This is a genomic window from Streptomyces europaeiscabiei, from assembly GCF_001550375.1.
Lineage (GTDB): Bacteria > Actinomycetota > Actinomycetes > Streptomycetales > Streptomycetaceae > Streptomyces > Streptomyces europaeiscabiei.
This window is the reverse complement of sequence record NZ_LRTR01000506.1, coordinates 1-47,191: the sequence shown is the minus strand read 5'-3', so window position 1 is coordinate 47,191 and position 47,191 is coordinate 1. Positions and strand designations below refer to the sequence as shown.

General features: G+C 71.9%; 46 protein-coding genes, 1 pseudogene and 1 riboswitch. Of the genes and pseudogenes, 19 read left to right on the top strand and 28 right to left on the bottom strand.

The genetic code is table 11. From position 1 onward, the window contains the following. The 4 genes and pseudogenes from AWZ10_RS24640 to AWZ10_RS24625 all read right to left on the bottom strand — a co-directional run. A pseudogene (locus AWZ10_RS24640) lies at positions 1–1,313 on the bottom strand (hypothetical protein); the annotation flags it as partial. A gap of 99 nt (positions 1,314–1,412) precedes the next feature. Further along, a complete protein-coding gene (locus tag AWZ10_RS24635) occupies positions 1,413–2,291 on the bottom strand; it encodes a hypothetical protein (RefSeq protein ID WP_046702519.1) in 879 nt (292 codons plus the stop codon). Between the two features lie 133 nt (positions 2,292–2,424). Further along, complete coding sequence (locus tag AWZ10_RS24630) at positions 2,425–3,948, bottom strand: hypothetical protein (protein ID WP_046702518.1); 1,524 nt, start codon at positions 3,946–3,948, stop codon at positions 2,425–2,427. A 71-nt stretch (positions 3,949–4,019) separates the two neighbouring features. Next, positions 4,020–4,715: a GntR family transcriptional regulator gene (locus AWZ10_RS24625; RefSeq protein WP_046702517.1), complete on the bottom strand. Its 696-nt coding sequence runs from the start codon at positions 4,713–4,715 to the stop codon at positions 4,020–4,022. 184 nt (positions 4,716–4,899) lie between these two features. On the opposite strand from AWZ10_RS24625, the gene AWZ10_RS24620 reads away from it, so the two are divergent. The 5 genes from AWZ10_RS24620 (at position 4,900) to AWZ10_RS24600 (ending at position 9,342) form a co-directional block, all read left to right on the top strand. Beyond that, positions 4,900–6,219 carry an MFS transporter gene (locus AWZ10_RS24620; protein ID WP_046702516.1) on the top strand — a complete coding sequence of 440 codons (1,320 nt, stop codon included), beginning with the start codon at positions 4,900–4,902 and terminating at the stop codon, positions 6,217–6,219. Positions 6,220–6,284: 65 nt separating this feature from the next. Beyond that, positions 6,285–7,082 (top strand): putative hydro-lyase, encoded by a 798-nt coding sequence (locus AWZ10_RS24615; RefSeq protein WP_046702522.1) that lies wholly within the window; start codon positions 6,285–6,287, stop codon positions 7,080–7,082. A gap of 24 nt (positions 7,083–7,106) precedes the next feature. After that, a complete protein-coding gene (locus AWZ10_RS24610) occupies positions 7,107–7,865 on the top strand; it encodes a LamB/YcsF family protein (protein ID WP_060892052.1) in 759 nt (252 codons plus the stop codon). Further along, entirely contained in the window at positions 7,862–8,473 is a 612-nt protein-coding gene (locus tag AWZ10_RS24605) for a 5-oxoprolinase subunit B family protein (protein ID WP_046702514.1), read from the top strand. Before AWZ10_RS24610 ends, AWZ10_RS24605 begins: the two co-directional genes overlap by 4 nt. Further along, positions 8,470–9,342 (top strand): 5-oxoprolinase subunit C family protein, encoded by an 873-nt coding sequence (locus AWZ10_RS24600; protein ID WP_046702513.1) that lies wholly within the window; start codon positions 8,470–8,472, stop codon positions 9,340–9,342. The genes AWZ10_RS24605 and AWZ10_RS24600 overlap by 4 nt, the downstream gene beginning before the upstream one ends. A gap of 25 nt (positions 9,343–9,367) precedes the next feature. Here AWZ10_RS24600 and AWZ10_RS24595 read toward each other — a convergent pair whose 3' ends face one another. From AWZ10_RS24595 to AWZ10_RS24575, 5 genes are all read right to left on the bottom strand, one after another. Further along, a complete protein-coding gene (locus AWZ10_RS24595) occupies positions 9,368–10,216 on the bottom strand; it encodes an SGNH/GDSL hydrolase family protein (RefSeq protein WP_060892051.1) in 849 nt (282 codons plus the stop codon). Further along, a complete protein-coding gene (locus AWZ10_RS24590) occupies positions 10,213–11,373 on the bottom strand; it encodes a glycosyltransferase (RefSeq protein WP_060892050.1) in 1,161 nt (386 codons plus the stop codon). The genes AWZ10_RS24595 and AWZ10_RS24590 overlap by 4 nt, the downstream gene beginning before the upstream one ends. Then, positions 11,370–12,494: a glycosyltransferase family 4 protein gene (locus AWZ10_RS24585; protein ID WP_046702510.1), complete on the bottom strand. Its 1,125-nt coding sequence runs from the start codon at positions 12,492–12,494 to the stop codon at positions 11,370–11,372. Before AWZ10_RS24585 ends, AWZ10_RS24590 begins: the two co-directional genes overlap by 4 nt. A gap of 139 nt (positions 12,495–12,633) precedes the next feature. Further along, positions 12,634–14,052 carry a HEAT repeat domain-containing protein gene (locus AWZ10_RS24580; protein WP_046702509.1) on the bottom strand — a complete coding sequence of 473 codons (1,419 nt, stop codon included), beginning with the start codon at positions 14,050–14,052 and terminating at the stop codon, positions 12,634–12,636. 302 nt (positions 14,053–14,354) lie between these two features. Beyond that, positions 14,355–14,747 carry an ankyrin repeat domain-containing protein gene (locus AWZ10_RS24575; RefSeq protein ID WP_037701278.1) on the bottom strand — a complete coding sequence of 131 codons (393 nt, stop codon included), beginning with the start codon at positions 14,745–14,747 and terminating at the stop codon, positions 14,355–14,357. Positions 14,748–15,018: 271 nt separating this feature from the next. Between AWZ10_RS24575 and AWZ10_RS24570 the strand changes: the two genes are divergently transcribed. Both AWZ10_RS24570 and AWZ10_RS24565 read left to right on the top strand, forming a co-directional pair. Continuing rightward, the gene (locus AWZ10_RS24570) at positions 15,019–15,213 is read left to right on the top strand and encodes a hypothetical protein (protein ID WP_005485586.1); all 195 of its coding nucleotides are present in this window, start codon (positions 15,019–15,021) and stop codon (positions 15,211–15,213) included. A 37-nt stretch (positions 15,214–15,250) separates the two neighbouring features. Then, positions 15,251–16,801, top strand: coding sequence for an ATP-binding protein (locus AWZ10_RS24565; protein WP_060892049.1), 1,551 nt, complete (start codon positions 15,251–15,253; stop codon positions 16,799–16,801). Positions 16,802–16,933: 132 nt separating this feature from the next. On the opposite strand, the gene AWZ10_RS24560 is transcribed toward AWZ10_RS24565, so the two are convergent. Continuing rightward, positions 16,934–18,430 (bottom strand): SCO1417 family PLP biosynthesis transcription factor, encoded by a 1,497-nt coding sequence (locus AWZ10_RS24560; RefSeq protein WP_060892048.1) that lies wholly within the window; start codon positions 18,428–18,430, stop codon positions 16,934–16,936. Positions 18,431–18,595: 165 nt separating this feature from the next. On the opposite strand from AWZ10_RS24560, the gene yczE reads away from it, so the two are divergent. The 4 genes from yczE to AWZ10_RS24540 all read left to right on the top strand — a co-directional run bounded on the left by yczE (position 18,596) and on the right by AWZ10_RS24540 (position 22,065). Beyond that, positions 18,596–19,264, top strand: a complete 669-nt coding sequence (gene yczE / locus AWZ10_RS24555; protein WP_060892055.1) for a membrane protein YczE — start codon at positions 18,596–18,598, stop codon at positions 19,262–19,264. Then, the gene (locus AWZ10_RS24550) at positions 19,261–20,028 is read left to right on the top strand and encodes a glycerophosphodiester phosphodiesterase family protein (RefSeq protein ID WP_046709184.1); all 768 of its coding nucleotides are present in this window, start codon (positions 19,261–19,263) and stop codon (positions 20,026–20,028) included. Before yczE ends, AWZ10_RS24550 begins: the two co-directional genes overlap by 4 nt. Positions 20,029–20,068: 40 nt before the next feature. Further along, a complete protein-coding gene (locus AWZ10_RS24545) occupies positions 20,069–21,424 on the top strand; it encodes an MFS transporter (protein ID WP_060892047.1) in 1,356 nt (451 codons plus the stop codon). Positions 21,425–21,690: 266 nt separating this feature from the next. Next, positions 21,691–22,065 carry an RNA polymerase-binding protein RbpA gene (locus tag AWZ10_RS24540; RefSeq protein WP_046709182.1) on the top strand — a complete coding sequence of 125 codons (375 nt, stop codon included), beginning with the start codon at positions 21,691–21,693 and terminating at the stop codon, positions 22,063–22,065. Between the two features lie 255 nt (positions 22,066–22,320). Here AWZ10_RS24540 and fxsA read toward each other — a convergent pair whose 3' ends face one another. The 4 genes from fxsA to AWZ10_RS24520 form a co-directional block, all read right to left on the bottom strand. Continuing rightward, positions 22,321–22,917, bottom strand: a complete 597-nt coding sequence (gene fxsA, locus AWZ10_RS24535) for an FxsA family membrane protein (protein ID WP_046709181.1) — start codon at positions 22,915–22,917, stop codon at positions 22,321–22,323. Positions 22,918–23,030: 113 nt separating this feature from the next. Continuing rightward, positions 23,031–23,846, bottom strand: coding sequence for a polyprenol monophosphomannose synthase (locus AWZ10_RS24530; protein WP_046709180.1), 816 nt, complete (start codon positions 23,844–23,846; stop codon positions 23,031–23,033). Between the two features lie 593 nt (positions 23,847–24,439). After that, on the bottom strand, positions 24,440–26,044 hold the full coding sequence (locus AWZ10_RS24525) for an amidohydrolase (protein ID WP_046709179.1): 1,605 nt from the start codon (positions 26,042–26,044) through the stop codon (positions 24,440–24,442). Between the two features lie 179 nt (positions 26,045–26,223). Further along, positions 26,224–26,664: an Lrp/AsnC family transcriptional regulator gene (locus AWZ10_RS24520; protein WP_033532524.1), complete on the bottom strand. Its 441-nt coding sequence runs from the start codon at positions 26,662–26,664 to the stop codon at positions 26,224–26,226. A gap of 269 nt (positions 26,665–26,933) precedes the next feature. Here AWZ10_RS24520 and AWZ10_RS24515 point away from each other — a divergent pair, with 269 nt between their 5' ends. Both AWZ10_RS24515 and AWZ10_RS53860 read left to right on the top strand, forming a co-directional pair. Further along, positions 26,934–27,359 (top strand): hypothetical protein, encoded by a 426-nt coding sequence (locus tag AWZ10_RS24515; RefSeq protein WP_060892054.1) that lies wholly within the window; start codon positions 26,934–26,936, stop codon positions 27,357–27,359. 134 nt (positions 27,360–27,493) lie between these two features. After that, a complete protein-coding gene (locus AWZ10_RS53860; RefSeq protein ID WP_078935719.1) occupies positions 27,494–27,793 on the top strand; it encodes a hypothetical protein in 300 nt (99 codons plus the stop codon). Here AWZ10_RS53860 and AWZ10_RS24510 read toward each other — a convergent pair. After that, the gene (locus tag AWZ10_RS24510) at positions 27,756–28,964 is read right to left on the bottom strand and encodes an acyl-CoA dehydrogenase family protein (protein ID WP_046709178.1); all 1,209 of its coding nucleotides are present in this window, start codon (positions 28,962–28,964) and stop codon (positions 27,756–27,758) included. The two genes, AWZ10_RS53860 and AWZ10_RS24510, sit on opposite strands and share 38 nt — an antisense overlap. A gap of 358 nt (positions 28,965–29,322) precedes the next feature. On the opposite strand from AWZ10_RS24510, the gene AWZ10_RS24505 reads away from it, so the two are divergent. Next, entirely contained in the window at positions 29,323–30,570 is a 1,248-nt protein-coding gene (locus tag AWZ10_RS24505) for a glycoside hydrolase family 18 protein (protein WP_060892046.1), read from the top strand. An 88-nt stretch (positions 30,571–30,658) separates the two neighbouring features. Here the strand turns inward: AWZ10_RS24505 and AWZ10_RS24500 are convergent, their stop codons facing one another. The 3 genes from AWZ10_RS24500 to AWZ10_RS24495 form a co-directional block, all read right to left on the bottom strand. Next, positions 30,659–31,318, bottom strand: coding sequence for a TetR/AcrR family transcriptional regulator (locus tag AWZ10_RS24500; RefSeq protein ID WP_107084686.1), 660 nt, complete (start codon positions 31,316–31,318; stop codon positions 30,659–30,661). Positions 31,319–31,421: 103 nt separating this feature from the next. Next, positions 31,422–31,568, bottom strand: a complete 147-nt coding sequence (locus tag AWZ10_RS50410) for an SCO1431 family membrane protein (RefSeq protein WP_107084685.1) — start codon at positions 31,566–31,568, stop codon at positions 31,422–31,424. A 151-nt stretch (positions 31,569–31,719) separates the two neighbouring features. Beyond that, positions 31,720–33,102, bottom strand: coding sequence for a peptidase C39 family protein (locus AWZ10_RS24495; protein ID WP_060892045.1), 1,383 nt, complete (start codon positions 33,100–33,102; stop codon positions 31,720–31,722). A 174-nt stretch (positions 33,103–33,276) separates the two neighbouring features. Between AWZ10_RS24495 and AWZ10_RS24490 the strand changes: the two genes are divergently transcribed. After that, positions 33,277–33,930: a uridine kinase family protein gene (locus tag AWZ10_RS24490; RefSeq protein WP_173531691.1), complete on the top strand. Its 654-nt coding sequence runs from the start codon at positions 33,277–33,279 to the stop codon at positions 33,928–33,930. 434 nt (positions 33,931–34,364) lie between these two features. Then, positions 34,365–36,239, top strand: a complete 1,875-nt coding sequence (locus AWZ10_RS24485) for an AAA family ATPase (protein WP_060892044.1) — start codon at positions 34,365–34,367, stop codon at positions 36,237–36,239. A 124-nt stretch (positions 36,240–36,363) separates the two neighbouring features. Here the strand turns inward: AWZ10_RS24485 and AWZ10_RS24480 are convergent, their stop codons facing one another. The 9 genes from AWZ10_RS24480 to AWZ10_RS24440 form a co-directional block, all read right to left on the bottom strand. Beyond that, positions 36,364–37,452 (bottom strand): hemolysin family protein, encoded by a 1,089-nt coding sequence (locus tag AWZ10_RS24480; protein WP_046708525.1) that lies wholly within the window; start codon positions 37,450–37,452, stop codon positions 36,364–36,366. Beyond that, the gene (locus tag AWZ10_RS24475; protein ID WP_046708524.1) at positions 37,449–38,792 is read right to left on the bottom strand and encodes a hemolysin family protein; all 1,344 of its coding nucleotides are present in this window, start codon (positions 38,790–38,792) and stop codon (positions 37,449–37,451) included. Before AWZ10_RS24475 ends, AWZ10_RS24480 begins: the two co-directional genes overlap by 4 nt. Positions 38,793–39,059: 267 nt before the next feature. After that, positions 39,060–39,524 carry a PH domain-containing protein gene (locus AWZ10_RS24470; RefSeq protein ID WP_046708523.1) on the bottom strand — a complete coding sequence of 155 codons (465 nt, stop codon included), beginning with the start codon at positions 39,522–39,524 and terminating at the stop codon, positions 39,060–39,062. A gap of 20 nt (positions 39,525–39,544) precedes the next feature. After that, a complete protein-coding gene (gene hisG, locus AWZ10_RS24465; protein ID WP_037701314.1) occupies positions 39,545–40,402 on the bottom strand; it encodes an ATP phosphoribosyltransferase in 858 nt (285 codons plus the stop codon). A gap of 49 nt (positions 40,403–40,451) precedes the next feature. Further along, the gene (locus AWZ10_RS24460; RefSeq protein ID WP_037701316.1) at positions 40,452–40,724 is read right to left on the bottom strand and encodes a phosphoribosyl-ATP diphosphatase; all 273 of its coding nucleotides are present in this window, start codon (positions 40,722–40,724) and stop codon (positions 40,452–40,454) included. A gap of 34 nt (positions 40,725–40,758) precedes the next feature. Continuing rightward, the gene (ribH, locus tag AWZ10_RS24455; RefSeq protein ID WP_037701318.1) at positions 40,759–41,244 is read right to left on the bottom strand and encodes a 6,7-dimethyl-8-ribityllumazine synthase; all 486 of its coding nucleotides are present in this window, start codon (positions 41,242–41,244) and stop codon (positions 40,759–40,761) included. Positions 41,245–41,293: 49 nt separating this feature from the next. Beyond that, complete coding sequence (locus AWZ10_RS24450; RefSeq protein ID WP_060892043.1) at positions 41,294–42,583, bottom strand: bifunctional 3,4-dihydroxy-2-butanone-4-phosphate synthase/GTP cyclohydrolase II; 1,290 nt, start codon at positions 42,581–42,583, stop codon at positions 41,294–41,296. Beyond that, entirely contained in the window at positions 42,580–43,212 is a 633-nt protein-coding gene (locus AWZ10_RS24445; RefSeq protein ID WP_037701323.1) for a nicotinamide mononucleotide transporter family protein, read from the bottom strand. The genes AWZ10_RS24450 and AWZ10_RS24445 overlap by 4 nt, the downstream gene beginning before the upstream one ends. After that, positions 43,209–43,841, bottom strand: a complete 633-nt coding sequence (locus tag AWZ10_RS24440) for a riboflavin synthase (RefSeq protein WP_046708521.1) — start codon at positions 43,839–43,841, stop codon at positions 43,209–43,211. The genes AWZ10_RS24445 and AWZ10_RS24440 overlap by 4 nt, the downstream gene beginning before the upstream one ends. 156 nt (positions 43,842–43,997) lie before the next feature. Next, a riboswitch (FMN riboswitch) is annotated at positions 43,998–44,128 on the bottom strand. A 359-nt stretch (positions 44,129–44,487) separates the two neighbouring features. On the opposite strand from AWZ10_RS24440, the gene AWZ10_RS53855 reads away from it, so the two are divergent. The 3 genes from AWZ10_RS53855 to AWZ10_RS24430 all read left to right on the top strand — a co-directional run bounded on the left by AWZ10_RS53855 (position 44,488) and on the right by AWZ10_RS24430 (position 46,266). Continuing rightward, the gene (locus tag AWZ10_RS53855; RefSeq protein WP_244172537.1) at positions 44,488–44,655 is read left to right on the top strand and encodes a sigma factor; all 168 of its coding nucleotides are present in this window, start codon (positions 44,488–44,490) and stop codon (positions 44,653–44,655) included. A gap of 205 nt (positions 44,656–44,860) precedes the next feature. After that, entirely contained in the window at positions 44,861–45,313 is a 453-nt protein-coding gene (locus AWZ10_RS53850; RefSeq protein WP_234361246.1) for a sigma-70 family RNA polymerase sigma factor family protein, read from the top strand. Between the two features lie 194 nt (positions 45,314–45,507). Beyond that, entirely contained in the window at positions 45,508–46,266 is a 759-nt protein-coding gene (locus tag AWZ10_RS24430) for an SDR family oxidoreductase (RefSeq protein ID WP_060892053.1), read from the top strand. 246 nt (positions 46,267–46,512) lie between these two features. On the opposite strand, the gene AWZ10_RS53845 is transcribed toward AWZ10_RS24430, so the two are convergent. Next, a partial coding sequence (locus tag AWZ10_RS53845; protein ID WP_425264505.1) for an ROK family protein occupies positions 46,513–47,191 on the bottom strand: 679 nt, incomplete at its 5' end.

Genomic DNA, 47,191 nt, shown 5'->3' with positions numbered 1-47,191 from the left:
GCCGGGGCGGCGTCCCGTTCGGCCTCCTGGATGGCGGTGGCCACCCGTGCCACGCGGTCGGCGGCCGTCCGGTGCCTGAGCACGGCCTCGGCCGCCTGCCAGGCGGAGTGCAGGGTGCGCGCGTCGGCCAGCTCGCGCTTCTGCGCGGCGGCCGACTTCTCCGCGGCGGCCAGCGCCAACGAGGCGTGCCGGTAGGCGAGTTCGGCCGCGATCAGCGCGCTGCGGTCGCGGGCGGCCTCGGAATGGGTGACGGCGTACGCGGCGGCGGTGACCCGCTGGGCGAGATCGGTGCCCCGCAGCCGCTCCCGGGCGGCCCGAGCCGAAAGACGTCGGGCCAGGGTGCGGGTGCGCCGCTCGGCGCCCGCGTGGATGTCCCGTGCCCGTGACCGTCCCTCGGCGGACTCGACGATCCGGCCCAGCAGATCAACGGATCCGGCGGTGAAGTCCCGTTCGGCGATCAACTCGGCCCGCCGCCCGAGCTTGTCGCCGAACCCGCCGACCAGGTCGGCCAGGCCGTCCGTGTCACGTGTGTCGGTGACGGCCCTCAGCAGCAGATCGGTGAAGTCGGAGTCCTTCTTCACCGCGAACAGTCCGGCGGCCTCGCCCTCGTCGGAGTTCATCTCCCGCTGGTAGCGGAAGAGTTCCGGGTCGAGACCGAGGTCCGTCAGATGCTCGTTCCAACGGTCGTGGATCTCCTCCCAGTGCACTTCGATGTGCGGATACGCCTTGCCCGCCTCGGTGATGGCGTCCCGGAAGCCCTTCATGGTCCGCCGCCGGCCCTGCGCGCCGGACGCGCCCTCGACGGGCGGCCGCACGGCGGTGGACTCGGCCACGGGCAGGTTGTCGAGGCTCAGCCCCGGACCGGGCCGGAAGGAGTACCAGGCCTCGGCGAACTTCCTCGGGTCGTTGGAGACCTGCCGCCCCCGCCACTCGCTCGCCTTGCCCACGACGACGCATTCACCGGTCAGCGTGTGCTGCCACTCCAGTGCGACGTGCCCGCAGTCGTCGGCGAGCAGGAACTTCCGCAGCACACCCGAGCTGGCACCGCCCAGGGTGTTCCGGTGGCCCGGCAGCATCACCGAGAAGATCAGCTTGAGCAGGACCGACTTGCCGCCGCCGTTCTCCAGGAAGAGCACACCGGCCGGTGCCGGCCGGCGCGGCGGCCCGGTCGGCTCCTCCTCGAAGAACTCCGCCTGCTGCGGCGCGGGGTCGGGCACGTACTCGCCCACACCCCGCAGGTCCAGCACGGTGTCGGCGTAACGCGCACCGGCCGGCCCGATGGAGTAGAGGCGGACCCGGGACAGCTCGTACATGGCGGCGGACTTTCGCGGTCGTAAGGGTGGTTCGTGCGGTGCGGTCGTGACGGCGGGCCGTCGGGTGTGGTCGTAGGGGCGTGCGGGTGGTCGTGGTGATCAGGAGTGGAACGGCAGGCCGGCGTCGGCCACCAGCTCCAGATCGTCGCTCTCCTCGGCGGGCAGCAGCGTGGCCGAGCCGTCGGTGACCGGCACGATGCCCAGCTCCAGCAGTTCGGCCATCGCGGCGCTGCCCGCCATGTCCCGTACCTGGAGCTGATAACGCGCGGTCGTCCGATACGTACCGCCGTTGTCGTCCCCGGTGCGCTGCAGGAACCCCGAGTCGGTCAGGAAGCCCACCGCCTTGCCGATGATGCCGGTGGTGGACCCGGCCAGTCGGCGCGCGTCCTTGGTGGCCCCGGTGGAGCTGCGTCTGGCCCAGATCCGCCAGGCCGACTCCAGGCTCGGCGCGTCGGTCGCCGGGTCGGTGTTCTCCCCCTGCTCCTCGGCCCGCTCCTCCAGCCGCCGGCAGGCCTGCCGTACGAAGGCGTCGACCCCGTTGACCGACACGCGCCCGATGTATCCGTCGTCCGCGAGGTCCTCCGGCCGCGGAAACGCCATCGCGGCCACCGCGAGATGCGCCAGACCGTGCAGGAACCGGTCCACCGAGTCCGCGGACGTCCGCCGCGCGTAGTCGCCCATCCGGACGGCGAACACCGAGTCCTCGGCCGCCGTCACCGCCATCCCCGCCCGCGGCGACACCTCCAGCACGACCAGCCCCAGCCCGGTGGCCACGGCGTCGGCGAGCCGGGCGAACGCCGGATCCTCCCGATACCGCCGCAGCAGCTCCCCGTACTCCTGGTCCCGGGCGGGCTGCAGCTTCGGCTGGAGTCCGAAGGCGACGAGCCGAGCGGCATCGGCGGCGTCGGCGGGAGTGAGGGCAGCGGCCACCGGAGCGGCAGCCGTCTCCGGCTCACTCCACTCGACATGCTCACTCACGGCAGGAACTCCTTGATCTCAGGGCAAGAGGGCGGGACGGCAGGGTCAGGGGCGCGGGGAACTGCGCGATCAGTCACGGACGACCCGCAGCCGACACACGACCGACGGCTCTCCGGCTCCGTCGGCGGAGCGTTCACGCCGCCTCCCGATCGGCTGCCATCCCCGCCGCATCCAACAAGGCCATCCCCACGATCAGATCGGCCCCGCCGAACTCGGGATCGTCCAGCTCCGTCCCGTCGTCCACGGCGAACAACAGCTTCTCCTCGCCCTGCCGATAAGCCGTACCGACCGGCGGACTCGCGGCGTGCACAGCCAACAGAGCTACCAGATACGGCAGTTCCGGATCCTGGAGCCGCGCCTCCGCCAGCAGCCCCGACAACCGCCGAGGCGCGTCCGCGGGCAGATCCAGCAGCACCTTCGCCGCAGCCAACTGCTCCTCGCTGAACCGGCTGTCGTCGGGCGTGGCGATCAGATCCGGCTCCGGCATCTCCGCCCCGAGGTGCTCCCGCTCCACCGGCGGCGTGAACAGCAGATCGACGAGGTCCCCCACCCGTACGGACCCGGGCGTACGCAGCCCCGTCCCGCGCGCGAAGAACGCGTCGGTCACCCGCCTGGCCTGCTCCACGGGCAGCGGAAGCAGCGGCGCGAGGAGGTGCCCGTAGAGATCCGTCCCCGAGGTCGTCATCGGTGTGGCGAAGGCCTGCCGGTCCTGCTCCGCGCGGAACAGCGGACCTGCCTCCAGCAGCCGGGACTGCAACTGCGTGTGCCGTCGGATGCAGTCCTTGACGATGTCGACAAGCTCCGCGGCGCGCCGCTTGTGCTCGGGCTCCTCGGACTCGTCGCGGGCCTTGCGGATGTTGGTGAGGATCGCGTTCTCGTGGCGGTAGCGGTCGGCGACGTGGTCGAGCGCCTCGGCGATCATGTCGGGCACGGTCTGGAGCCAGTCGACCGCGCGGACGTTGCGCCGGGTGGCGTCCAGCGCCCTGCGCAGCGTCTCCGAGTACTGCACGGTCCGGTAGCGCGCCTGCTCGGCGGCGAGCTGCGCGTCGGCGAGCCGGCCCCGGCTGATCAGGACCTCCAGCTTGACCTCGGCGGCGATCTGGGCGCTGGTGACATCGGTGTCGAGGGCACCCACGAGGACGTTGACGGCCTCGTCGGTCGTACGGAGGTAGACGCCGCCCCCGTAGCCGGGGACCTCCTCGATCAGCTTGAAGTCGTAGTCGCGGCGGACATAGGTGCCGTCGGGCGCGAACGTCCCGTACACGGCCCGGAAGCCGCGGTCGACACTGCCGACGTTGATCAGGTTCTCCAGGACCCAGCGGGCCACCCGCTCGTGTTCCTCGACGGGTCGGTGCGGGGCCTGGGCCGCGATGCGCGGGATGAGGCGGGCGACGACCTGGTCGTGGTCCGCGCCCGTGTCGAAGTCCATGTTCAGTGTGACCAGGTCGATGGCGGAAAGGGCGACCTCCGCCATGCCGTACACCGAGTACTCACCGGCGAGGTTCGCCTTGCGCGCGTCCAGGTCGTGCAGCGGCGCGGTGCAGGCGAGCGCGCGCAGCCGCCGCGCCAGTCCCTCGTCGGCGGCCGGGCCCGGCGCTGGGCGCGGCCCCGCGCCGAGCTGCGGCGGAACACGGTCCGTCGATGCGGGTGAAGTCACGGTGCACAGACTAGGTCCTGGGTCCGACAACGACCCAAATCGTTCCGCCGGGCGGGGCCGGGCACGGCGTCTCAGGGGACGTCGGCGACCCGTCGCCCGTACACGTCCACCAGGTTCTTCAGCGAATCGTCGAGGTAGTCCGCCAGCAACCGCTCGGCCTCGTCCCGGTCCCCCTGCTGCAGCGTCTGCAGGATGAGGAGATTCCGCGCCAGATACGGCTCGTACAACTTGCGTGGATTGTCCACCACGTGGAACGCCAGCCGGAGTTCGGCGAAGACACTGCGCATCAGCTCGTCGGTGCGGGCGCTGCCGGCGAGGGCGACCAGTTCGCGGTGGAAGTGGATGTTGGCGGTGGAGACACCTTTCCAGTCACCTTCACGGGCCTCCCGCTGCCCTTCCGCGACGGCTTCGGTGAGCCCGCCGAGGCCGTACGGCGGGGCCCCGAGGCCGCGTACGACGGCGCATTCGACGAGGCGGCGGGTGCGGTAGATGTCCTCGACGTCCTCGACGGTCAGCACCCGCACGAAGACACCGCGGTTCAGCTCGTGGACGAGGAGTCGTTCATGGGTGAGCAGGCGGAACGCCTCGCGGAGGGTGTTGCGGGAGACGCCGAGGGCGCCGCCGATGCTGTCCTCGGACAGCCGTGTCCCGGGCGGGAAGAAGCCCTCGGCGATCCGGCTCCGGAGGATGTCCGAAACCCGCTCGGCGGTGCTGGTGCGCCCCAGGAGGGCGCGGTCGTCGGCAAGTCCGGTCAGTTCGGCGGCCATGCCCGGAATTCAACCGCAGAGACAAGAACGAGACAACATGGGTATTGAAGGATCGTTCAACGATCCTCTACCTTGCTGGGCAGGTGCCGCACCGCCAGACCCCCGGCGCCACCCCGCTCCCGCTCCGGCTCCCGCACGACACGGCTCAGATCTCACGCACCCTCTCCCTCACCGCGAGGTGCCCATGAGTACGACCCCTCCCTCCCAGGCCCCGACCTCCACGGACCTGCCCGACACGGGTGGACCGGCCGGCGACGACGGCGCGTTCGGCTGGCTGCGCGCCCTCGGTCCGCGTGGCCGCCGCGCCTTCGGCGGCGCGTTCGGCGGCTACGCGCTCGACTCGTACGACTACTTCACGCTGCCGCTGAGCATGGTCGCGCTCACGGCCTACTTCGGCCTGGACAACGGCCAGACCGGGCTGTTCACCACGGTCACCCTGGTCGTCTCGGCGATCGGCGGTGCCGCCGCGGGCGTGCTCGCGGACCGGATCGGCCGGGTCAAGGCGCTGATGATCACCGTGGTGACCTACGCGGTGTTCACCGTGGCCTGCGGCTTCGCGCCCAACTACGAGACCCTGCTGGTCTTCCGAGCCCTGCAGGGGCTGGGCTTCGGCGGCGAGTGGGCGGTCGGCGCGATCCTGGTCGCCGAGTACGCGAGCGCCAAGCACCGGGGGCGCACGCTCGGCGCGATCCAGAGTTCCTGGGCCGTGGGCTGGGGACTGGCCGTGATCGTCTACACGACGGTCTTCACCTTCCTCGACGACGACCTGGCCTGGCGCGTGATGTTCTGGACCGGCGCGCTGCCCGCGCTGCTCGTGATCTGGGTACGCCGCTCCGTCGAGGACGCCCCGCAGGCCGCGGCCGCACGCGAGAAGAGCGCCGAGAAGGGTTCGTTCACCGCGATCTTCCGGCCGGGCACGCCCACCACGCCGGGCCTGCTGCGCACCACGGTCTTCGCGGTGCTGCTCTCCACCGGTGTCCAGGGCGGCTACTACACGCTCGCGACCTGGGTTCCCACCTATCTGAAGACGGAGCGGGGCCTGTCGGTCGTCGGCACCGGCGGCTACCTCACCTTCCTGATCTCCGGCGCCTTCATCGGCTACCTGACCGGCGGCTATCTCACCGACCGGCTGGGCCGCCGGCGGAACATCTGGCTCTTCGCCGTGCTCTCGGCACTGTGCATCCTGGCCTACGCGAACATCCCGAGCGGCGCCGACACCCTGCTGCTCGTGCTCGGTTTCCCGCTGGGGTTCTGCATGTCGGCGATCTTCAGCGGCTTCGGCTCCTTCCTCAGCGAGCTGTACCCGTCGGCCGTCCGGGGCACCGGGCAGGGCTTCACCTACAACACCGGGCGCGCGGTGGGCGCCGTCTTCCCCACCACGGTCGGCTTCCTGGCCGACAGCTGGGGCGTCGGCGGCGCGCTGGTCTTCGGCGCGATCGGCTACGGCCTGGCGGCTGCGGCCCTGCTCGGCCTCCCGGAAACACGCGGAAAGGAACTCGTGTGAACCACGTGACCACACAGGACCGCCTCTCGGACCGCGGCGAGCACGACCGTCCCTCTGACCGCCCCATGACCCTCGTCGACCCGCACGCGCACGCGTGGACCCCCGAAGAGGCGCGTGCCCGGTTCCGTTCGGGCGTGTCCGGCCCCACCGCCGGGGTCGCCGCCGGGCACACCCAGGCGAACCTCGTCTCGGTGCCCGCCGACTGGGCGTACGACATGCTGCTGTTCTGCCAGCGCAACCCCAAGCCCTGCCCCGTGCTCGACGTCACGGACGCCGGTGCGTGGACGACCCCGCTCGCCCGGGGCGCGGACCTGCGCACCGACCTGCCGCGCTACCGCGTCTGGGAACACGGCGAGTTGACGGCCGAACCGACGGACGTGGTCGACGTCTGGCGGGAGGACCTCGTGTCGTTCCTGATCGGATGCAGCTTCACCTTCGAGTGGGCGCTGACCGGGGCGGGCGTTCCGATGCGCCACATCGAGCAGGGCCGCAACGTCTCCATGTACGTCACCGGCCGCGCGTGCCGGCCCGCCGGGCGGGTGCGCGGCCCGATGGTGGTGTCGATGCGTCCGGTGCCGCCCGAGCACCTGGCGGCCGCGATCCGGGAGAGCAGTCTGCTCCCGGCCGTGCACGGTGGCCCGGTGCACTGCGGCGAGCCGGCGGGCCTCGGCATCGCGGACCTGTCCCGCCCCGACTTCGGCGACCCGGTGGTCGCCGAACCGGACGACATCCCGGTGTTCTGGGCCTGCGGGGTGACACCCCAGGCCGCGGTGATGGCCTCGCGCCCACCGTTCGCGATCACCCACGCACCGGGCCAGATGTTCCTGACCGACGCCCGCGACGAGCAGTACCGCGTCCTTTGACGAACAAGCGGGAGAATGGCATTCATGAGCTCCATCGATCTCAACGCCGACCTCGGCGAGGGCTTCGGCCGCTGGACGCTGACCGACGACGAGCAGCTGCTGTCCGTCGTCACCAGCGCCAACGTGGCCTGCGGCTTCCACGCCGGGGACGCGGTCACCATGCGGCGGGTCTGCGAGCTGGCGGCCGAGCGCGGCGTACGGGTCGGGGCCCAGGTCTCCTACCGCGACCTGGCGGGCTTCGGGCGGCGCGCGATGGACGTGCCGCCCGCCGAACTGACGGCCGAGGTGGCGTACCAGATCGGTGCCCTGGAGGTCTTCGCCCGCGCGGCGGGCACACGCGTGTCGTACGTGAAGCCGCACGGCGCGCTCTACAACCGGGTCGTGCACGACGAGGAGCAGGCGGCGGCGGTGGTCGCCGGGGTGCTCCTCGCCGACACCACGCTGCCGGTCCTCGGCCTGCCCGGCTCACGCCTCCTCGAACTGGCCGAGGGGGCCGGCCTGCCCGCCGTCACCGAGGCGTTCGCGGACCGCGCGTACACCGACCGGGGCACTCTGGTGCCGCGCGGCCAGGAGGGCGCCGTGATCACGGACGCCGACGCCGTGGTGGAGCGGTCGCTCGGCCTGGCCCGCTCCGGCACGGTCGTGTCCCGCTCCGGGGAGCGCGTCCCCGTCCGGGCCCGTTCCCTCTGCCTGCACGGTGACACGCCGGGCGCGGTGGAGCTGGCCCGGCGGGTGCGGGCCGAGCTGGCGGCGACGGGCGTGCGGGTGGAGGCGTTCTCATGAGGGCGCTCCCGGTCGGGGACCGCGCGCTGCTGATCGAGGTGGGCACGGGCGAGGAGGCCGAGGCGCTCCACGCCGAGCTGCTGCGCCGCCGCGCGACGGGCGAGCTGTCGGCGGCCGAGATCGTCCCCGCCGCCCGTACGGTTCTCCTGGACGGCCTCGACGACCCGTCCCGCCTCGCCGGGCGCCTCGCCTCCTGGGACATTCCGCCCGTCCCCCCGCGCGCGGAGGAAGCCGTCGAGATCCCCGTACGGTACGACGGCCCCGATCTGCCGGACGTCGCCGCCCACTGGGGTGTCGACGTGGCCGAGGTGGCACACATCCACGCGGCGGCCGAGTACCGCGTGGCCTTCTGCGGCTTCGCCCCGGGCTTCGGCTACCTCACGGGGCTGCCCCGCGAGGTCCCGCGCCGGGCGACTCCGCGTACGGCCGTCCCCGCGGGGTCGGTCGCCCTGGCCGGCCCGTACACCGGCGTGTACCCGCGCTCCTCCCCGGGCGGCTGGCAGCTGATCGGTACGACGGACGCCGTTCTGTGGGACCACGCGCGCGTGCCGGCCGCTCTGCTGGCGCCGGGCACCCGGGTCCGCTTCACACCGGTGGCGGTGCCGTGACCGACCGCGCCCTCGTCGTCGTCCGGGCCGGTGCCCTGACCACCGTCCAGGACCGGGGCCGCCCCGGCCACGCCCACCTCGGCGTGCCCCGCTCGGGCGCCCTGGACGCGCCGGCGGCCGCCCTGGTCAACCGTCTGGTGGGCAACTCCCCGGACGCGGCCGTCCTGGAGACCACCCTCACCGGCTGTTCCGTGCGGCCCCGCTCGGCGGTCACCGTGGCCGTCGGCGGTGCCCCCTGCCCGGTGACCGTGGACGGCCGCCCGGTGGCCTGGGGTGCGCCCGTACGGGTCCCCGGCGGGGCGGTGCTGGACATCGGGGCGGCGCGCTGCGGCGTACGCGGCTATCTCGCCGTCTCCGGTGGTGTGACCGTGGAGCCGGTCCTCGGCAGCCGCTCCACGGACCTGCTGTCCGGCCTCGGCCCGCCGCCGCTGACGGACGGCACGGTGCTCCCGCTCGGCCGCCCGAGCCGCCTCCACGCGCGCGTGGACGTCGTCCCGCACCCGGCGCCGCCCTCGGAGCTCGTCCTGCGCGTCACCCTGGGCCCGCGCGACGGCTGGTTCACGGACGCGGCGCTGCGCACCCTCACCAGGAGCCCCTACGCCGTCTCCTCGGCGAGCAACCGCATCGGGCTGCGCACGGAGGGGCCCGCCCTGGAGCGCTCCCGGGCGGGTGAACTGCCCAGCGAGGCAATGGTGCTGGGCGCCGTCCAGGTGCCACCGGACGGCCGCCCGGTCGTCTTCCTCGCCGACCACCCGACCACCGGGGGCTACCCGGTGATCGCGGTGGTCCACCCGGCGGACCTGCCCGGCGCGGCCCAGGCCGTGCCGGGCACACCGGTGCGGTTCGTCGCCGTACGACACCGCCGCTGACCGGCGCCGTTCCTCTCGTGCCGCCTCACGCCACCTCCGGCCGCCTATCCGGTGCGGACAGCGCCGCCAGGGCCGACGCGACCGCGTGGGAGGCGGACAGGTCGAGCCGGGCGCTGGTGCCGCGGGCCTTGTGGCGGACCTCGGCTGCGGCGAGGGCGAGGAGCTGCGGCAGCAGGTCGGTGCAGCGCCGGGCCACCCAGCCAGTCCCCGCGGTGGCCAGCCACCAGAGACCGGCGCTGCGCGTGGGCACCGCGAGCTCCGGCTCCTCGGAAGGAGCGGGACCCGTGGCGATCCCCGCCTCCGTGAGCAGGGTGTGGAAGCGGACGGCGAGCTGCCGGTGCCCCCGCTCACCGGGGTGCAGCCGGTCCGCGCTCCACATCGCGCGGTCCGTCAGCCAGGCGCCCTCCGCGGCATGCAGATGGACCGCCCCGTGACGCTCGGACAGGGCGTGGACGACGCTGTTGACGGCCCGCTGCCGCCGGGCCAGCGGCCTGGCCAGCGCCCCGGGCAGGCCGAGCATCGCCCCGGGATCGGGCAGACACGCGGTGAGCAGCACCGTGCCCCGCTCCCGGAAGGCCCCGTAGATCTCGTCGAGGCGGGCGGCGACGGCGTGGATGTCGAAGGTGCAGCGCAGAGTGTCGTTGACGCCGACGACGACGGAGGTGATGTCCGGGCGGAGCGCGAGCGCGGCGGACAGCTGCCGGTCGAGCACGTCGCGCGTCTGGGAGCCGCTGACGGCCAGGTTGGTGAACTCCACGCCCGGTCCGAGCCCGTCGGCGAGGAGCGCGGCCCAGCCCCGCCAACCGCCTTCGACGGGGTCGCCCACGCCCTCGGTGAGGGAGTCGCCGAGGGCCACGAACCGCGGGGCTCTCATCCGACGCCCTCCCGCACCGAGCGCCCGACGGTCGCGTCGTGCGCGGCGAGGAACGCGTCCACCGCGGTCTGCCAGCCGAAGCACTCGGCACGCGCGCGTGCCGCCTCCCTGCGGTCCTCCTCGGGCCGGTCCAGCAGCAGTTCGACGGCGTCCGCGAAGGACTCCCCGCTGTCGGGGGCCGTGGCCCCGGCCGACCCGACCACCTCCGACAGCGCGGACGACGAGCTGGCCACCACGGGTGTCCCGCAGGCCATCGCCTCCAGCGCGGCGAGGCCGAACGTCTCGGCGGGCCCGGGGGCCAGGGCCACATCGGCACAGGCCTGGAGGGCGCCCAGCGCGCCGCGGTCTCCGACATGCCCCAGGAAGGTCACCGGCAGCCCCTTGGCCCGCTGTTCGAGCCTGCCGCGCAGCGGCCCGTCCCCGGCGACGACCAGCACGGCCCGCCGTCCGCGCCGCAGCAGCGCCTCCAGGGCGTCGACGGCCGTACCGGGCCGCTTCTCGACGGACAGCCGGGAGCACATCACCAGCAGAACGTCGTCTGTGCGCGCGTACCGCTCGCGCAGCGCCGGGTCCCGCAGCGCGGGATGCCGTCCCGCCAGGTCGACGCCCAGGGGCGCCCGGACGACGTTCCGGGCACCGATCCGTACGAACTCCCGTTCGGCGAACTCGGTGGTGCACACCACCCGCGAGTAGGTGTGGGCGGTACGGACGTTGAGGGCGTCGGAGGCCCGCCGGGCCATCCCCTCGGACAGGCCCCAGGTCCGCAGCACCCCGTCGGCGGTCTCGTGCGAGACCATCACCGCACGGACCCTGGCCCGCCGGGCCCACGCCCCGGTCCAGCGCAGCGTGGTCCGGTCGGAGACCTCCAGCCGGTCGGGCGCGAGCGACTCCAGCAGGCCGGCCACCCGACGCTTGTCCGTGAGGACGCGGTAGCCACCGGTCCCCGGCAGCAGCGGCCCGGGCAGGGTGATCACCCGCCCCTGCTCGGTCGCGCTGTCGGTGTGGCGCTCACCGGGCACGACGAGCACGGCCTCGTGCCCGGCCGCCTCGAAACCCTTGCCCAGCTCTCGCAACGCGGTCCGCAGACCGCCCGAGGAGGGCGCGACGAAGTTGGCGATCCGGACGATCCGCAGCCTCTGGTCGGGGGCCCCGCTCATGCCGCCACCGCCGTCCGCGCCGTCAGCACATCGGCGTAGTGCCCGATGAGCTGATCGCCGACGGCCGCCCAGGTGCGCCCCTCGACCATGGCCCGTCCGGCGGAACCGTACGCGGCCCGGAGCGCCGGATCGGCGGCCAGGGACCACACGGCGTCGCGTACTGCGGCCGCGTCGCGCGGCGGGACCAGGAGCCCCGTGCGCCCGTGGGCGACGAGGTCCAGCGGGCCTCCGGCGGCGGGCGCCACGACGGGAACCCCGCTGGCCATGGCTTCCTGCACGGTCTGACAGAAGGTCTCGAAGGGGCCGGTGTGGGCGAAGACGTCGAACGAGGCGAAGATGCGGGCGAGATCGTCGCCGGTGCGGCGGCCGAGGAAGACGGCTCCGGGCAGGGCCTCGCGCAGGCCTGGCTCGCTGGGCCCGTCGCCCACGACGACGACGCGTACGCCGTCCAGGCCGCACACTCCGGCCAGCAACTCGATCTGCTTCTCGGGGGCGAGGCGGCCGACGTAACCGACGATCAGCTCACCGCCGGGCGCCAGTTCGCGGCGCAGCGCCTCGTCGCGCAGGCCGGGGCGGAATCGGGCGGTGTCCACCCCGCGCGGCCACAGGCTGACCCGGGGGACCCCGTGTGCCTCCAGGTCGCGCAGGGCCGCGGTGGACGGGGCGAGGGTGCGGTCGGCGGCGGCGTGCACGGAACGGATGCGCCGCCAGGCCGCCGTCTCGCCGGCGTGGACGTAGGTGCGGGCGTATCCGGCGAGGTCGGTCTGGTAGATGGCGACGGCGGGGACACCCAGGCGCGCGGCGGCCGCCATGCCCCGCACGCCGAGGACGAAGGGGCTGGCCAGGTGGACGATGTCGGCCCGGTGTTCGACGATCGCCGCGGCGACCCGGCGGCTGGGCAGGGCGACCCGGACCTGGGGGTAGCCCGGGAGCGGAAGGGAAGGGACGCGGACCACGGGACACGGCGCCCGGAGGTCTGCTCCGGCTCCCTGGGCGGTGGCCGGGGCCACGACGAGCGGGGCGTGCCCCCGCGCGACGAGGTGGCGCGCGGTCTGCAGGGCGCAGTGGGCCACGCCGTTCACATCGGGGGGAAAGGACTCGGTCACTATGACGACACGCATACCCGTGTTGTCGTCGTGCTGGACGTGGCCGCGTCAACGTGGATCTTTCCGGGCGGATAACGTCCCATGAGCGTTGCGCTGCGCACATGTCCAGGTCAGGCGGCGTCCATGCCCTCCTGGCGTCCGAGCCACCCGGTGTTCACATTGCGGGCATGTCTGGACCGATTCGGCTGCGTACGGCTGTCTGGACCTCGGCCTCCTCGGCCGGGTCGGCGGCGAGCCGGCGGAGTTGGTCGACGACTCGCGTGTCACCCGTCTCGGCGTGCCGGGCGGCGATCTCGCGGGTGGTCTCCTCGCAGTCCCAGAGGCACTCGACGGCGAAGCCGGCCGGGAAGGAGGGGTCGGTGGCGGCGAGCGCGCGGGCGGCGCGGCCACGGAGGTGGGAGGAGGCGGTCTCGCGGTAGATGTGGCGCAGGACGGGCGCGGCGCAGACGATGCCCAGACGGCCGGTGCCGTCGACGAGCGTCCACAGGGTCGGCGCGTCGGGCCCTTCTCCGCGTACGGCCTCCCGCAGCGCGCCGAGCACCAGGTCGCTGTCCTTGGCTCCGCCGAGGCAGGCGAGCATGCGTCCGGCGGCGGCGCCCAGTGGGTCGGGCCGGTGCACCCAGCCGCGCGCCCGGTCGACGGCGGCCATGCTGCGCATCCGTTCGAAGGCGTCGACGGCGGCCTCCACGACCATCGTCGTTCCGTCGCTCACGGCGCCCTCGATCAGTTCGAGGGCGTCGGGATCGTTGCCGTCGGCGAGGTAGCGCAGGGCGGTGCAGCGGGCGCCGTCGTCCCCGGACCGGGCGGCCGTGAGGATCTCGGGCCGGTCCTCGGGGCCGGCGACGGCCGTGAGACACCGGGCGGCCGGCACATGGAGGACGGCTCCGCGTTCGATGCCCTGCTGGGCCCACTCGAACACGGCCTGGACGCTCCACCCGGGCCGAGGGCCGGTCGGGCGCATCTGCCGCTGCCAGCGGTCGAAGCAGCCGGTCTCGTGGGCGGCACGCACGCGGGTGGCGATCGCGTCGCGGGGATCGTCGGCCCACAGCCGCCAGGGCCGGGGTTCGAAGGCGTCGCGGACGGCGGCGGCCAGCTCGGCCTCGCCCTCCGGATCGGTGGCGAAGCGGGCCAGGACGGGTTCGGCGAGGGCGCGCAGCCCTTCGTCGTCGTCCCTGAGGGCCAGCTCGTCGAGGGCCCAGGCCCAGCTGGTGCCCACGGCGGCGTAGCCGCGCAGCAGTTCGAGCGCGTCCCGCCTGCCGTACGAGGCGAGGTGCCCGAGGACCGCGAGGGCCAGCCCGGTGCGTGACTCGTCGGAGTCCAGCACGTCCTCGGCGTCGAAGAGGTGCCGCTCGATCTCGTCGAGCTCGCCGCTCAGATCGAGGTAGAGACGGGCGTAGTACAGGGAGCGGTTCTCCACCTGCCAGTCGTGGCGGGGGTCGCTCAGCACACAGTGGTTCAGTGCCGCGAGCGCCTCGGCCCGCGGGGCGGTGAGCGCGTGCAGGGTGCCGTCGCCGCGGCCCCGCTGCAGCAGGCCGAGCAGCGTACCGCTGGGCGCTATGACCGGTTCGAACATGGGAAACAGCCTCACATCAAGCGTCGACGCAACCGGGGATCTTGCTTTACCTGGCCGCGTGACAACACGTCGGGGCGCCCGCCGTCTCTTGCTTGCTGTAGACCATCTTCCTCTGCCTCTCGTCGGTGGCCCATGCGGACCGCATCACGGCCCACGCGGTGCGGCAACAGCTGCCCAGCCATCATGTCCGTGAATCACGACGTCATGATGACCCGGCGGTTCTTCCTACCGCGACCGAAATATCCGGCGGCCCCGTACCGCCTCCCCCGTCTTTCGTGTTTTACCTGGTCAGAAAACGTGGATCAGTGTGCTGCGAACAGTCCGAGCAGTTCGTTCCTGCCGAACATCCGGGCGGTGTCGATCGCGTTCGGAGTGCCCGCGACCGGGTCGGCCCCGCCGTCCAGAAGGACCCGGACGACGCCTTCCTCGCCCTTGAAAACCGCCCCGGCCAGGGGAGTCTGACCCCGGTCGTTGACGCGGTCGGCCGCACCGCCACGGGCCAGGAGGGCCCGTACCGCATCGGCGTGACCGTGGTACGCGGCGAGCATCACGAGTGAGTCGCCGCGGTCATTGGTGAGGTCGGCCGGAACCCCCGCGTCGACGTACGACACGAGCGCCTCGGTCTCGCCCCGTCGGGCCAGATCGAAGATCCTGGTCGCCAGCTCCACGACCTCCGGGTCGGGGGCTTCGCTCATCGCCGGGACCACCTCTCACAAACGCGTTTCGAGCCGAACGGGTGAATCGCCAGGGTACTGGCTCACCGCGCACATCAGCGGACAGAGCCGAGGCAAAGATCACACCGAGTCCCGTCGTGCGCAACAGCCCAGCCCGGACGGCCCAACCCGGATTCCGCCACTCAGGCGAAATATGCCGAATTTCACCCAGTTGCACCTTTTATCGTATGGATACATGCTGTGACCTTGGAAGAACTCATGGTGACTGTCCCCATCAACCAGGAGAACCCAAATGATCCTGAACATCTCAGGCGTCGTCCTGCTCGGCGTCATCGTCTTCCTGTTCTTCCGCAAGGACGGCCTCAAGGCCTCGCACTGCATCGTCGTCACCCTCTTCGGGTTCTACCTCGCCAGCACGGGCATCGCCCCGAGCATCACGGCGGGCGGCGAGAGCCTCGCGAGCCTCCTCGGCGGGATCAAGTTCTGACCCCGTCCCCATCCGTACGCACCCCCAGGAGACAGCTGTGGCCCGGGTCCCCCTCCCCCGCATTCTGAGCACCGGCGGCGCGCACCTCGCCAGGAGCCGGGAGCTGGCCCGGACGGCCGCCGACGGCGCCACCGACGTGCTCCACCCGTTGATCACGATCACGCGTGGACTGCGCCGGCTGGTCGCCGCCGGGCGGCGCAGATGGGCCGAGACCCCGAAGGACCGCCGCGGGTCACTGCTCTTCCTGGCGGCCTCGGTCGTCCTGGTCGTGACCCTGGTGCCGTACGGCCTGCTGCTCGCCGTCATCGCCCTGATGGCGGCGGCAGCCTGGGCGGGCCGGGCAGGAGCCGTCCGGGAGCCCGTCGGCCCCGACGAGTCCCAGACCCAGCGTCTGCGCTCCCTCTACGAAGCCCTGGTCCCCTATTTCTCGGCCGCCGAGGACCCCGAACCCCTCTACTCGCACGGCGGCGCCTGGGACAAGGCCTTCCCCACCTACGCGTTCGACGGCACGGGCCGCGTCTGTCATCTGCTGATCCGCTACCCCGCGTACTTCACCGACGGCGAGCCGGAGGCCCGCGCGCGCATCGAGCAGCTGCTGCACGCCAAGGCGGGCCGCGGCCGTGAGTACCGTTTCACCTGGGACGAGGAAGGCAACGAACTCACCGTGGCCGTCCTCCCCCCACTCGCCACCGACATCACCGCCCAGCGCTTCGTGACGGCCCCGGGCGAGACGGTGCTCGGCTTCACCGACGCCGTCCACGTCCAGCGCACCCTTCCCCTCTCCTCCGGCGAGGAGCAGCGCGACGTGCCGCCGGTCGTCTGGCGCACCGGCCTGCGTTCCACCGAGCCGCATCTGCTGGCCGTGGGCGAACCGGGCAGCGGTACGACGACCCTCCTGCGCTCGATCGCCCTCCAGGCCCTCCAGCACGGCGACGTCGTCATCGTCGAGGGCGGCGGCAGCGGCGAGTACGCCTGCCTCACCGGCCGCGACGGGGTCCTCGCCGTGGAGTGCGGTCTCTCCGGAGCCCTGGCGAGCCTGGAGTGGGCCTCCCAGGAGACGGAGCGCCGGCTGATCGCCACGAACCGGGCCCGCCAGGCGGGGCAATCCGCACCGGACGACATCCGCCGGCCCCTGTGGCTCCTTCTCGACCGCCCGAGCGTGCTGACCCACCTCGCCTCGACCGACGGCCGGCACGACCCGCAGTCCCTCCTCCAGGTCCCCCTGCGCCACGGCCGCGCGGTCAACGTCACCGTCGTGATCACCGAACAGTTCGACCACCTGGACACCCTCACGGACGCGGTACGCCGGCACACCCGCGCCCGCGTGGTTCTGGGCCCCGCCTCCCCCGAACAAGTGGAAGCGGTCCTGGGCACGGCACCCCCCACCACCCCCACCCCGGACGTCCCCCCGGGCCGGGGGTACGCCCGTCTGGGCCCCGCACCCACCCTCCGCCTCCAGGTCCCCACCACCCCGGACCCCTACGACGAGAACACTCCCGAACCCCACCGCCAGGCGGTCCTGGCCCTCCTCCCACCGCACACGACCCCACCGGACTCCCTCACGAAAGCCGCGGTGGCCGAGACCTGAGGCTCCCCCGCCCCACCGCGGGCCCCCGTGCCGCGACCCACGTCACGGGGGGCGCAGCGGCACCCGGCAGGCACCGGAGGCGAAACCCTGCCCCGCCCGACGGCAACCGCCGCGCGCCCACCCGGCGGAGCCTCACGCCACGAACGTCCGCGGCCCCTCGGTCCCGCCCGACGCCCCGTCCCGCACCAACCGCGCGGCAGCGGCCAACCGCGCGGCAGCCTCCTCGGCGACCGCTCCCCCCACGGTGAACGGCAGCCGCACATACCCCTCGAACGCCCCGTCGACCCCGAACCGGGGTCCGGACGGCACCCGAACCCCCACCCGCTCCCCCACCTCCGCGAGCCGCGACCCCGACAGGCCCCCGGTACGGACCCACAGGGTCAGCCCGCCCCGAGGCTCCGAGAACTCCCAGTCCGGCAGCTCCCGCCGCACCGCGGCCACCAACGCGTCCCGGTTCCCCCGCGCCTGCTCCCGCCGGATCCCCACGGCCTGCGCCCAACCCCCCGTACTCATCAGCCAGTTCACGGCCAGCTGTTCCAGCACGGGCGTCCCCAGATCCGCATAGGCCCGCGCCGCGACGAGACTCCGGATCACATCCGGCGCCGCCCGCACCCACCCGATCCGCATCCCCGCCCAGAAGGCCTTGCTGGCCGACCCGACCGTGATGACGGTGGACCCCGCCGGATCGAACGCGCACACGGGACGCGGCATCTCGACGTCGTCGAGCCACAGCTCACTCATCGTCTCGTCGGCGACCAGCACGGTCCCGGCCCCCCGCGCCGCGTCGACGAGCCCCCGACGCCGGTCATCGTCGGCGAGCGCGCCGGTCGGGTTGTGGAAGTCGGCGACGACGTACGCGAGCCGGGGCGCCGCGTCCCGCAGGACCTGCCGCCACCGGTCCATGTCCCATCCGGCGAGCCCGTCGGCCATGGCGACCGGCACCAGCCGCGCCCCCGCCTCCCGCATCAGCTGCAGGATGTTGGCGTAGGACGGCGACTCCACCGCGATCCGCTCCCCGCGCCCCGCGAAGAGGTGACAGATCGCGTCCATGGCGCCCATGGCCCCCGTCGTCACCATGATCTGCTCGGGCATCGTCGGGATGCCGCGCGCGGTGTAGCGGTCGGCGAGCATGGAGCGGAGCGCGGGCAGCCCGGCCGGGTAGTCGCCGTGCGTGTGGGCGTAGGGCGGCAGTTCCTCCAGCGCGCCCTGCACGGCCCGGGTGAGCCAGGGCTCGGGGGCGGGCAGGGCCGCGCAGCCCAGGTCGATCATCGAGCCGAGCGCCTCGGGCGGGAGGGGCTCGAGTCCACGTGCGGGAAGCGGTTTCCCGGCCGGCACGGCGGTCCAGCTGCCCGCTCCCCGCCGAGACTCCAGGAACCCTTCCGTGCGCAGTGCCTCGTAGGCCGCCGCGACGGTCGTCCGGCTGACGGAGAGGGACAGGGCCAGCTCGCGCTCGGCGGGCAGCCGGGCGGCCACGGGCACGCGGCCCTCCAGCACCAGCAGCCGGATCCCGTCGGCGAGCGCACGGTAGGCGGGCGGGCGGCGGGTGCCGGGGCCTGCGGGGCGCTCCTGCTGCGAGGTGAGCAGCCGGGCGAGCTGGGCCGCTCCTACCGCTGAAGTCCACTGCGCCATGATTTCCAGTCCACCTTCCCCGAATTGGCCATGGATGACTGCACTCTCCAAGCCACAGAGTGTCATGCGTCAGGCCACCGGCACCACCAGGGGGAAGTCTTGCCCACACAGCACGAGCCACCGCACGAGCCACCGCACGAACCACCGCACGAACCGCAGCAGGATCTGCGACAGGACCCGCAGGACCATCCACAGCGCCGTCTGGGCCGACGGCTGACCCAGCTCTACACCGGCCTCGCGCTGTACGGCGCCAGCTCCGCGCTCCTCGTGCAGGCGGGACTCGGCCTGGAACCGTGGAACGTGCTGCACCAGGGCCTGGCGGAGCTGACCGGCCTGACCATCGGCGTGGTGTCCATCATCGTGGGCGCGATAGTGCTGCTGCTGTGGATCCCGCTCCGCCAGCGCCCCGGTCTCGGCACGGTCTCCAACGTCTTCGTGGTGGGCATCGCGATGGACGCCACCCTGGCCCTGGTGCCCGAGGCGCACACCATGGCCGTACGGATTCCCCTCCTCGTCGGCGGGATCGTGCTCAACGGCGTGGCGACGGGCCTCTACATCGCGGCCCGGTTCGGACCGGGCCCGCGCGACGGCCTGATGACCGGGCTGCACCGCCGTACGGGACGCTCGGTCCGGCTGATGCGGACGGCCGTGGAGGTGGCGGTGCTGGCGACCGGCTTCGCCCTCGGTGGCACGGTCGGCGTGGGCACTCTCCTCTACGCCCTCTCCATCGGCCCGCTCGCCCAGCTCTTCCTGCGCGTGTTCGCCCTCCCCTCGGAATCCGGCAGCACGGTCGTTGCCACCGGTCCATCGGAGCGGGCCATACTGCCCGGGTGACCGCCCTCGTACGCCACCCCTACCTAGACCATCCGGGCCCGATCGCCTTCGCCCACCGGGGCGGGGCGGCCGACGGCCTGGAGAACACCATGGCCCAGTTCCGGCGGGCGGTGGAGTCGGGCTACCGCTACATCGAGACCGATGTCCACGCCACGCTCGACGGCAAGCTGGTCGCCTTCCACGACTCGACCCTGGACCGGATGACCGACGGGTCGGGCCGGATAGCGGACCTGCCGTGGAAGGAGATCGGGCACGCGCGCGTGGCGGGCGTCGAGCCGGTCCCCCTCTTCGAGGATCTCCTCGGAGCGTTCCCCGAGGTCCGCTGGAACGTCGACATCAAGGCGGAGCCCGCCCTCCACCCCCTCCTCAATCTCATCGCCCGCACCGATTCCTGGGACCGTGTCTGCGTCGGTTCCTTCTCCGAGTCCCGGGTCGCCCGCGCCCAGCGCCTCGCCGGGCCGCGCCTGGCCACCTCGTACGGCGCGAGCGGGGTCCTGGGGCTGCGGCTGCGATCCTGGGGCGTTCCGGCCTCGGTGCGCCGCTCGGCGGTCGCGGCACAGGTGCCCCAGGCGCAGTCCGGGGTGCCCGTGGTCGACCACCGGTTCGTACGCGCCGCCCACGCGCGCGGGCTGCACGTCCACGTCTGGACCGTGAACGAACCGCAATCCATGCACCGGCTCCTGGACCTGGGCGTCGATGGCATCATGACCGATCACATCGACACGCTGCGCAAGGTGCTTGAGGACCGGGGAACCTGGGTCTGAGGCCCTCGCGCGGACCGTTCACGGGGAAGCGAGGGCACGGGTGGGCACCGACACCGTGCGGACGGACACAGCCGACGAGGCCGCGGGCAGGCGGCGTGAACAGCGGGGATGGTACGTCTACGACTGGGCCTGCTCCGTCTACTCGACCAGCGTCCTGACCGTGTTCCTCGGCCCCTATCTGACCGCGGTCGCCAAGTCCGCCGCCGACATCGACGGTTACGTGCACCCGCTGGGCATACCGGTCCGCGCGGGCTCCTTCTTCGCGTACTCGGTGTCCCTGTCGGTGATCCTCGCCGTCGTGATCATGCCCCTGGTGGGCGCGGCGGCCGACCGTACGGGCCGCAAGAAGCCCCTCCTGGGCGCGGCCGCCTATGTGGGCGCCGCCGCGACCGCGGGCATGTTCTGCCTGGACGGCGACCGCTACCTCCTCGGCGGCGTCCTGCTGATCGTCGCGAACGCGGCGCAGTCCGTGGCGATGATGCTCTACAACTCCTATCTCCCCCAGATCGCACGCCCCGAGGAACGCGACGCCGTCTCCTCACGCGGCTGGGCGTTCGGCTACGCGGCCGGCGCGCTGGTCCTCGTCGCCAACCTGATCCTCTTCACCGCCCACGACAGCTTCGGTGTCTCGGAGGGCATGGCGGTCCGTATCTGTCTGGCCTCGGCCGGCCTGTGGTGGGGCGCCTTCACCCTCGTCCCGCTCCGCCGCCTGCGCGACCGCCGCAGCCCGGCGGGCGAGACCGGGGAGGCGACCGCCCCCGGCCTGCGCCAGCTCGCGGCGACCGTCCGCGACATGCGCCGCCACCCGCTGACCCTGGGCTTCCTCCTCGCCTACCTCGTCTACAACGACGGCATCCAGACGGTGATCTCCCAGGCCTCGGTGTACGGCTCCGAGGAACTCGGCCTGGAGCAGTCCACGCTCATCGTGGCGGTCCTGCTGGTGCAGATCCTGGCGGTGGGCGGCGCCCTCGGCATGGGCCGGCTCTCCCGGCGCTACGGCGCCAAGCGCACGATCCTCGGCTCCCTGGTCGCGTGGACGGTGATCCTCGCCGCCGGGTACTTCCTCCCGGCCGGGGCGCCCGTGTGGTTCTTCGTCCTCGCCTCGGGCATCGGTCTGGTCCTCGGCGGCAGCCAGGCACTCTCCCGCTCCCTCTTCTCCCACCTCGTCCCGCCCGGCAAGGAGGCCGAGTACTTCTCCGCGTACGAGATGAGCGACCGCGGCATGAGCTGGCTGGGCCCGCTGCTGTTCGGTGTGACATACCAGCTGACCGGAAGTTATCGGGACGCGATCATCTCCCTGGTCGTCTTCTTCGTCCTGGGATTCGCCCTGCTCGCGAGGGTTCCGGTGCGCCGGGCGATCAGCGACGCGGGCAACCCCGTACCGGACAGGATTTAGCGCCGGGAGCGAAAGGGCTGTAGTGTACGCGTTTGGCCTGCCAGGCGTACCGTTACTGCGCGTCAAAGATGCCGAAACGCTGGGTGACATCTGCTGTCAGATGTGACAAACCGGGCGCGGGTGGGTACAACAAGGGCGGCTACGACGGCGACGCGTGACCCGGATCGGGACACGCAACGGGAATCTTTACCGCCGACCGGACGTTGACCGGATGACGACGACAGCGACACCTGTCCTGTGGGCGACAAGCCCGGGAGGCACGATTCATGAGTGAGCGAGCTCTTCGCGGCACGCGCCTCGTGGTGACCAGCTACGAGACGGACCGCGGCATCGACTTGGCTCCGCGCCAGGCCGTGGAGTACGCATGCGAGAAGGGGCACCGCTTCGAGATGCCCTTCTCGGTCGAGGCGGAGATTCCGCCGGAGTGGGAGTGCAAGGTCTGCGGGGTCCAAGCACTCCTCGTGGACGGCGACGGCCCTGAGGAAAAGAAGGCCAAGCCCGCGCGTACGCATTGGGACATGCTGATGGAGCGGCGCACCCGTGAGGAACTCGAAGAGGTCCTCGAGGAGCGCCTCGCAGTTCTCCGCTCCGGCGCGATGAACATCGCGGTACATCCGCGAGACAGCCGCAAGTCCGCATAGCCCGCCCTTCTGGGGGCCTAGCGGAACCACAACAGCGCAACCGATGACCGTGGGCGCCGTACGAACATGTACGGCGCCCGCGGTCTTTTCGCGCGCCCTGTGCGACCCACGCACCCCGTCAGGGGCTCGGGGAACTACGCGAGAAGCCCACTCTGCCGCGGGCGAAGAGCCACCCGAGCCGGATCGAAGGGGCACCCAACCCCTGGAGCACCGGACGGCATGGGACGGTCAGGGGCGGCGGGGCGGGAGAACGCCTTACCGGTTCAACGGCGGGCGCGGCCCCTGCGGCGGCGAAGCGTCCCGGAAACCCTCATCGTCCCGAATCACTTCCCCTTGCACGACCTTGCCGTCGGGCCGATGAATCCGCGCCTGCTGAAAGGCATCCCCGAGGCCCCCGGAACTTGCTTCCCGAATCTTCCGCTCGAAGGTCCGCTCCGCATAGCGCCCCGACGCCTTCTGCACCGGTGGAATCAGCAGCACCAGCCCCACCGCATCGGACACCAGCCCCGGCAGCATCAGCAACAGGCCCCCCAGCATCAGGAACCCGTTGCCCTCGCTCTTGCCCGGTTCACTCCCGGCGCCCGGCTCACCCGCACCGCCCTGCTGCTGTTGCAACGTCTCGCTCAGCGCCCGGAACGCCCGCCGCCCGGCCCGCTTGACCACCGCGGAGCCGGCGACGAATCCGGCGACGAGGAGCAGGAAGACCGTGAAGCCACCGGCCGCGCCCGCGACCACCGTGAGCAGCCAGATCTCCAGCACCAGCCACGCGGCGACACCCAACGGCAAAAACGTGCGCAGCCGGGAGCGCCGGGGCCGGGCGGGATACGTCGGGGGCGGAGCGCCAGTCGTCATGCTCCCAGTGTGCCTGGCCCAGGCTCAGCACGGCATAAGGGGATGATCAGGACCGGCTGTGGAACACGACCGGGCCTCCACCGGCCGCGAACGAACCCGTCCACGCCGCAGGCTCAGCCCTGCCTGTCGTCCCCGGACCCCTTGCCGTTCCGCCCCAGCACCTTGCCGACCCGCTCTCTCACGCCCCACGCCGTGACCCGCCACAGCGCCTCGACGAGGATGTCGCGGCTCATCTTGGAGTCGCCCAGCTCGCGCTCGACGAAGGTGATGGGCACCTCGACGACGTGGTAGCCCGCCTTGATCGCGCGGCGGGCGAGGTCGACCTGGAAGCAGTAGCCCTGGGAGGCGACCTCGTCCAGGCCGAGCCCTTGGAGGGTCTCGCTGCGGAAGGCCCGGTAGCCGCCGGTGACGTCGCGGACGGGGACATCGAGCAGGACACGGGAGTAGAGGCTGCCGCCGCGGGAGATGAACTCGCGGGACCTGGGCCAGTTCACCACGCGTCCGCCCGGCACCCAGCGGGAGCCGAGGACGAGGTCGGCGCCCTTGAGCGCGGTCAGCAGCCGGGGCAGCTCCTCGGGCTGGTGGGAGCCGTCGGCGTCCATCTCGATGAGGACGCCGTAGCCGTGCTCCATGCCCCAGCGGAATCCCGCGAGGTAGGCGGCGCCCAGCCCTTCCTTGCCCTTGCGGTGCAGCACCTGGACACGGTCGTCCTCGACGGCCAGTTCGTCGGCGAGCTTGCCCGTGCCGTCGGGGCTGTTGTCGTCGGCCACCAGGACGTGCGCGTCGGGAACAGCCTTCCGCACCCGGCCGACGATCGCCTTGATGTTCTCCGCCTCGTTGTAGGTCGGGATGATCACCAAGGCCGTGCCGAGCGGGCCGAACCGCCTCTCCTGGCCTTCCGCCGCGAGGGTCCCGTCGCCGTCGTTCACTGCTGCCCCTTCAAGTCCTCCGTGCGCAGGGAACCACCATAGTGGCCACGGCCTGCGATGGAGTGTCGGCCGGTGCCCGGAGAGGTGCCCATTGAACAGGAGGTGTGCGGGAGCGCGCTCTGAGTAGCCTGTGCGCCCGCCACGGGCAGATCCCACGCCGACCCGGGACGGAGTACCGATGTCGCCCCCTGCGGATGGGGGCCCGACGCCCTTCGGGCCGACCTGGGGCCCGCTGGCTGCGGGTCGACCGAAAGCCGTTGTCTACTGAGCGTCCGGGCCCCACCCGGGTCACACCTACCCGACCGGGCCGGAACGTTCCCTCGCCGGAGCGCGACCCCTGGGCCTGGCTCCCAGTGGTGGTGCGCCGGTACGGCACACCACCCTCGACCCAGCGGCGCTCCGTACGACCGCGCGGAAGTTCCCCGATCGGACGTCCGGTGGTGGACCCGGCAGAACCTACCCGTCTCCTGCGGCCACCTGTCAACCACTGCCTGACCTGCGAATTTTCCCGCAAAGGCCTGGTCGGAGGGGAGGAGCCGCAGGTCGCGCGGCGCGCCGCCGGGTCGTGGTCGGCTCCGCGCCCTCGCGGGAGATCACTCCCCCGGCCGTACGAAAACCGTTCGCCCGGCCACCACGGTCCGCAGACAGACGGGCAGGTCGGCGCCGGGACTCAGGTCGGGCAGGCCGGGGGTGCCGGAACGGGGGTCGGTGGACCAGCGGGCGACCCGGTCGTCGGGTGCCTGGACGACGAGTTCGCCGGTGCGCCACACCGCGTAGTCCGCGGGCGCGCCCGGTACGAGGACGCCCGCGTCGTCCCGTCCGATCGCCCGCCAGCCGCCCCGCGTGTGTGCCGTGAACGCGGCGCGCACGGACACCCGGTGCTCCGGCGTGCGGTGGAAGGACGCCGCGCGGACGGTGCCCCACGGATCGAGGGGGGTGACCGGGCTGTCGGAACCGAAGGCCAGGGGCACGCCGGCGCGCAGCAGGGCCGCGAACGGGTTGAGGGTGCGGGCACGCTCCAGGCCCAGCCGCTGGGCGTACATGCCCTCCTCGCCGCCCCACAGCGCGTCGAAGGCGGGCTGGACGGAGGCGGTGAGGCCGAGTTCGGCGAAGGCGGCGACGGTCTCGGGGGTCAGCATCTCGGCGTGCTCGACGCGGTGCCGGGCGGCCCTCACCCGGGCCGGACCGACCTTCTCGGCGGCGGCGCGCACTCCCTCGACGACCGAGGCCACCGCAGCGTCCCCGATGGCGTGGAAGCCCGCCTGGAGCCCCGCCTCGGTGCAGGCGACCACATGGGCGGCGACGGCCTCCGCGTCCAGGTACGCCGTGCCGGTGTGCGCGGCATCGGCGTACGGCTCGTGCAGGCACGCGGTGTGCGACCCGAGGGCCCCGTCGACGAAGAGGTCGCCCGCGGCTCCGACGGCCCCGAGGGCACGCGCCCTCTCGACGTCGCGCTCCGCCCAGTAGCCGACCACGCGGGGGCCGGGCTCCTCGGCGGCGAGCCGCAGCAGCCCCGTGAAGTCGTCCTCGGAGGAGATCTCGGGTCCCGCGCACTCATGGAACGAGCCGATACCGAGCGAGACGGCGTGGGCGAGGGCGGCCCGCTGGGCCTCGGTGCGCTGGGCGGGAGTGATGGCACCGAGGGCGGTGGCACGTACGGCGTGGTGGGCGTCCCGGGTGAGGGGGCCGTCCTCGAAGGCGGCGGCGCCCGGGACCAGGTCGAGCAGGGCCGTGGTGACGACCGCCGAGTGAACGTCGATCCGGCTCAGGTAGAGCGGGCGGCCGCCGGTGGCCTCGTCGAGTTCGGCGCGGGTCGGCGGGCGGCCGCCGGGCCAGCGTGCCGCGTCCCAGCCGTGGCCGAGGAGGACACGGTCGGCCGGACGGGCGGCCGCGAATTCCCGTACGAGAACGAGGGCGGCGTCCAGGGTGGGGGCGCAGGAGAGGTCGAGGCCGGTGAGGGCGAGGCCGGTGGCCGTGGTGTGCACATGGGCATCGGTGAACGCCGGGGTGACCAGGGCGCCTTCGAGGTCGATCACCTCGTCGACACCGGCCGCGAAGGCGTCGGCGGCGCCCTCGGAGCCGACCCAGGCGATCTGGCCGTGTTCCACGACCATCGCGGTGGCGAACGGGTCGGCGGGGCTGTGGACTTCTCCACCGCGGAGCAGCACGGTTTTCGACGAGGCGGTGCGATCACTCATGGGGACAGTTTCGCGTGCGCCGGCTGCCGCGCCGCACCAGGGCCGCGCTTTCGAGGCGCCCGACCCTGTCGGCTGCGCCCGTCCGTTCCGCCCTGCGGAACGATTGCCCACGGCGGTGAGCGGTCGATCGGGCCGCTGCCGACGGCCGACGGCCGACAGCCGGCAGTCGGCAGTACCGGTCAGATCCTCGGCGGCCTCGCCTCGTAAGGCGTGGACAGCACCACCGTCGTTCGCGTCGACACGCCCGCCAGGGACCGGAGCCGGGCCAGGAGTTCCTCCAGTTCGTGCGGGGTCGCCACACGGACCTTGAGGATGTAGTTCTCGTCGCCGGCGACGCTGTGGCAGGCCTCGATCTCCGGGACGCCGGCGAGGCGTTCGGCGATGTCGTCGGGGGCGCTGGGGTCGAAGGGTTTGACCGAGATGAACGCGGTCATCGGCAGCCCGACGGCTTCCGGGTCGACGACCGCGGCATAGCCCCGGATGACGCCACGCTGCTCAAGTCGGCGCACACGCTGATGTACCGCCGACGTGGACAGGCCCGTGGCCTTGCCCAGGTCGGTGTAGCTCATCCGCCCGTCCGCGACGAGCAGCTGCACGATCTGTCGGTCCAGCTCCTCCATGGCGCAAGAACCTACAGGGCGGTTGATCTCCTTCGATACCCGAGCGGCGCAGGTCATGCCCGGTTCGTGATGCGACCGAGGGGCGCCGATGAGCCATATGGGTGACAACGTCGCCGTGTCGGGCATCTGCGAGCGGCATGTGACGAAGACCACAGCATCCGAACAGGCTGCGTGATGATCTCGTGATTACGGTCGAGACGGGACGGGAAGTGCTTGCTGTGGTCGGAGGCCGCAGCGCCTTCACGACCCAGCCCGAGGGGGAGAATTCCATGCAGAGTCTTAAGCGCCCTGGTCGTACCGTGCCCAAGCGGCTCCAGGCCGTCATCGATCCCGAGCCGGAGGGCGTCGAACCGGACGACGAGTTCGACGCGTACGACACCTTCGAGATGTACCGGGTGATCTGCCCGGACTGCGCGCAGCCCATCGCCCTGCTGTCCGACGAGGACAGCCTGCCGGAGCACGCGCTGGTCGTGTCGCCGTGGAACCCCTTCGGGCTCACGGTCTGCGCGGGTACGGGCCGTTCGGCCGGCGACGCCCGGTCGGCGGACGAGTCCGTCGAGCCGCAGGAGCAGGACACGGCCCTTCTGTTGACGCTCCCTCAGGGCCTCGACTGGCGGACACAGCCCTTCTCGCACGTCGGCGGTCCGGGCTCGCGCCCGATGCGCGTGCCGGTGATGCGGCGTCAGGCGGCCTGATTCCAGGGCCTGTCGGCCCAGTCCGTCCGCGCGCCCGACGGGCAGGCCCCGTCCTGCCCCGTTCGGTTCCGTCGCGAACTCAGACACGATTCCCGGGAGTGGTGACCGGGCGCCCTCACGGGCGTTGGCCCGGTATGACCCCAACATTTTCGGTGACCGGAAGTCGGCGTCACATCTTCGTACCGGCTTCGGCAGAATCGCTTCCGCAGGGGTCGGCCCAGCCGCAGGACCCGCCGATCTACCGGGCCCTGCTGCGGACTTGGGCCGACCGAGGCCGCACCCTGCCGGGGCGTCACGATCCGGAGTGGGTGCGACTGGCGACGCCGCCGAGCGGCCTCGACCAGTTCGGCAGCATCATGGATCCCTTCGCCGTGCCCGACCTCTTCCGTGGCTCCTTCAGCGTGACTCGGGCCCCGCGAGGTGACGGGCGATGACCATCCGCTGGATCTGATTGGTGCCCTCGACGATCTGGAGCACCTTGGCCTCGCGCATGTACCGCTCGGCGGGGAAGTCCGCCGTGTAGCCGTACCCGCCGAGGATCTGCACGGCGTCGGTGGTGACCTTCATCGCGGCGTCGGTGCACAGCAGCTTCGCCATGGCCGCCTGCTTGGAGAAGGGCCTGCCCGCGTCGCGCAGCCGGGCGGCGGAGAGGTAGAGCGCCCGGCCCGCCTCTATCTGCGTGGCCATGTCCGCGAGCATGAAGCGCAGCCCCTGGAAGTCGGAGACCGGCCGCCCGAACTGCCGCCGTCCGGTGGCGTACTCGACCGCCTCGTCCAGCGCCGCCTGGGCCACACCGATCGCGCAGGCCGCGATGCCGAGCCGCCCGGAGTCGAGCGCGGACAGGGCGATCGCGAAACCCTGGCCCTCCTCGCCGAGGCGCCGACTGTCGGCGACGCGCACCCCGTCGAAGTGGAGCTGCGCGGTGGGTGAGCCCTTCATACCCATCTTCTTCTCGGGCGCGGCGGCGCTCAGCCCCTCGGCGTCGCCGGGCACCAGGAAGGCGGTGATGCCCCGGGAGCCCTCACCACCCGTGCGGGCCATGACCGTGTAGAAGTCGGCGATGCCGCCATGCGTGATCCAGGCCTTGGTGCCGGTGATCGCCCAGTCTCCCCCGCTCTCGGCTCCGCTCGAGCGGGAGGGGCCCCCGTCGTCCCGCGCCGCCTTCGTCCGCAGGGACGCGGCGTCCGAACCGGACGAGGGCTCGGAGAGGCAGTACGCGCCGAGCAGACGGCCGCCGAGCATCGCCGGCAGATGCTCGGCCTGCTGCTCCTTGGTGCCGTAGTTGGCGAGGGCGTGGCAGGCGAGGGTGTGGACGCTCACGCCGAGGCCGACCGTGAGGCGGGCCATGGCGAGCTCTTCCAGGACCTGGAGGTAGACCTCGTACGGCTGATCACCGCCGCCGTGTTCCGAGTCGTACGGCAGGCCGAGCAGTCCCGACTCCGAGAGCAGGCCGAAGAGTTCACGCGGGAAGCGGCCGGCGTCCTCCTCCTCGGCCGCGTGCGGGGCGATCTCCCGCTGCGCGATCTCACGGACGAGCGAGATCAGATCCCGGGCCTCTTCCGTGGGCAGTTGACGATCCACCGGCTGCGGGGCGCGGTCGGGCATGGCGACGTTCTCCTCCCTGTCGGGCACTGCGGCGGACACGCACAGGGGATGACGTGGTGCCACCGGGTCTCACGTGCCACAGCCGATGGTCCTCCTCCGGATCGCGGAAGCCGCTGATCAGCGGCGGTGGCGCTTGGAGTATGCCCGATCCGGAGCAGCGAGTCACCGGTTAACGAGCGTTCATTAGGACACATTCGGCGACCTGCCCGCACCCCGCCGGAATTGGTCCGAACCATTGACCCCAGTGGTCTAGTCCTCTACGGTCTCCCCCAACCGACGCGCCACCGCGTTCGTGCCCATCGGCACAGCAGGCCCAGGCAGCACCCTCCCCGCCCTGCTCCCCTCCCCCGGAGTCACGATGCTCAGATCGCACAGCTCCCGCGTCCCCGTCAGGACGCTTGTCGCCGCCACGTGTTGCGCCGCCCTCGGCGCCGGACTCCTCGCCGGAGCGGGCACCGCGACCGCCACGCCCACGAAGGCCGGCCCCGAGCCCCACGCGCCCGGCGCGGTCGGCTCGAAGGTCGTCGGCTACTTCATCGACTGGGGCATCTACGGCCGCCAGTACTACGTCAAGAACATCGAGACGTCCGGTTCGGCGAAGAAGCTCACGCACATCAACTACGCCTTCGGCAACGTCGTCGACGGCAAGTGCGCGATCGGCGACCCCTGGGCGGACACCGACAAGCCCTTCACCGCCGAGGAGTCCGTGGACGGCGTCGCCGACAGCGCGGACCAGCCGCTGAGCGGCAGCTTCAACCAGCTGCGCAAGCTCAAGAAGCTGCACCCGAACCTCAAGATCATCTGGTCCTTCGGCGGCTGGACCTGGTCCGGCGGCTTCGGCGAGGCGGCGAAGGACCCGCGGGCCTTCGCGAACTCCTGCTACGACCTCGTCGAGAACTCCCGGTGGAAGGACGTCTTCGACGGCATCGACATCGACTGGGAGTACCCCAACGCCTGCGGCCTCACCTGCGACACCAGCGGCAGCGAGGCCTTCGAGGACGTGATGGCGGCTCTGCGCAAACGATTCGGCAGGAAAGAGCTCGTCACCGCGGCCATCACGGCCGACGCCAAGAGCGGCGGGAAGATCGACGCGGCGGACTACGCGGGTGCCGCGAAGTACGTCGACTGGTACAACCCGATGACGTACGACTACTTCGGCTCGTGGGACGCGACCACCGCCCCGCACTCGCCGCTGTACCCGTACCCCGGCATCGCCGACAAGGCGTTCAACACCGCCGCCACCATCAAGAAGCTGAGGAGCCTCGGCATCCCGCCGTCCAAGCTGCTGCTGGGCATCGGCTTCTACGGGCGCGGCTGGACCGGTGTCACGCAGTCGGCGCCCGGCGGCACCGCGACCGGCCCGGCGGCGGGGACGTACGAGGCGGGCTACGAGGACTACAAGGTGCTCAAGGCGACCTGCCCGGCCAACGGGATCGTCGGCGGCACCGCGTACGCCAAGTGCGGTGACGACTGGTGGAGTTACGACACCCCGCAGACCATCAAGGGAAAGATGGCCTACAAGAACGCGCAGGGCCTGGGCGGCACCTTCTTCTGGGAGCTGAGCGGCGACACGGCGAACGGTGAGCTGATCAAGGCGATCAAGTAGCCGCCGCGACGCGGGACTTGGGGTGGGGGCCGGTCGGCGGACCTCCACCCCGAGCGCGTTTCCCGGGTGTTGCCGGCCTGCGGGGCGCTCAGCTGTCCCGGCGGGCGGGTTCCGGTGCGAGGTAGGCCGGGGCGAGCTCCTCGATGGCGCGCAGCGAGCCGCCCAGCATCTTGACGAGCAGATCGCGCATGGTGTCGCGGGGCAGCTCCGGGCGGTCGATCCAGTCGAGGGTGGCGCCCTCGACCGCGCACACCCAGCCGAACAGGCCCATGCGGGCCACCGGTTCGATGTCGCTCCTGCCGTACGCGCCCTCGGCGATGGTGGCGACGATCGCCTCACGGACGCCGTCCCGGATGGCGTGCACCTGGGCGTCGAAACCGACGCCGCCACTGACGATCGTGCGGTAGGCGGCCTGGTTGTCCTGCGCGTAGCGCAGATAGCTTTCCACGGTCCGGTGCACCCGCTCCACGGGCGGCAGTTGGACGCCGCTCGCCGCGAACGTGATCAGATCGGCGACCGAGTCCTCGACGATCGCGAGGTAGTAGCCGCGCTTGGACTTGAAGTAGTAGTAGATCAGTCCCTTGGCCACGTGCGCCTGGCGCGCGATGTCGTCCATCGACAATGTGTCGTACGACGTGTCGGCGAACAACTTGCGCCCGATGGAGATGAGTTCGGCGCGGCGCGCAGACGATCGGTCGGTGCCGCGTGCCCGTGGCGGTTCGACATCACGCTGTTGGCTACTCTTCAATTTCGGTCCTGGTCTCCAACTGCCAGCGGGACAACCGCAGTATGGCAGACCCTCACCACCAGCTTGTTCGACTCTGATCGACAGAATCGACCGGCGGATCAGGTCACAGCAGACCCAGCCGGGTCACCAGCATCGCGACGACCACGACCAGGGTCCAGCCCATGATGTGTTCGACGATCTTCGGGCCGTCGTCCCTGGGGCCGCCCGTGCGGGTCCGGACACGGTTGGCGGTGGCGGAGGTCGCGGTCATGGCAGCTCGCTGGTGTGATCGGCGTGTGGTGGGCTCCCCCACCGTTTTCGTCCACCTTGCCACCGCATGGGTGGTTCACGGCCGAGAGCTTGGTCACACGACGGCGCGGGCCCCGGGGCACCCGGGGCCCGCGCCGCATCGGCACACCGCGTCAGCAGACGCCCACCGCCGCGAGCGCCGCGAGCTGGCGGGACGTGGGCCGAGCCGGGAAATACAGATAGCAGATGCCACCCGTGCCGGAGACGACCTTGCCGGCGGCGTTGTACCGCTTGGTCCGCAGCCAGATGTTCTCCCACTCGCGCCGCCGGTAGATCCGGCGCACCGCCTCGTTGGTCGGTGAGTTCGGGTCGTTGGCGATGACGTCGCCGTCGGCGGTGAAGCCGATCACCGTCATGAGGTGCCCGGCCGTGCCGTAGCCCGCACCCGTCAGTTCCGCCGCAAGGAACGACTGCGAGGTGATCGCCGGGATGCCCGCCGCGATCAGCGTCTCCAGGTCGGTGAGCGAGCCCAGCCGGGTCACCACGCCCTGGAGGTCCTTGTAGGTGGCGGCGTACGCGGCGTTGAAGGGCCAGTTGCCGCAGCCCTCGTACTGGTAGTCGAAGGTGAACCGCGCCGCGTGGCACACCTGCGGGTCCGCGTACGCCGGGTCGACCCAGGCCAGGTCCGCGGCGCTGGGCTTCCGGCCCCAGAACTCTATGATCATCTGCGAGGAGGTGGGGCTGCACCAGGCCTCACCGCCGTTGTCGTACTCGGGGTACTGGCCCTTGTGGGTCTCCTGGGAGTAGCGCGGGACGTTCAGCTCCCGGGCGAGCCCTGGGGCGGAGGCCGGGACGGTGAAGCGGTCGGGCACGTCGGAGCCCATGGCGCCGAGCCGCCACACCGTGGGGGTGAGCCGGGTGCCGGGCGCGCGGTACAGGGTCAGCCGCAGCCGGTACGAGGCGAGGCGCAGTCCCGTGGCCGGGTCGTCGATCGCGAAGGTGTCGGTCCAGACACTGCTCCTGCCGTCCTCCTGGCCGTCGACGGAGGTCCGTCTGATGTCCTGGTCGCCGGCCGCCCAACGGCCCAGGACGTACCAGGGCGTGTCCGTTCCGTCGGAGTACGTGCCCTTCAGCTCGATCCGGATCCAGGTGCCGGCCGGGGTGCGCGCGTTCCAGGACGCGATGACCTCGGTGGCGGGCACGGTGAGCCGGTGGACCGGGGAGGTCCAGGTCGCGTACTCCCAGGCGGCCGTCCGGCCGGTGTGCGGGTCGGTGTAGTCGGTGGTGCCGAGCGGCGCGTCGATCACCAGCCCCGGCCGCTCCCCCGCCTTCGCCCGGGTGCCCTCGGCGCTGCCGGCACGCCAGTCGGTGTACGAGATCCAGGCGTGGTACTCCGCCGGGCGTTCCGGTGCTTGCGCGAGGTGGGCGGGGACTTCGCCCCGGCCGCTCGTGGTGTCGGCGACCGCCTGACCCGCCGATCCTCCGGCCGCTGCGGCGGCGGTGGCGACGGCTGCGGTCAGGACGGTCCTGCGGGACGGCTCGGAAAGGCTCGTCATCTGCGGGAGACCCCCAGTGATCCGGAAGGAACGGGTTCAGACGCACGGCTGTTCGCCCACTATGGACGCCGGGGAAGGGCTTCTGCCAGCACCTCGCGCCTCGCCACGCCCGCCAATATTGGTCGACACCACTGGCATGCTCCGGGGTTTCGCGCCACGGTGTTCAATCCACGTATGCACGCCTCCCCCACGCCCATGGACCCCGCCGTCCACGCCCTCGCCGCACGGCTGCGGCGGCTGCCGCCCTCCTGCGGACCGGTCCGGCTGGTCGGCGTCGACGGGCACGCCGGCTCCGGGAAGAGCACCTTCGCGGGGCGGCTGGCCGAAGCGCTCGGCGACGCCCCGGTGCTGCACCTCGACGACATCGCCACGCACGAGGAACTGTTCGCGTGGACCGAACGCCTGCTGGACCAGGTGATCGAGCCGCTGCGCCACGGCCGGAGCGCGCGCTATGCCCCGTACGAATGGCGCGAGCGCGGCTTCGGCGCCGCGCGCGTCCTGCCGCCGGCGTCCGTGATCGTCGTCGAGGGGGTGGGCGCGGGCCGACGCGCGCTGCGCCGGTATCTGGCGCGGCTGGTGTGGATGGAGTTGCCGCAGGAGGAGGCCTGGGCGCGTGGGCAGGCGCGGGACGGGGCGGAGCAGAGCGAGTTCTGGGCCGGCTGGGTCCGGGCGGAGCGTCGGCATTTCGCCGAGGATCCTTCTCGGCCCTTCGCCGATCTGCTGATTCGGCCGGGAAGCACGGGATACGAGGTGCTCACGGGACCTGCGGCGACTCCCGGATCGGGGCTTCATGTCACTCAGGGTGACGACCCATCCGCAATGTGCTGAACCTGTGAAGGCGGCCGTCCGAGAAGTTCCTCAAGTGCCTCAACTCGGCTTGACCGGGGGGCCGTACAGGTCTTACGTTCTGAATGTGCGGTCATTCGTCACCGCCCAGAGACGCGAAGCCCCCGGTTGTTCCCCCGTGATCGGGGGCTTCGTTCTGCCTTCTTCCGGCTCTTCCGGAACTCCTGGGGCACGATTCCTTCACCCTCGGTCACCGTCCGCAATGCGCCCCGTCCGCTCCCACCTCGTAAGACGAGGGCTGCGGCACCCTTCGAAGGGCGACCGACCCGCAGGTACGATGCCCAGGGTGCGACCTTCGGACGGCTGCAGCAACGCACCGGCGCAACTCCCGTCCGCGGTACAGCGGTTCGACGAAGGCCGCCGACGGGCAACGGCCCGTTCGGTTTCCAACGGGGGCACGGTTTGTGGGGGACGTGATGGACTTCGGCTCGCGGGGCCCCGAGGCCCCGGCCGACCTCGCCTGGCTGCGAGGTGTGGACGCCTACACGATGGGCGCCTATCCGCAGGCGGAGGAGGAGTTCCGCGCCGCGGTGCGGATGGATCCCGGGATGGCCGACGGCTGGCTCGGGCTGCACGCACTGCGGGTGGACACGACGACCGCGCTGCTGCGGATGTTCCGGCATCGGGAACGCTTCGGGGAACAGCGCACACGGCACCGGCGCACCCTCAACTCCTGGTACTGGCTGGGCTGGTGGGTGCAGCCGGTGCTGGAGAGCCCGCGTGATCTGCTCCTCGCCCACGCCTCGCACTGGCTGGACGGGCGCCATGTGCCCGAGCTGGACCGGGCGCTCGCGGGGCTGCCGCCGGTCGACGCGGACCACCAGGTGCGTTTCCTGCACGCCTGCCGCGCCTACCTCGTCAAGGACTGGGAGCAGCTGGTCCGGCACACCGATCCGCTGCTCGACGATCCGCTGCTGGGGATCGAGGCGGGCCTTTTCGGCGGGATGGCCCGGGTCCGGCTGGAGACGTACGGGCAGGCCGAGCCGCTGCTCTCCGCCGCGCTGATGCGATGTCGCAGCGAGCAGCCGCAGCGCAAGGAGCTGCGCTACTGGCTGGCGCGCGCCCACGAGGGAACGGGGCGCAGCGCGGCCGCGCTGCCGCTGTACCGGGCCGTGCACCGGGTCGACCCCGCGTTCATGGACACTTCCGCGCGGCTCGCGGCGATCGCCATGGGGGACGGGTACGACGACGACGCGAGCGACTTCGCGGCGATCGCCCTCGCCGGGATCGGGCAGGACGTGCTCGACGGCGACGGGCTGGAGCCGTTCTTCGACCCCGAAGGGCGGGATGTGAAGGTCTCCGATCCCGGACTTCCGCCGCCGGGCGGGCTGCCGCCCGAGGCCGGCGACACCTTCGTACGGGAGAAGTCCGTGGTACCGGTGGAGCCGCTGTCCCTGCCGGCCGGGCCGACGGATCCGGAGCTGTTGGAGGAGGCGCTCGCGGAGCTGGAGCGGATGGTCGGTCTTGAGCCGGTGAAGCGGCAGGTCAAGGCGTTGTCCGCGCAGCTGAACATGGCGCGGTTGCGGACCGGGCAGGGGTTGCCGGTCCAACCGCCGAAGCGGCACTTCGTCTTCTCCGGGCCGTCCGGGACCGGGAAGACGACCGTGGCGCGAATACTGGGCCGCGTCTTCTACGCGCTCGGCCTGCTGGGCGGCGATCACCTCGTCGAGGCGCAGCGCGCGGACCTCGTGGGCGAGTACCTCGGGCAGACCGCGGTGAAGGCCAACGAGTTGATCGACTCGGCGATCGGTGGCGTGCTCTTCGTCGACGAGGCGTACTCCCTGTCCAACTCCGGCTACGGGAAGGGCGACGCCTACGGCGACGAGGCGCTGCAGGTGCTGCTGAAGCGGGCCGAGGACAACCGGGATCATCTGGTCGTGATCCTCGCGGGTTATCCGGAGGGTATGGACCGGCTGCTGGCCGCGAACCCCGGATTGTCGTCCCGGTTCACGACCCGCGTGGACTTCCCCTCCTACCGTCCCTTGGAGCTGACCTCCATCGGTGAGGTGCTCGCCGCCGAGAACGGGGACGCCTGGGACGAGGAGGCCCTCGACGAGTTGCGGTCCGTCTCCGGGCACGTCGTGGACCAGGGGTGGATCGACGAGCTGGGGAACGGGCGGTTCCTGCGGACGCTGTACGAGAAGAGCTGCGCGTACCGGGATCTGCGGCTGTCGGGGTATCCGTCGATTCCGACGCGGGATGATCTGTCGACGCTGCGGCTGCCCGATTTGATGCAGGCGTATGGAGAGGTGCTGTCGGGGCGGGGGCCGGGGGATCCTTCGGCGCTGTGAGTGGGGGCGGCCCAGGGGTTCTTCGCCCCCGCCGCCCCTACCCGTCCCGTCCTCGGGGCTCCGCCCCGGACCCCGTTCGCGCAGTTCCCCGCGCCCCTCGAAAAAGGGGCGCGAGGAACTGACATCAGCTCGCCAAGACCTCCTCCGGGGCCTCACTGCCCCGCGGCTCCGCCACCCGGACCGGCTGGATCTCCCGGTGGGCAGGATCGCGAACCTCGCCGACCAGCAGCTCCAGGACGTCCTCCAGGGCGACCAGGCCCAGGACCTTGCCGGCGGCGTCCGCCACCTGGGCCAGGTGGGTGGCCGCGCGGCGCATGACCGTCAGCGCGTCGTCCAGCGGCAGCTCCGCGCGGAGGGTGGTCATGGGGCGCCAGATCTGCTGGGGGACGGCGCGGTCGGAGTCCTCCAGATCGAGGACGTCCTTGACGTGGAGGTAGCGGCCCATGAAGGCGCCGTTCTCCGCGACCACCGGGAAGCGGGAGTAGCCGGTGCGGGCGGTCAGCGCCACGACCTGGGCGGGGGTCACCGAGGGGACCACCGTCACCAGGGAGTCGCGCTTCAGCAGGACGTCCGTCACCGGGCGGGAGCCCAGCTCCAGCGCGTCCTCCAGGCGCTCCTGCTCCTCGGGGTCGAGCAGCCCGGCCTGCCCGGAGTCCTCGACCAGCCGGACCAGCTGGACGCTGGTGAAGACCGCCTCGACCTCGTCCTTGGGCTCGACGTGGAAGAGTCTCAGGATGACGCGGGCACAGGCACCGAGGCCGATCGTGACGGGCTTGCACAGCCTCGCGAAGGCCACCAGCGCCGGGCTCAGCCACAGCGCCGTCTTCTCGGGCGCCGCCATGGCCAGGTTCTTCGGCAGCATCTCGCCGATGACGAGGTGCAGGAAGATGACGACGGCGAGGGCGATCACATATCCCAGGGGGTGGATCATGCCGTGCGGCAGGTGGATCGCCTCGAAGACCGGCTCCAGCAGCTTCGCCACCGTCGGCTCGGCCACCGCGCCGAGCGTCAGGGAGCAGACGGTGATGCCGAACTGGGCCGCCGCCATCATCTGGGGCAGGTTCTCCAGGCCGTAGAGGACCTGTCGGGCCCGCGCCGTCCCCAGCGGTTCGATCTGGCTGCGGCGGACGGAGACCAGGGCGAACTCGGCGCCGACGAAGAAGCCGTTGGCGAGCACGAGAAGCAGGGCGAAAAGGAGTTGGAGGACGGTCATCGGGCCGCCTCCAGCGCGGCGAGGGAGTCCGTGGCCGGAGCGGTCCGCACGAGGCGTACGCGCTCCGCCCGGTAGTGCCCGACCTGGCGTACCGCCAGCCGCCAGCCGGGCAGTTCCGCCTTGTCCCCCGGCGCGGGGATGCGGCCGAGGAGGTCGGCGACGAGTCCGGCGACCGTTTCGTACGGGCCCTCCGGGACGTCGAGGCCGATGCGCTGGAGCACGTCGACCCGGCAGCTGCCGTCGACGTCCCAGGCGGGGCGGCCGTCCTCGGGCGGGGCGGCGGCGAGTTCGGGCAGGTCGTGCCCGTCGTGCTCGTCGCGCACCTCTCCGACGAGTTCCTCGACGATGTCCTCCAGGGTCACGACCCCGGCCGTACCGCCGTACTCGTCGACGACGACGGCGATGGGCTGCTCGCTGCGCAGCCGGGCCAGGAGCGGCTGCACGGGCAGCGACTCCGGGACGAGCAGCGGGGGCTTGGCGATGCGGCCGACCGGGGTGTGCAGCCGGTCGTGGGCCGGGATCGCGAGGGCGTCCTTGAGGTGGGCCATGCCGACGATCTCGTCGATCCGCTCCCGGTAGACGGGGAAGCGGGAGAGGCCGGTGGCCCGGGTCAGGTTGACCACGTCCTCGGCGGTGGCCGTCGACTGCAGGGCGCTGACCTTCACGCGTGGCGTCATCACGTTCTCCGCGGTCAGCTCGCCCAGGGAGAGCGTACGGACGAAGAGGTCGGCCGTGTCCTGTTCCAGGGCGCCGGCCTGGGCCGAGTGCCGGGCGAGGGAGACCAGTTCACCGGGGGTGCGGGCGGAGGCCAGCTCGTCGGTGGGCTCGACGCCGAAGGCGCGGACCAGGCGGTTGGCGACCGCGTTGAGGGCGGCGATGACCGGGCGGAAGAGGCGGGAGAAGACGTGCTGGGGGCCCGCGACGAAGCGGGCGACCTGCATCGGCTTCGACACCGCCCAGTTCTTGGGCACCAGCTCGCCGATCACCATCTGCACGGCGGAGGCCAGCAGCATGCCGACGACCACGGCGACACCGGACACGGCGCCTTCGGGTATGCCGATGGCGGTGAAGGGGCCGTGGAGTATCTCCGCGAGCGCCGGCTCGGCGAGCATGCCGACGACGAGGGAGGTGATGGTGATACCGAGCTGGGTGCCGGAGAGCTGGAACGACAGCTCCTTGAGCGCGCCCACCACCTTGAGGGCCCGGCGGTCACCCTCGGCCGCGGCCTTCTCGGCCTCCGGCCGCTCGACGGTGACGAGGCCGAACTCGGCGGCCACGAAGAAGCCGTTGGCGAGGATCAGCAGGAACGCGGCTCCGAGGAGCAACAGGGGGATGGTCATGCCGCCGCCTCGAGATGTCGAGAGGGGGCGGCGCAGGTACTACAGGACGATCCGTCCATCGCTGGAAGGAGTCACTCCTCGATTAGCAGGGAGCCTCCGCCTTCCGGGGGCGGAACGGCGGAGGCGGAGGCGCGACGAAAACGCCTCCGTGAACAGATTAATCAAGACATGGGCCGGTGCGGCAGGGGCGACGGCCCTGAGTCGGACCTGATCTTGCTCGGGGCCGTCCCCGACGCGCGGCCCCACCGTCCCCGGCACGGAGCCGGGTCAGCCCTGGCGCTGCTCGGGCTCGGTGACCGACCGGGCCTCCACCAGCGCCCGAAGGGTCCTGGCGTCCTCGATGGCGTGCTGCTTGGCGATGCCCGGCTGGATGCCGAGCGCGGGCAGGCTGGTGCCGTCGGTGAGGTCGAGGAAGACCCAGGGGTCGCCGGACCGCAGGTTCACCTGCACGATCTCCGCCCAGCCCAGACGGCGCCTGCCGGCGATGTTGACGACGGTCACACCGGAGTCGTCGGCGACCACCCGGGGCCGGGAGAGCATGCCCAGCACCCCGGCGAGCATGGCGGCCGTGAAGACGAAACTGAGCCGCTCCCCCGGACCGAGATTCGGCAGCAGCAGTCCGACCACCGTGATGACCACGAAGATCGCGCCCGCGGCGCACAGCAGCACGGCCCGGGTGCGGCCGGGCCGAAAAGTGACCGGCAGGGCGGGGAGGGAGGACTGGTCCGGCATGGCGTACGACTCCCCGGCCGTCAGAGGCGGCAGGCGTGGATGGCGGTGGTCAGGATGGCCCGGGCGCCGATGTCGTACAGGTCGTCCATGATCCGCTGGGCCTCCTTGGCCGGGACCATGGCGCGCACGGCGACCCAGCCCTCGTTGTGCAGCGGCGAGACGGTCGGGGACTCCAGACCCGGCGTGAGCGCGACGGCCTTCTCCAGCTGCTCGACGCGGCAGTCGTAGTCCATCATCACGTAGGTCCGGGCCACGAGGACGCCCTGGAGGCGGCGCAGGAACTGCTGCACCTTGGGCTCGTTCTCCGTGTCGGTGTCGGCGCCCACACGGCGGATGACGACGGCCTCGGACTTCATGATCGGGTCGCCGAAGACCTCCAGTCCCGCGTTGCGCAGCGAGGTGCCCGTCTCGACGACGTCGGCGATGACCTCGGCGACGCCCAGCTCGATGGCGGTCTCCACGGCGCCGTCGAGGTGGACGACGGAGGCGTCGACGCCGTGGTCGGCGAGGTGCCCCGCGACGATCCCCTCGTAGGAGGTGGCGACCGTCTTGCCCTTCAGGTCCGCGACGCCGTTCGCCGTGCCCGGCTTGGCGGCGAACTGGAAGGTGGAGCGGGCGAAGCCGAGCGGGAGGATCTCCTCGGCCTTGGCGCCGGAGTCGATCAGCAGGTCGCGGCCGGTGATGCCGATGTCGAGCCGGCCGGAGGAGACGTAGATCGCGATGTCGCGGGGGCGGAGGTAGAAGAACTCCACCTCGTTGACCGGGTCGACGATCCGCAGCTCCTTGGACTCCCGGCGCTGCTGGTAGCCGGCCTCATGCAGCATCTCCCCCGCAGGTCCGGACAGGGAACCCTTGTTGGGGACGGCGATGCGCAGCATGAGGCGAGCTTCCTTCGTTCGTATGTTGGGATTGAATGCTGGGTGTGGCTCAGAGGTGGGCGTACACGTCGTCCAGGGAGATGCCGCGGGCGACCATCATCACCTGGACGTGGTACAGCAGCTGCGAGATCTCCTCGGCGGCCGCTTCCTTGCCCTCGTACTCGGCGGCCATCCAGACCTCGGCGGCCTCTTCGACGACCTTCTTGCCGATGGCATGGACGCCCTTCTCGACCAGCTCTGCGGTGCGGGAAGTGGCGGGGTCGCCGGTGGCGGCCTTGTGCTGGAGCTCGGTGAACAGCTCCTCGAACGTCTTCTTGGACATGGTGAGGCTCAGCCTACGCGCAACCGCCCGTGTCTCAGCGCCAGGGTTCAGATACTGAGCGGAGGGTGGCCGCCGTCGCCACGGCCGCCGTCACCGCCTCGTGGCCCTTGTCCTCGTTCGAGCCCTCGATGCCCGCCCGGTCCAGGGCCTGTTCCTCGGTGTCGCAGGTCAGTACGCCGAAGCCGATGGGGACGCCGGTGTCGACGGAGACCTGGGTGAGGCCCTGGGTGACGCCGTGGCACACGTACTCGAAGTGGGGGGTGCCGCCGCGGATGACGACGCCGAGGGCGACGATCGCGTCGTAGCCGCGGCCCGCGAGGACCTTGGCGACGACGGGGAGTTCCCAGCTGCCGGGGACCCGCAGGAGGGTCGGCTCGTCGATGCCCAGGTCGCGCAGGGCGCGCAGGGCGCCTTCGACGAGGCCGTCCATCACCTTCTCGTGCCACTGGGCCGCGATGACCGCGACGCGCAGGTCGCCACAGTTGCGTACGGACAGTTCGGGTGCGCCCTTGCCGCTCACGTTGCTCCTTGGTTCCTGGAACTCTTGCTCGTTCGTCTTGCCGCTGGTGTTACTGGTTGCCGCAGGTGGACGTGGTGGTCGTGTCCAGCCAGGGCAGGTCGTGGCCCATCCGGTCCCGCTTGGTGCGCAGATAGCGGAGGTTGTGCTCGCCCGCGCGGACCGGCATCGGTTCGCGGTCGGTGACGGCCAGGCCGTGGCGGACGAGGGCGTCGGTCTTCTCGGGGTTGTTGGTCATCAGGCGCAGGCTGCGGACGCCCAGGTCCTGGAGGATCTGCGCGCCGGCGCCGTAGTCCCGGGCGTCGGCGGGCAGGCCCAGCTCCAGGTTGGCGTCGAGGGTGTCGCGGCCACGCTCCTGGAGTTCGTAGGCGCGCAGCTTGGACAGCAGTCCGATGCCGCGGCCCTCGTGGCCGCGCAGATAGACGACTACGCCCCGGCCCTCGGTGGCGATGCGTTCGAGGGAGGTCTGGAGCTGGGGGCCGCAGTCGCAGCGCAGCGAGTGGAAGATGTCGCCGGTGAGGCATTCGGAGTGGACGCGGACGAGGACGTCCTCGCCGTCACCGATCTCGCCTTGGACGAGGGCGACGTGCTCGACGCCGTCGACGGTGGAGCGGTAGCCGTACGCCGTGAAGTCGCCGAAGGAGGTGGGGAGTCGGGTCTTCGCCTCACGCTTGACGGTGGGTTCGGCCGAGCGGCGGTAGGCGATGAGGTCCTCGATGGAGATGATCGTCAGGCCGTGCTTGCGGGCGAACGGGATCAGTTCGGGGAGGCGCAGCATGCGGCCGTCCTCGCCGGCGATCTCGACGATCGCGCCGGCCGGGCGCAGGCCCGCGAGGCGGGCGAGGTCGACGGCGGCCTCCGTATGACCGTTGCGCACGAGCACTCCGCCGGTCCGGGCGCGGAGCGGGAAGATGTGGCCGGGGCGGACGAAGTCGCCCGGCTCGGCCGAGCCGCTCGCCAGGAGCTGGAGGGTGGTGGCGCGGTCGGAGGCGGAGATGCCGGTGGTGACGCCGTGCTGCGGGGCCGCGTCGACCGTGACGGTGAAGGCGGTGCGCATGGACTCGGTGTTCTGCTGCACCATCTGCGGCAGTTCGAGCCGCTCCAGTTCGTCGCCCTCCATGGGGGCGCAGATCATGCCCCGGCACTCGCTCATCATGAAGGCGACGATCTCGGGGGTGGCCTTCTCGGCGGCGATGACGAGGTCGCCCTCGTTCTCGCGGTCCTCGTCGTCGACGACCACGACCGGGCGGCCCGCCGCGATGTCCGCGATGGCCTGCTCGACGGGGTCGAGCCCGAAGTTCTCGATGTCGTCGGTGCTGTACAGGATCGGCGCCGTGGTCATGCGGGGGCTCCTTCCAGGGCGGGCTTGCGGGAGCGCAGCCACCAGTCGCGCATGCCCCACAGGACGAGCGCGCCGTAGATGATGTAGACGAATCCGGAGAAGGCGTAGCCGTTGGCGAAGTTGAGCGGGACGCCGACCAGGTCGACGAGCAGCCAGGCGAACCAGAACTCGACCATGCCGCGCGCCTGGGCGTACATGGCGACGATGGTGCCGGTGAAGATGTACGCGTCCGGCCAGGGGTCCCAGGACAGGGTGGGGAACGCGGTGAAGAGGCCCGCGACGGCGAGCGTGCCGAGCACGGCACCGGCGATGAGGTAGCCGCGCTCGCGCCAGGTGGCGAAGCGCGGGGTGATGGCGCCGTCCGAGGACTGCCCCTTCGTACGGTTCCACTGCCACCAGCCGTACGCGGCGACGGCCATGACGATGACCTGCTTGCCGGCGCTGCCGGTCAGATGGCCGACGAAGGCGCCGAAGAGGACGAGGCCGGAGAGGAACTGTACGGGCCAGTTCCAGATGGAGCGGATCGCGCCGAGGGCGAGGGCGATCAGACCGAGGATGTTGCCGATCATGTCCGACCAGAGGATCTGCTGGCCGAACGCGGTGAAGGCGACGGTGTTCAGCGAGTTCACCGCGCCTCCCCCGGAATACCGATCCCCTGGGTGTCCGCTCCCCGTGCGCCGAGCAGCCGCTCGACGTACTTGGCGATGACGTCGACCTCGAGGTTGACCGGGTCGCCGGGCTGCTTGCGGCCGAGCGTGGTCAGGTCGAGGGTGGTCGGGATGAGGCTGACGGTGAAGTGGTCGGGGCCGGCGTCGACGACGGTGAGGCTGATGCCGTCGACGGTGATGGAGCCCTTCTCGACGACGTACCGCGTGAGGTCCGCCGGGAGCGAGATCTTGACGATCTCCCAGTTCTCGGACGGCTTGCGCTCGATGATCTCGCCCGTGCCGTCGACGTGGCCCTGCACGATGTGACCGCCGAGGCGGTCGCCGACGGCCATGGGGCGTTCGAGGTTGACGCGGGAGCCGGCGGTGAGGGCGCCGAGGCTGGAGCGTTCGAGGCTCTCCGCCATGACGTCGGCGGTGAACCAGTCGTCCTCGTGCTCCACGACTGTGAGACAGACACCGTTGACGGCGATGGAGTCGCCGTGGCGCGCGCCCTGTGTGACGACGGGGCCGCGCAGACGGAAGCGGGAGGAGTCGCCGAGCTTCTCGACGGCGGTGACCTCACCCAGCTCTTCGACGATTCCGGTGAACACTTCCCGGGTCCTCCTGCCACATTGGGGCACGGACTCCGGGGCTGTCGAAGAGACAGACATGAGCGGACAGCGGCACAGGGAGCGACGCCGCGTAGAAGACCCACCCCTGTCGGGGTAGGCCAAAAACAGACGGCGGCGCGCACGAATGCCCGCCCGCCGCGCACTGCCTCCCATCCGGACTTTAACCGTCGGTCCAGGAATTCCACCTGGTCAACCGGCCGCTGGAAGCGACCGGGTCGCGGACTGTAACCGCCGGTTCGGACTTTCACCGACCCCGGAGTGCGCTGCTTCTGGTACACGGCCAGTGTGCCACGCCCGGTCGACACCCATGCGAGTGAGGGATGTGGGGTGGCTCACAGGACGCGTCACTGGACTTCTCCAGCGGGAGCCGACGGGGTTCGGTATCACTGACCAAGGGTCAACTTCCGTGACGGCGACGGCGTCCGCAAGAGAGCCGACCCATTGACCGGCCTGGTCTAGTCCTTTTAAAGTCTGCGGTCGCGGTACCCGCCTCGAACGGCCCGGCGGCGGTGACGACGGCCCTTGCCCCGTCGCCGGGTCCCACTCATGTGTCTCCCGGCGGTCTCCGGGAGGGCGCGGGTGTGCGCTCCGGGAGGGTGGGGCGTGCGCTCCGGGTGCGTGGGGCGTGACGACGACCACTGCCGCCGACGAGTTCGAAACGCACCGCACCCGCCTGTTCGGCCTGGCCTGCCGTCTGCTGGGCTCCGCCGCGGACGCCGAGGACGCCGTGCAGGACACGTATCTGCGCTTCAGCGGCGCCGACCGTACGGTCATCGAACAGCCCGGCGCCTGACTCGCCAAGGTCGTCACCGATCTCTGCCTCACCCGGCTGACCTCCGCGCGGGCACGCCGCGAGCGGTACACGGGGACCTGGCTGCCGGAGCCGGTCCTTACCTCCGGCGGCACCCTGGGCCCGCTGGAGTCGGCCGAGCAGCGCGACGCGGTCTCGTTCGCGCTCCTGGTCCTGCTGGAGCGGCTCACCCCGACCGAGAGGGCCGTTGTACGTACTGCGGGAGGCGTTCGCGTACGGGTACCGGGAGATCGCGGCCGTCCTTGACCTGACCGAGGCCAACTGCCGTCACCCGCACCGGCGTGCGGCGGGGCGGGTGGCGGTGCCGGAGGCCCGGTTCGAGCCGGCACCGCAGCGGCGGGCCGGGCTGGTGGAGTCCTTCCTCCCGGCGGCGCAGCACGGGGACATGGCCGGGCCGGAGAAGATCCTCGCCGAGGACGTGACCTGGTGGTCGGACGGCGGCGGCGACGGGGTCAGCGCGGCGCGGCGGCCGGTCGAGGGACGGGAGAAGGTGCTGCGACTGGTGGCCGGCGGCCGGGAACGGTTCGCTGGCGGCCTGGACTTCTCCGTGACCGAGGTCAACGGCTCCCCGCGCTGGTCGCCAGGGCCGGGGACGCGCTCGTGGGCACCGCGTCCTTCGCCTTCCGGGGCGGTGTCGTGACGGACGTGCGGGTCGTGGTGAACCCGGACAAGCTGGAGTTCGCGGGCCGGCAGCCGATGGGGACGTGACCGTGCGCCGATGGCGTGGGTCCGCTCGGTCGCCTCGGTTGTCACATTCCACCGGTGCTGTCCCGTCGTAGCTGCCGTAGGGCGTTTCCGGCCGGGAGCGCCCGACGTACGAAGGGGATGAACAGCATGACCACGATCCTGGTCACCGGCGGCACCGGCGTCCTCGGCCGGCCCGTCACCGAGCGGCTGCGGGCGGAGGGGCACGAGGTGCGGGTGCTCAGCCGGCACGCGCAGCCGTACGCCGTCGATCTCCTCGCGGGCGGGAGCGGGCTGGACGCGGCCGTGACGGGGGTGGACACGATCGTGCACTGCGCGACGTCGCCGCGCGGGGACGACGAGAAGGCGGCGGAGAACCTGATCGCGGCGGCGCGGCGGGCCGGGGTGCGCCACCTGGTCTACATCTCGATCGTCGGCGTGGACCGGGTGCCGTTCGGCTACTACCGGTCCAAGCTGGCCGTCGAGCGGCTGGTCGAGGGGTCGGGGCTGGGCTGGACGATCCTGCGCGCGACCCAGTTCCACGATCTCGTGGTGATGCTCTTCCAGGGCCTTTCCAAGCCGCCGGTCATGATGCTCCCCGCCGGGGTGAGCGACCAGCCCGTCGCCGTCGCCGAGGTCGCCGAGCGCCTGGCTGAGCTGGCCGTGGGCGCTCCCGCCGGCCGCGTCGAGGACCTGGGAGGCCCCGAGATCCTGACCCTCCCCCAGTTGGCCCACGCCTACCTCGCGGCCACCGGCCGTCGCCGCCCCCTGCTGAACGTCCCGCTGTTCGGCAAGGCGTACCGGGCCTTTCGCGGCGGCGGCCACCTCACGCCGGGGCGGGCCGTGGGCAAGGGGACGTTCGGGGAGCACCTGGCGGAGCGGTTCGGTGAGGGCCGGGGGAAGGGGTGAGGGGCGGGGAGGGATGCGACACCGCAGTCTTCAGGGGGTGGCGGCGACACCCCCTGAAGACTGCGGTGTCGGCGGGCGGCTCGGCGGCCGACAGGGGGAACCGGCTGGGGAGACGAGCTGAGGTGACCAGCTGAGGCGACATCGATCGTCCGGCGCGTGGGCGGGGCGGCGGCGGTCGCGTCGAGCGGCCTGCGGTGACAGGCGCCGCCGGGTCGGACTCGGAGCCCCCGGCTCGAAACGCGCCCGCTAGCGCGCGGGCGGTGCGAACACCTCGTCCTCGGCCGCCTCCCGGGCCATGAGCAGCGCGCCGCGCAGCACAGCGGCCCCGCCCAGGCCGCTGGCCCGCACCTCGGTGGGCAACGGCGACATGGCCGCCAGCCGCTCGCCCACCCTGACAGCCAACTCCTCCCCACCGGCCTGCCCGACCTCACCCCCGAGCACCACACAGCCCGGGTCGAGCACGGCGACGACGGAGGCCGCGCCGAGGGCGAGACGGTCGGCGAGGGCATCGAGGAAGCGGGCGCGGGGGTCGGCCGAAGGACTGGGCGCGGCCGAGGGACCAGCGGCCGTAGAGGAGCCAGGGGCTGCGGAGGAGCCAGGGGCCGTAGAGGAGCGGGGGCCGTGTTGCGGAGCGGACGCCTCGTCCGCCGAAGGGCTCCGCGTCGTGGTCGCGGGAGACACGCCGACCGCCGACGCGCCCACCGCCCGCGCCGGGCGGCGAAGGCCATCGGCCGAGAGGCTGGTGGCCTCATCCGAAAGGTTCACGGCCTGCGCAGACAGGTTCCCGCCACCCGCGGAACCGTCCCTGGCCTCCGCCGACAGGCTCGCGACACCCGCAGAACGCACCCCTGCGTCCCCGACCGGACTCGCCGTCGTCGGTGGCTGCAGCGCCCTGGCGCTGTACGCGGCGTTCGCCTGGACCGGC

Bases quoted from the DNA above. Each gene is read 5' to 3' on its own strand.
- AWZ10_RS24625 (WP_046702517.1), bottom strand. From the start codon at position 4,715: ATGGCCGCCGAACTGACCGGACTTGCCGACGACCGCGCCCTCCTGGGG.
- AWZ10_RS24620 (WP_046702516.1), top strand. From the start codon at position 4,900: ATGAGTACGACCCCTCCCTCCCAGGCCCCGACCTCCACGGACCTGCCC.
- AWZ10_RS24615 (WP_046702522.1), top strand. From the start codon at position 6,285: ATGACCCTCGTCGACCCGCACGCGCACGCGTGGACCCCCGAAGAGGCG.
- AWZ10_RS24610 (WP_060892052.1), top strand. From the start codon at position 7,107: ATGAGCTCCATCGATCTCAACGCCGACCTCGGCGAGGGCTTCGGCCGC.
- AWZ10_RS24605 (WP_046702514.1), top strand. From the start codon at position 7,862: ATGAGGGCGCTCCCGGTCGGGGACCGCGCGCTGCTGATCGAGGTGGGC.
- AWZ10_RS24595 (WP_060892051.1), bottom strand. From the start codon at position 10,216: ATGAGAGCCCCGCGGTTCGTGGCCCTCGGCGACTCCCTCACCGAGGGC.
- AWZ10_RS24590 (WP_060892050.1), bottom strand. From the start codon at position 11,373: ATGAGCGGGGCCCCCGACCAGAGGCTGCGGATCGTCCGGATCGCCAAC.
- AWZ10_RS24585 (WP_046702510.1), bottom strand. From the start codon at position 12,494: ATGCGTGTCGTCATAGTGACCGAGTCCTTTCCCCCCGATGTGAACGGC.
- AWZ10_RS24580 (WP_046702509.1), bottom strand. From the start codon at position 14,052: ATGTTCGAACCGGTCATAGCGCCCAGCGGTACGCTGCTCGGCCTGCTG.
- AWZ10_RS24575 (WP_037701278.1), bottom strand. From the start codon at position 14,747: ATGAGCGAAGCCCCCGACCCGGAGGTCGTGGAGCTGGCGACCAGGATC.
- AWZ10_RS24570 (WP_005485586.1), top strand. From the start codon at position 15,019: ATGATCCTGAACATCTCAGGCGTCGTCCTGCTCGGCGTCATCGTCTTC.
- AWZ10_RS24560 (WP_060892048.1), bottom strand. From the start codon at position 18,430: ATGGCGCAGTGGACTTCAGCGGTAGGAGCGGCCCAGCTCGCCCGGCTG.
- AWZ10_RS24540 (WP_046709182.1), top strand. From the start codon at position 21,691: ATGAGTGAGCGAGCTCTTCGCGGCACGCGCCTCGTGGTGACCAGCTAC.
- fxsA (WP_046709181.1), bottom strand. From the start codon at position 22,917: ATGACGACTGGCGCTCCGCCCCCGACGTATCCCGCCCGGCCCCGGCGC.
- AWZ10_RS24525 (WP_046709179.1), bottom strand. From the start codon at position 26,044: ATGAGTGATCGCACCGCCTCGTCGAAAACCGTGCTGCTCCGCGGTGGA.
- AWZ10_RS24520 (WP_033532524.1), bottom strand. From the start codon at position 26,664: ATGGAGGAGCTGGACCGACAGATCGTGCAGCTGCTCGTCGCGGACGGG.
- AWZ10_RS24515 (WP_060892054.1), top strand. From the start codon at position 26,934: ATGCAGAGTCTTAAGCGCCCTGGTCGTACCGTGCCCAAGCGGCTCCAG.
- AWZ10_RS53860 (WP_078935719.1), top strand. From the start codon at position 27,494: ATGACCCCAACATTTTCGGTGACCGGAAGTCGGCGTCACATCTTCGTA.
- AWZ10_RS24510 (WP_046709178.1), bottom strand. From the start codon at position 28,964: ATGCCCGACCGCGCCCCGCAGCCGGTGGATCGTCAACTGCCCACGGAA.
- AWZ10_RS24505 (WP_060892046.1), top strand. From the start codon at position 29,323: ATGCTCAGATCGCACAGCTCCCGCGTCCCCGTCAGGACGCTTGTCGCC.
- AWZ10_RS50410 (WP_107084685.1), bottom strand. From the start codon at position 31,568: ATGACCGCGACCTCCGCCACCGCCAACCGTGTCCGGACCCGCACGGGC.
- AWZ10_RS24495 (WP_060892045.1), bottom strand. From the start codon at position 33,102: ATGACGAGCCTTTCCGAGCCGTCCCGCAGGACCGTCCTGACCGCAGCC.
- AWZ10_RS24490 (WP_173531691.1), top strand. From the start codon at position 33,277: ATGCACGCCTCCCCCACGCCCATGGACCCCGCCGTCCACGCCCTCGCC.
- AWZ10_RS24485 (WP_060892044.1), top strand. From the start codon at position 34,365: ATGGACTTCGGCTCGCGGGGCCCCGAGGCCCCGGCCGACCTCGCCTGG.
- AWZ10_RS24480 (WP_046708525.1), bottom strand. From the start codon at position 37,452: ATGACCGTCCTCCAACTCCTTTTCGCCCTGCTTCTCGTGCTCGCCAAC.
- AWZ10_RS24475 (WP_046708524.1), bottom strand. From the start codon at position 38,792: ATGACCATCCCCCTGTTGCTCCTCGGAGCCGCGTTCCTGCTGATCCTC.
- AWZ10_RS24470 (WP_046708523.1), bottom strand. From the start codon at position 39,524: ATGCCGGACCAGTCCTCCCTCCCCGCCCTGCCGGTCACTTTTCGGCCC.
- hisG (WP_037701314.1), bottom strand. From the start codon at position 40,402: ATGCTGCGCATCGCCGTCCCCAACAAGGGTTCCCTGTCCGGACCTGCG.
- AWZ10_RS24460 (WP_037701316.1), bottom strand. From the start codon at position 40,724: ATGTCCAAGAAGACGTTCGAGGAGCTGTTCACCGAGCTCCAGCACAAG.
- AWZ10_RS24450 (WP_060892043.1), bottom strand. From the start codon at position 42,583: ATGACCACGGCGCCGATCCTGTACAGCACCGACGACATCGAGAACTTC.
- AWZ10_RS24430 (WP_060892053.1), top strand. From the start codon at position 45,508: ATGACCACGATCCTGGTCACCGGCGGCACCGGCGTCCTCGGCCGGCCC.